This is a genomic window from Pseudoalteromonas sp. NEC-BIFX-2020_002 (genome assembly GCF_013002825.1).
In the GTDB taxonomy this organism is placed as follows: Bacteria; Pseudomonadota; Gammaproteobacteria; order Enterobacterales; family Alteromonadaceae; genus Pseudoalteromonas; species Pseudoalteromonas neustonica.
The window spans coordinates 57672-115342 of sequence record NZ_JABEPJ010000014.1 but is presented as its reverse complement, the minus strand read 5'-3'; the positions used below and the strand labels follow the sequence as shown (position 1 = coordinate 115342).

Sequence of the window (57671 nt, the reverse complement as noted above, 5' to 3'; positions counted from 1 at the left end):
ATTGGCTGCAAAAGCAGGTAGCTTAATTGTTTGGCGACATACATTACCGCACGGTAGTTGTCCAAATAAGGGGGATACACCTCGTATTGTACAATACATAAACATGACTCCATTAAGTAAGTAGCTAAAGACTCGCTATGAATAAAAAAGAATGCCGTGTAATAGGGTGTAATATTTTTTATTTTTAACTTATGCCAAACTTATGTATAACTTATTGTTAAAAATAAGTTGGTAGACTTTTCAAGTAAGTGATTATTAAAAATAATAGAACTAAAAAATTGTGTTCTACGTCTTGTGGGCTATTATGTTATCTGAATGTAGTATTAATTTGCGATAGAATTTTATACTGTAATAAAAGCTCAAAGGAATGTTTAAGTATGGAAAAACATAGTCCGCAGCTTATAAAGCGTTTACGGCGCGCAAAACCAATAATTTGTTATTTAAAGTCTTTACTTAAAATGCAATTAGAGTCATGTGCTAAAGCCGTTATAGTTAGTGAAAGTAGCTCAACATACCGCGACAATATACATACAGAAATCGATCTTGTCCCCACCTTGTGTACGTTTTGTTTTAAGATTAAATACTTGCTCATTCATTCTCTTCGTTTGAGAATAAATAATAATGAATGATGACATACTTATTCCTGAAGTTGTTAATGCTGGTGAAAATATAGTCTCTCCAGTCATTTCGTTTGCCAAGCTTGAAATTTTTTATAATGTAAAAAAGATGTCTGCCGATTTGGTTGTAGCAAAAAAATTGGAATGGGTTAGACATGTTAATACCCAGTGTTATCAGGGCGGTTGGGATGTATTGCCTTTAAGAGTGCCTGTTGAACATGCTGATAAGCATGTGATTCTGCAATCTTTCGCAATTGAGTCTAGCTCAAGTTTTATTGATGGCGATCACCTTCAATATTTACCTTCTATTAGTGAGTTATTGTCACAATTTAAATGTAATATTTTATCTGCACGGCTTATGCGCCTTTCCCCCAACTCTTTGATTAAACCCCACCGAGACCTTGGATTGAGTATTGAGCTATCAGCCCAGGCACGTATTCATATTTCTTTAGAGACATCAGAACATGTTGAATTTTTAGTGGATGATTTAAAAGTTCCAATGAATCAGAGCAATTGTTGGTATATAAATGCCGATGCGGAACATTCTGTAATAAATACCGGTGATACACCAAGAATCAACCTAGTCATAGACTGTAATGTTAATGAGTGGTTGTTGGATTTAATTATGAACTCTAAAGAAAAACATATTGCAGTAAAAAATAAGCTAAGGAGCTAAAGAGGTAATGAAACTTAATATTCCTAAGGGCTTAAATATAAGACCGTCAAATGCAAACGATAAGCCTTTTTTAGAAAAACTGCATAGTTCAATGCGCCAAGATTTACAGTTAATTGATGGCGAAAAAGATTTTGTTGAGTCAATTGTAGAAATGCAATTTAAAGCACAAACACAAGGGTATGGTGAAAAATTTCCTAACGCAATGTACTTCATTATTGAAAAACATCATGAAGCAATCGGTAAGGCAACCATTGATTTTGGCCCAAATGAAATTCGTATCGTCGATATTGGCTTTTTACCAAGTGCGAGAGGGCATGGTTTTGGCTCAGCGATAATTCAATCGTTTCAAAGTGCCGCATTACAATCTGGTGCACCTTTAACACTGACCGTTGAGCAACATAATTTTGCTGCTAAGCAGTTATATGCGCGTTTAGGGTTTCAAGTTGAATCAATTAGCCCGCCATATGAATTTATGGCGTGGTACCCACACCCAGTGAAATTAATGAGTGGTGTGTGACTAAGCGAAGTTAAACACAGGAGTTGAATATGGAAAAATTTACGTTTGAAAATGTTGAAAGAGCACAAGGATCCATTGTTAAAGTTGCTGGTCAAGATGGTGAAGTAGAGTTAAAGGTATCATCAGTTGATAGAACAAAACTGAATGGGGAACAATGGGATGCATTTCGTGTTTTGCTTAAAGGCTCTGCAAATGAACCTTTAGAACAAGGCACATATCGACTCACACACGATGCATTTAATGATGCAGAGCTGTTTTTATCACCAAATAGCGAAACTGAGTATGAGATATACATCACGACACAAAAATAGTACTTCGTGTTTAATAGACTAAATTATTCGTTTAATAAAAGTGAGTAGGGAGATTTATATGGCTGATCCGTTTATATCTGAAATACGACCATTTGCGTTTGATTTTGCCCCAAAAGATTGGGCATTCTGTAATGGTGGAGTTATCGCAATTACACAGAATGGGGCACTATATGCTCTATTAGGGACTCAGTTCGGTGGTAACGGAACAAGTGATTTTAAGTTACCGGACTTACGGGGGCGCACGCCTATCGGTAGTGGGGTTTTGAGCACTGAAAACCGTCCCTTTTATGCTGGAGATAGTTCAGGGGAGGAAACGGTTAGGTTAACGTTAGATGAAATGCCAGCGCATACGCATGCAGTAAAAGCTACGGCTAGCATAGCCGCTAATAGCCCCGCGTTTACAGATCGTATATTTTCTGAATCAAAGGATAATAAGGGTACCTCAGCTGAACCTTTCGTATACGGTTCATCGTTAGATTTGACAGAACTTGCTCAGGATGTTGTTAGTAGTAGCGGGAGTGGGTCGCCACATACTAATCTTCAACCTTTACTCGTACTTAATTTTTGTATTGCACTGGAAGGTACCTTTCCAGCTAGAAATTAAAAAAGGAAACTAGCATGTCTGAGTCATTTGTCGGTGAAATAAAAATGATTGCTACTACATTCTCACCTAGGCAGTGGGCATTTTGTAGCGGGTCTACTTTTTCAATAAGTCAAAACCAAGTGTTATTTGCATTGATTGGCGCACAATATGGCGGTGATGGGCGCTCGTCATTTATGCTGCCTGATTTAAGAGGGCGTGTACCCGTACATTTTGGGCAAGGCCCAGGATTACAACCTTACCCTATAGCGCGTCAGGCTGGCGTAGAAAAAGTGACGCTTCTACCACAGCAGATGCCAGCACACACCCATAGCTTGCAGGCAAATAATAATCGTGCAACTACATCTACAGCCATTGGTAATGTTTTGGCGAGAAGCCCTGCAACTGAGTCAACTTATATATCAGGCGCTGTCACGGGAGAAAGTCAGCAACTAAATGACGCTGCAGTTGAAACTGTGGGTGCTAATGAGCCGCATACTAATATGATGCCTTATTTGGCTATACATTTTATTATTTGCCTCAACGGCCTCTTCCCATCAAGAAATTAAAGGAGAAATATTATGGCTGAACCATTTATGGCTGAAATTAGAATATTTGGTCTTACGTATAGTCCTAGAGCTTGGGCTAAATGCGCAGGGCAAATACTCAGTATTTCACAATCTACAGCGCTATTTAGTTTGCTGGGAACTAATTTCGGTGGTGATGGACGAACAACATTTGGAGTCCCTGATTTACAAGGCAGAGCACCAATGCATGCGGGATCAGGGATAGGACTAACGACTCGGCCATTTTCTACCTTTGGTGGTGTTAGCCAAGTAGCGCTGGCCCCCATACAGCTGCCTAGGCATGACCATGTTATTTCAGGTGTATTTCAAGCTGGTAATACTGACCAACCAAGTGATAATCAACTTGCAATAGACGTTGCCTCCTCAGGTGGTGCACTGCGATATACTGCGCCACTGGATAGTAATACAAGTGCTATGAGTAGCAGCAGTTTAGCATCGTCAGGTAAGAGTCAGCGGCATGAAAATATGCAACCTAGCTTAGCGTTAAACTTTTGCATTGCACTAGATGGAATTTATCCACCAAGAAATTGATGTGTGAGAATACAGATTTTAGTTTGAAATCTGTATTCTACATATAATGAAAAACGATTATGTTTGTGCAGGAAGTAAGTTATATGTTGTTTGAAAGAGCTCTGTTGGTTGTTATTTACTTATGTTGAAATACCTTAATTGGCATATTGTTTTCAGCTGTTTAATTATAGTTGTGTGCTTATTTGCAAGAGATGTATCTGCTCAGGCGAGTTTAGACAAGCTGCAATTTAAAAGCTCTAAAGGTAGTGTTGTATTTGCCAAGCATGACAGTAATTTTTTGATTGATGATGCAGGGAAGATGTACGCTTTTAACAAAAAAATAATAATACTCTCTTTGCTATCAGTCGATGAGATCTCACAGCTACATGATGAAATAAAACAAGTTCAAGTAATCGCTAATATAGGAAGTGAATTGGTTTACTGGGTAACACCTAGATCCGAATATTTTTTTGATGTTTATTTAGCGTTAAGCAAACATCAAGATGTGCTAGAGATCGAACCAGATATTGCACCTGTCACAAAGTTAGTTACGTCAGGAACAAGCACGCAGACTAGCAGCGTGCTTGTGTCACAAAATGCTCCTTTATGCGATAAACCAGAGAATACTGTGCGGGTTGCAATTATTGATGACGGCTTTGATTTTACTCACCCAGAGTTTGATGATTTAACAGTATTGTTTGAATATGACCCTGATGAAAAAACACTGGCAACCAGTGCTAAAAACCCAACTGATTATCATGGTACACGTGTTGTTGGAGTTATTGCTGCAAAGCAAGATAATGTAGGGGTTGAGGGTTTCGCACCGACTAGTGAAATAATAGCTATCAGGCAAGTTTCAACATGGTCATCTTCTATAATATTGGCATTTCAGGTCGCTAAGTTGATGAAAGCGGATGTTATCAACTGTAGTTGGGTTTTACCGTTATTATCGGGTATTACGTCACTGGTAATTGAGAATGTTGCATCTGCATCAAATGCACCTATTATCGTTGTTTCAGCAGGGAATTCGGGTAAGAAAGCTTGTGAAGTCAATCATCTATCGGCATTAAGTTCAGTGGTTGTTATAGGAGCAATAAATAAAAATGGGAATGTTGCTGAGTTTTCTAATTATGGGCAATGTGTTGATTATTACGCCCCTTCTTCAATTGAATCAACGTCACTTAATGGGTATGTAAATTTTGGTGGCACCTCATCATCAGCCGCTATTGTTTCAGGCGTTGTGGCACAGCTAAAAGCATGCGGAGTTGAATACCCGTTAACAAAATTAACGATGGTTGAAAATATTTTGCCTGCACATGTAGTTAATAAAAATAATATAAAGAGTGTAACTTTGATTAGATCAAAAGGTAGTGAAATTAATGAGCACTGAAATGGAACCGTTAGATTTTAGTAGCACCCACAGTGACAACTTCCCAAAAATATTGGCTCAGTTGGGCATATCGTTGATTGCGACAAGTTATCAATCACAACGTGTTATTTTAGTGCGTTCCAATAATGGCAAACTAGAAACAAAATTAAAGGCATTTCCAAGACCAATGGGACTTTATGCCGACGAAAATAGGGTCACGCTTGGAACACTAAATCAAGTAATCGACTTTCAAAAAACACCAAGTGGTTATGCTGATGTTATTAATGGGAACCTTGATCGTTATGAAGAGTTGCCAAAAAAATTACAAGATAATGAACTCAGAGATAGCCCCAAATTTCGTGAAGAGTGGGATGAACAAGTCAAAAGTGTAAAGGCAGCCGACAGTTTGTTTATAGAAAGAGCGACTTTATCAACAGGTATGATCAACATCCATGATATTTGTTGGGGTAATGATGGTTTGTGGGTAGTTAACTCGATGTTCTCTTGTTTAAGTAAGTTAAGTCCTGACCATAGTTTTGTCGCTGCTTGGGTGCCGTCGTTTATTTCAGAACTGAAGCCGGAAAATAGATGCCATTTAAATGGCATGGCGTTGTTAGATGGTGTGCCTCGTTATGCTACAGCCTTTAGTGAATCAGATACAGCACAAGGTTGGCGTGAAGAGCTAGGGAATAAAGGGGTGCTTATTGATGTCGTTGAAAATAAGGTCATCAAATCAGGTATTTCAATGCCACATTCGCCAAGATGCCACGCAGGCAAGGTGTATTATTGTGCATCTGGAGATGGCGATATTCATGTATACGATCCAAAGTCAGGTACTAATAGAGTTTTATGTGAGTTGCAAGGTTTTACAAGGGGAATGACGTTTTTTGGTGACTTGATGCTTGTCGGTACGAGTACATTACGTAAATCAGAAGAGCATATTCGCTTTAAAGCAAACCCAAGATTATTAGATGGGAAAAGTGTGTGCGCAATATGGTTAGTGAATGTAAATACAGGTGAGGTGGTAGGTAATTTGACTTTTACGGGTGATGTAAAACAGATTTACGATATTGCTGTTGTACCGAACAGCAGGAAACCAGAGCTATTTCAAAGCTCAGACGCGTTGTCTAGCCATATTTTTGAATTTTGTCGAGGATGAGTATCATGGAACGTTTAAGCTTAAATAAAACTTTTTTAGGGGTTGCGATTTCTGCAGTAATAGCTAGCGGGGCTTACGCAGAAACAGTAAATGAAGCTGTAGATTTAAAACAATTTTCAAAAAAGTTAGCGCGAGAAACTGAAGATGAAATAGTTGGTATAGAGTCAAAAAGCCCATTTTCGACATTTAGTCGAGGGCAAAAAGCCCAATCACACTTAGTAAACCCAGATATAAATAATACATTAAGCTTTTTAAAAGAGCAGGGATTACTTGAAACGAATGAACAAAAAGTAAGTATTGTTAAGGGCGATAATACACAAGTAAAAAGTGATTTACTAATAAGAAAGGTGTTTGCAAGTGCAAACTGCACCCTACCAGGCGGGGCGTGCACCACTGTAAGCTCTTCTAGCTGTACTTTGAGAGGTGGTAGTGTTGGCGCTTGTGGGTCATCGCCAGAAATAGATGTTGAAGAAAGTGGATCGACAACTGTAAGCGAAGACTTTGGCAGTGTTGCAGCGGATGGTGTAGCAACTACAACAAAAACCTTTACGGTAAAAAATGAAGGCACTGGTAATTTAACGACTACGGCTGTTTCTATAACAAGTGGAAGTAGCGACTTTTCAATTACAGGCGGTACATGTGCTACGAATGGTCAAACATTAAGCTCAGGTATGCAATGTACGATACTTGTAACTGTACAAACGACAACAGTTGGTGGGATATCAGGTAATTTAAGAATTAGCAACACTGATGCAAATGAGAGTATGTATAATGTGTCTTTGAGTGCCGCAGGTACTTCTACAAATTCAGCCCCAGCTGTTGATTTAAATGGTGGGATTCCAGGTACAGGGAGTTTTTCGGCGTTTACTGAAGGCAGCCCTGCTACCGTGATTGCACCCGATGCTGAAGCCGGTGATAGTGATGGCGACTCAATAACAACAATAACCGTTGCATTAACAAATGATCAAGACGGGGTGTTTGAAGGTCTTAATGTATCTGCCAGTGCGCAAAATGCACTTGGGGGTGTAAGTGGTGCATCAGATATTAGTTTACAAGACACAATTTCTATTACAGGTGCAACTGCAACAACGGCTGAAGTTACCACTTTCCTTAAAGCAATCACGTATAACAATACCAGTTCGTCGCCCAACACAACTTCGCGGACAGTGTCAGTTGTTATCAATGATGGCACTGAAAACAGTACTAGCCGTACCGCGACAATTTCAGTGGCTAATCTTACAGCAGCTAGCTCTACAGCAGCGGGTTTTAGCACCTTAGATGGTACAAATTTAAATCCGGCAATAACGTTTAGTAGTGACTCCGAAACATTAACGATAAGCAATCCATCACATATTACAGGTTCAGTGGCTGATGGTGGTACTGGTACAGATACCATTCACGTTCCGACTGGATCCGATTTAACGGCTTTTACTACATTAACAGGCTTTGAAACATTAACAATGCCTAGCAGCGCCACTTTAACGCTAAGTGAAGCGCAGCATGAGCAATTTACGACTATTTCGGGGAGCGGTGCTCCCATATTTACAATTGCAGCAGGCAGTGGGGGCGATGCAAATTTAACGGCCAATAGTACTATTGCAACATACGTTTTGAATACACCAATTGCATTAACGCTTGTAGATAGAGATCAGTCTGTTACAGGCAGTAATTTAGCTGATTCAGTCGATATTTCCAACTTTTCGTACCGAGGAACTCTCGATGGTGGGGATGGCACAGATACACTTACGCTAGCTGATGGCGCGAGTTTAGCGGCGGCAACGATTTCAAACTTTGAAACGCTTAATTTGAGCGGCGGCGTATCTGTCACGATGAAAGAAGCGCAGCATGATGCGTTTTCTACAATTTCAGGCGCAGGTACAGATCAAATTACTATTTCTGCGACAACGGATGGGTTAGTTGCTGCGAGTGATATTGAAACGTATGTGTTGAGCACTGCAAATACAATTACGCTATCAAATGGCTCCCAAAATATAACCGGTAGCGCGGGCGCAGATACGGTAAATATTGCCGGTTTAACGGTTTCGGGTACACTCAATGCAAATGGTGGCAGCGACACCTTAAGCATGACAACAGGTGCTGATATAACAGGCGCTACAGTATCTAATTTTGCAAACCTGACCTTAGCATCCAACTCATCGGTTAATTTTTTAGCATCACAAGTCGGCTTATTTACAGGCACAGTAACAGCGCCTGGATCTGAAACTATTACTGTATCGGGTGATGGTAATTTAACGACGCTTAGCAATATTGAAACATTTTCAATTGGTGATGACAGCACAAATACGCGAACGATTTCAATTGGTTCTGCTTCTCAAAATATAACCGCGAATTCAGAAACAGATGCCGTCACTTTTGTTGCGGGTAGTTTAACATTAACCGGAGCACTAACAGGTAAGGGTACAGTCAACGATACATTGTCCCTTTCAACGGGTGCTAATATCACGGCAGCTACGATTAGCGATATTGAAAATTTAACGTTGGCCAGTGGCGCAACAGTGTCTATGACGCGCTCGCAACAAGCTGCTTTTACAGGCACTATATCCGCTCTCGGTACGCAAACTGTGAATATTACTGGGGATGGAGATTTCTCTACACTCTTTGATGTTGAAACATATAATGTGGGGGATGACTCTTCAAATAGCCGCACTATAACAGTGAGTTCAGCAACTCAAAATATAAGTGATAATTCTAGTAATACCTCGGTCACGTTTGCAATTGGTGCTGCTGGTTTTAGTGGTACTTTATTCGGCGAACCGACAGTAGCCGATAGTGTAAGTGCAATCGATGGTGCGGATGTAACAGCAGGTTCATTTTTTAATATTGGTACATTGAGCTTATCGTCTGCGGCAACGGTATCTATTGATGCGAATAATATAAGTGATTTTGGCACTGCTATCACAGGCTCTGCTGGTATTGATACGTTGAAATTAATGGACGGTGGTACGTTTAATTTTACGAACACAACGGTCTCAGATATTGAGGCGTTGTCGTTAGGTACAAATAGTAACACCACAATTACGTTGTCTGATAACTTTGATACTAATGGCGCCACTGTGTCATTCTCAAATGCCAGCGGTAGTGCTATCTCGGCATCAGTGAGCTTAGATGCAAGTGCATTTAGTTCGGATATTTTATCTATCACATCATCAAACTTTAATGGTGACGATACATTTAAAGGCGGCTCTGGCGCTGATACTTTGCGCCCAGGAAGTGGAACCGATACCTTAACAGGTAATGCTGGCAACGATAATTTTGTTGGCAGTAGTTCACAGCTCAATGGCGATACGATTACAGACTTAGCGGTTGGAGACACAATTACCGTAACGGGTGTAACGGGTCTTTCAACCGCAAACGTGCAATTTAATGGTACTAGTACATTAGAAGTTGATACGAATGCCACTGATTTTAATATTTCAGAATTAACGCTATCACTGACTAATGCACCAGGCAATGATCTTGCATTTACTGTTGCTGATAGCGGATCAGATACCGTTATTACCTTTATTTCAGCAAATTCAGCGCCTGTATTTAGTGCTCTCAATGGAGGGGCGACATTTATAGAAAATGGGACAGCTGTTGTTCTGGATAGTGACGTAACTATTGCCGACACTGAGCTTGATGCGCTCAATGGCAGTGTTGGAAATTACAATAATGCAAGTTTAACGATTAATCGAAGCGGTGGCGCAAGCAGTAAAGATGTATTTGGTAATTCGGGCCTTTTAGGAGTACTTACCGAAGGTGAGTTATTCACTTATAACGGTAATAGCGTCGGGACTGTTACAACCAACTCCGCAGGAACGTTGGTTTTAACATTTAATAGTAATGCTAGTTCTGCGGTGGTTGATGCTGTATTACAAACCTTGACGTATGCTAATAACTCAGATGATCCGTCAAGCTCAGTTTCATTAAATTATACATTCTCCGATGGAATACTAAACAGTACCGGAACTAATCAGGCTACAGTGACAATTACGCAGCTAGATGATGCGCCTACTGATATTTCATTATCTGCAACAACTATTAATCAATCTGTCACAGCTTCAGGAGCTGATGTTGCAACAATCAGTTCAACTGATCTTGATGATACCAGTCATACATATACGTTGGTGGCACCAAATACCTCGACAAGTGGTAGTTGCTCGTCTAATACAGGCAATAGTAGCTTTCAAATAAATGGCAGTATTTTAGAGACTCAGTCCGCAATTTCAGGTGGTACGTACATAGTTTGCGTACAATCGGATGATAGTACATCGACCTTCCAAGAATCATTTTCTATTACTGTTACTGATGATGTAGCACCAAATGCACCTACTTCACTGGATTTAATTGCAAGCTCAGATTCAGGGTCTTTAAATACTGATAATTATACGAATGACACTACACCAACGTTATCAGGCCTAGCAGAGGTGGGGGCAAGTATTACCTTGCTTAGTGATCAAACGGGTAATGCGGTAATTGGTACTGGCACTGCAACCGATGGAACATGGGAAATCACAACGAGTGAACTGACAGCAAATGTTGTACACACGATTACAGCAAAAGCGACTGACGCACTTAGCAATGTATCCGTTGCGTCAACGGGTATTGCTATTACACTCGACACTGTTGTGCCAAGCACGCCAAGTATACCTGACTTAGATACTGCCAGTGATACAGGAACTTCAAATACAGATAATATAACAACAGATACCACACCGACTTTAAATGGTACTGCGACAGTGGGAGATGTTATTACACTGACTTCAAATGTCGACGGTGTTTTAGGTACTGTTACAGTCCCCGCTGGTGGTATTTGGAGTTTCACACCTTCATCGGCTATATCAGCAGGTTCACACACAATAACGGCTTATGCATCAGATCTGGCAGGAAATAATAGTACATTATCAGCATTGCTTAGCATCACGATTGATGCTGGTGCGAGTACGCCAACAATTACGACACCAATAGAAGGTGATGGTAAAGTAAACGCCAGTGAAGACAATGATGTTGTTATATCTGGCAGTGGAGCTGAGGCCGGCGCGTCGGTAAGAGTTTCGGTTGATGGTGTGATAGGAACTGTTACTGCTGATGGCAGCGGTAACTGGACACTTGCTGGTGGCAATGAACTTGATATTAGTTCATTGAATAATGGCACATTATCAATCAATGTGACGCAAACAGATACCGCGGGCAATACATCTTCAGCCGCAACATCATCAATTATTTTAGATAATCAAATACCAAGTGCTGTTGCGATTACAACGCCAATTGAAATTGATAATAAAGTTAATGCAGCAGAAGATAATGATGTACTGGTGCAAGGCTCTGGTGCAGAGTCAAGTGCAACCGTTACTGTAAATATTGGCGGGATCACTAAAACTGCTACCGCCGATGCAAGTGGTAACTGGAGTCTTGCAGGTAATGAACTAGATATAAGTTCGTTAAATAATGGTAGTTTGAGTGTTTCAGCAACTCAATCGGATAGTGCGGGTAATACGTCAACGGCGGCAACCACATCAATCACACTTGATAATGAAACACCAAATACATTGACAATTACTACTCCGATCTCAACAGATGGTAAGGTCAGTGCTGCAGAAGATGATGCCTTGCTGATCACTGGCGCTGGCGCTGAATCTGGTGCAACAGTCACTGTCAATGTGGGTGGAGTTAGTACGACAACCACGGCCGATTCAAGTGGTAATTGGAGCTTGTCAGGCAACGAATTGGATATTAGTGCGCTGAATAATGGCACGCTTACAGTATCAGCAACGCAAGTAGATAGCGCAGGGAATACCTCAACGGCAGCAACCACGACCATCAGCTTAGATAACCAAGCGCCGAATGCACTGACGATCACCACGCCAATTGAAGGCGACGGTAAAGTGAATGCCAGTGAAGATAACGATGTACTCGTGCAAGGTAGTGGCGCAGAATCAGGCGCAACCGTGACGGTTAATGTGGGTGGGGTTAGTACGACAACCACGGCCGACTCAAGCGGTAATTGGAGCTTGTCAGGCAACGAACTAGATATTAGCGCGCTGAATAATGGCACGCTCACAGTATCGGCAACGCAAGCCGACAGCGCGGGGAATACCTCAACGGCGGCAACCACATCAATCACACTTGATAACCAAGCGCCGAATGCACTGACGATCACCACGCCAATAGAAGGCGATGGCAAAGTCAATGCCAGCGAGGATAACGATGTACTCGTGCAAGGTGGCGGCGCAGAATCAGGCGCAACAGTCACAGTCAGCATTGACGGCGTGACGACAACTACCACTGCCGATTCAAGCGGTAATTGGACATTATCAGGTAACGAATTGGATATTAGTGCGCTGAATAATGGCACGCTTACGGTATCAGCAACACAAGTAGATAGCGCAGGGAATAGCTCAACAGCGGCGAGCACATCAATCACACTTGATAACCAAGCGCCGAATGCACTGACGATCACCACGCCAATTGAAGGCGACGGTAAAGTCAATGCCAACGAAGATAACGATGTACTCGTGCAAGGTGGCGGCGCAGAATCAGGCGCAACCGTGACGGTTAGCGTGGGTGGGGTTAGTACGACAACCACGGCCGACTCAAGCGGTAACTGGAGCTTGTCAGGCAACGAATTGGATATTAGCGCGCTGAATAATGGCACGCTTACGGTGTCGGCAACGCAAGTAGATGGTGTGGGGAATACCTCAACGGCGGCAACCACATCAATCACACTTGATAACCAAGCGCCGAATGCACTGACGATCACCACGCCAATTGAAGGCGATGGTAAAGTCAATGCCAGCGAGGATAACGATATACTCGTGCAAGGTGGCGGCGCAGAATCGGGCGCCACCGTGACGGTTAACATTGGTGGTGTAACTAAAACCACCACAGCTGACACGAGCGGTAATTGGACATTATCAGGCAACGAATTGGATATTAGCGCGCTGAATAATGGCACGCTTACGGTATCAGCAACACAAGTAGATAGCGCAGGGAATACCTCAACGGCGGCAACCACATCAATCACACTTGATAACCAAGCGCCGAATGCACTGACGATCACCACGCCAATTGAAGGCGATGGCAAAGTGAATGCCAGCGAAGATAACGATGTACTCGTGCAAGGTGGCGGCGCAGAATCAGGCGCCACCGTGACGGTTAACGTGGGTGGGGTTAGTACGACAACCACGGCCGATTCAAGCGGTAATTGGAGCTTATCAGGCAACGAATTGGATATTAGCGCGCTGAATAATGGCACGCTTACGGTATCAGCAACACAAGCTGACAGCGCGGGGAATACCTCAACGGCGGCAACCACATCAATCACACTTGATAACCAAGCGCCGAATGCACTGACGATCACCACGCCAATTGAAGGCGACGGCAAAGTGAATGCCAGCGAGGATAACGATGTACTCGTGCAAGGTGGCGGCGCAGAATCAGGCGCCACCGTGACGGTTAACGTGGGTGGGGTTAGTACGACAACCACGGCCGATTCAAGCGGTAATTGGAGCTTGTCAGGCAACGAATTGGATATTAGCGCGTTGAATAATGGCACGCTTACGGTGTCGGCAACACAAGCCGACACCGCAGGGAATACCTCAACGGCGGCAACCACATCAATCACACTCGATAACCAAGCGCCGAATGCACTGACGATCACCACGCCAATTGAAGGCGATGGCAAAGTCAATGCCAGCGAAGATAGCGATGTACTCGTGCAAGGTGGTGGCGCAGAATCAGGCGCCACCGTGACGGTTAACATTGGTGGTGTAATTAAAACCACCACAGCTGACACGAGCGGTAATTGGAGCTTGTCAGGCAACGAGTTGGATATTAGCGCGCTGAATAATGGCACGCTTACGGTATCAGCAATACAAGCCGACAGCGCGGGGAATACCTCAACGGCGGCGAGCACATCAATCACACTTGATAACCAAGCGCCGAATGCACTGACGATCACCACGCCAATAGAAGGCGACGGTAAAGTCAATGCCAGCGAGGATAACGATGTACTCGTGCAAGGTGGCAGCGCAGAATCAGGCGCAACCGTGACGGTTAGCGTGGGTGGGGTTAGTACGACAACCACGGCCGACTCAAGCGGTAACTGGAGCTTGTCAGGCAACGAATTGGATATTAGCGCGCTGAATAATGGCACGCTTACGGTGTCGGCAACGCAAGTAGATGGTGTGGGGAATACCTCAACGGCGGCAACCACATCAATCACACTTGATAACCAAGCGCCGAATGCACTGACGATCACCACGCCAATTGAAGGCGATGGTAAAGTCAATGCCAGCGAGGATAACGATGTACTCGTGCAAGGTAGCGGCGCAGAATCAGGCGCAACAATTACAGTCAGTATTGACGGCGTGACGACAACCACCACCGCCGATTCAAGCGGTAATTGGACATTATCAGGCAACGAATTGGATATTAGCGCGCTGAATAATGGCACGCTCACGGTATCGGCAACACAAGCCGACACCGCAGGGAATACCTCAACGGCGGCAACCACATCAATCACACTCGATAACCAAGCGCCGAATGCACTGACGATCACCACGCCAATTGAAGGCGATGGCAAAGTGAATGCCAGCGAAGATAACGATGTACTCGTGCAAGGTGGCGGCGCAGAATCGGGCGCAACAATTACAGTCAGTATTGACGGTGTGACTAAAACCACCACAGCTGACACGAGCGGTAATTGGAGCTTGTCAGGTAACGAACTAGATATTAGCGCGCTGAATAATGGCACGCTTACGGTGTCAGCAACACAAGCTGACAGCGCGGGGAATACTTCAACGGCGGCAACCACATCAATCACACTTGATAACCAAGCGCCGAATGCACTGACGATCACCACGCCAATTGAAGGCGACGGTAAAGTCAATGCCAGCGAAGATAACGATGTACTCGTGCAAGGTGGCGGCGCAGAATCGGGCGCCACCGTGACGGTTAACATTGGTGGTGTAACTAAAACCACCACAGCTGACACGAGCGGTAATTGGACATTATCAGGCAACGAATTGGATATTAGCGCGCTGAATAATGGCACGCTTACGGTATCAGCAACACAAGCTGACAGCGCGGGGAATACCTCAACGGCGGCAACCACATCAATCACACTCGATAACCAAGCGCCGAATGCACTGACGATCACCACGCCAATTGAAGGCGACGGCAAAGTCAATGCCAGCGAGGATAACGATGTACTCGTGCAAGGTGGCGGCGCAGAATCAGGCGCCACCGTGACGGTTAACGTGGGTGGGGTTAGTACGACAACCACGGCCGATTCAAGCGGTAATTGGAGCTTGTCAGGCAACGAATTGGATATTAGCGCGTTGAATAATGGCACGCTTACGGTGTCGGCAATACAAGCCGACAGCGCAGGGAATACCTCAACGGCGGCAACCACATCAATCACACTCGATAACCAAGCGCCGAATGCACTGACGATCACCACGCCAATTGAAGGCGATGGCAAAGTGAATGCCAGCGAGGATAACGATGTACTCGTGCAAGGTGGCGGCGCAGAATCGGGCGCAACAATTACAGTCAGTATTGACGGTGTGACTAAAACCACCACAGCTGACACTAGCGGTAATTGGAGCTTGTCAGGCAACGAATTGGATATTAGCGCGCTGAATAATGGCACGCTTACGGTATCAGCAACACAAGCTGACAGCGCGGGGAATACCTCAACGGCGGCAACTACGACGATTGTTTTAGATAATCAAACACCGAGTACACTCGTCATTAATACACCTATAGAGGGTGACGGCATTGTTAATAAAGATGAAGATAACGATGTTGAGATCACAGGTTCGGGGGCTGAGTCAGGTGCGACTGTATCCGTGGATATCGCAGGAGTAAGCCAAAATGTTGTTGCGAATGCCAGCGGTAATTGGACATTATCAGGTAGTGAATTGGATATTAGTTCACTAAATAATGGCACGCTAACGGTTAGCGCAACTCAGACGGATAGTGCGGGTAACCTGTCTGATTTAGCAACAAAAGTAATTACGCTTGATAATGTTGACCCTACAGGGCACAGTGCAGCAATTACGCAAACTGAAATTAATCGAAGCAATGAAGCAGCGTTAAGCTTTACTTTGAGTTCTCTAGAGGGAAGTGGCTCATTTACATACCAAATAACAGATGGTTCAAATATAGTATCTAGCAGTGCTGCTACCACCATAAGTGCGGTAACGGCAGAAATCACTGACGTGGATGTAACCAATTTAAATGAGGGGACATTAACATTATCAGTGGCTGTATCGGATTCAGCTGGAAATGAAGCAGATGACGTAACGACTTCGGTTATCAAGCGTTACAATATCAAACCTGTGTTATCTGGTTCGCCAATAACGTCTATAGATGAAGATGCTGAATATAGCTTTACGCCAACACTCACAGATCCTGATACAGCTGACACACAAACCTTTAGCATAACAAATAAGCCTAGCTGGGCTACATTTGATACTGCGACAGGTTTACTTTCAGGCACACCTACCGATCAGGATGTTGGTACCACGACGAATGTGAGTATACAGGTATCAGATGGGACCGAGGACAGTGATCCACTGACATTTAATATTGAAGTAAAAAATACCAATGATGCGCCTATTGGTGAACACTTTGGGTTTAGCTTAGATGAAGGTGCGCTACTTACCAAAGTGGCTGCAGATGGTGTATTGAGTACGGCGACCGATGACGACACGGATAGTGATGATACATTAACAGCTGTAAAAGTAACCGACCCAACATCGGGGACATTAACATTTAATAGTGATGGTAGCTTTAGTTATCAACACGATGGCAGTGAAACCACAACTGACAGCTTTACTTATCAAGTAGTAGATACCGCAGGCGAAAAATCAGCAATCCAAACGGTGAGCTTTACAATTACATCGATAGAAGATGCGCCAGAGGTTGTTAATGATTCAGCTACTACAGATGAAGACACCCCGATTACCTTTAACGTGGTTGCTAACGACAGTGATGCTGAGAATAACATGGTTGTTTCTTCAGCGGCTGTTGTTGATGCAGCAACAAAGGGGCAGGTTAGTATTGCTAATGGCGTGGTAACCTATACACCATCGAGTAATGTATCAGGCACAGACACGTTTACTTATACAGTGAAAGACAGCACGGGGTTAACCTCTGAAAAAGCGACCGTAACAGTCGTTATTACCCCTGTAAATGATGCACCTGTAGCGAGTAACTTTAATGAAATGGTGGATGAAGATACACCAACAAGTGCATTAACAGTAAGAAGCACGGCCACTGATGTGGAAGATACGGTACCGACCGGTGATATTTCGCTTATCGCCCAACCAGTCAAAGGGTCTGTGAGTATTAACCAAAATGATGGCACTTTAATCTATACGCCTGCGGCTAATGAAAATGGCCAAGACACCTTCACGTACACCATTGCAGACAGTAATGGTTTAGTATCAAACACCGCAACAGTCACCGTTAACATAGGTGCAGTGAATGACCGTCCGGTTGTTGCGAATGATGCGGTGACTACCGATGAAGACACAGTAACAAGTGTGGCCATTTTAGCGAATGATTCAGACGTTGAAGACCAAGGATTTAACGGCGCGAATGTATTGTTAGAAGATAAAGGCGATGGCGTCGGTGAATACAGCTTTGCCAGTGTCAGCGTGAATTTAGATGGTAGTTTAGCCATCACGCCAAAAGCGGATATAAATGGCGTTCACAGCTTTACTTACACAGTGACAGACAGTGAAGGGCTGGCCTCACAAGCAGCCACAGTGACACTGACGATTAACGCCATTAATGACGCACCAGTCGCACTTGATAATACGGCGCAACTGCAAGAGGAAGGGCAGTTTGAGGTCAACGTACTGGGTAATGACAGTGACATAGATGAAGGCGACAGTCTGGATGCAAGCAGTGTAACAATTGTGAGTGATGCAGCGAACGGGCAAACGCAAGTGACCAGTGCAGGGGCGATTATTTATACAGCCAATGCTAACTTCTTTGGTGACGACAGCTTTACCTACACAGTAAAAGACAGCCAAGGTGCAGTTTCAAATGTTGCCACAGTGACGATGACAGTAACGTCAGTGAACGACAAACCCGTGGCCAGCGCACAAGCGCAAACACTGGATGAAGATGGTTCAATCTTGTTGACGTTAGTCGCGACAGATGTAGACCAAGATACACTGAGCTATCGCATTGTGGATGAGGTAACAAAAGGAAGCCTAATCCAACAAAGTAATGACAGCTGGCTTTACACCCCGACAGCGAACGCCAATGGCGCAGACAGCTTTACGTTTGTGGCCAATGATGGCGAGGTTGATTCGGATGAAGTCACCGTATCACTAACGATAACCCCGATTAACGACAAGCCAACGCTCGCAGGGCAAGCAGTCTCAACAGATGAAGACACGGCCTTAACCGTGACCTTATCGGGCGAAGACATTGAAGGGCAAAGCCTGAGTTATACCGTGGTGACGGATGCGGTCAATGGCAGCGTAAGCTTAACGGGCAATAGTTTGGTGTACACACCAAACAGTGACTTTAATGGCAGTGACTCAGTCAGCGTTGTCGCCAATGACGGCGAGCTTAATTCAGATGTAGCAAATATTGCAATCACAGTGACGAGCGTTAATGACGCACCGTTGATAAGTGGTACGCCTGCGACGTCAGTGAACGAAGACAGCGGCTATCAATTTATCCCTACAGCAAGTGATACAGACAACGACACCTTAACGTTTAGTATCAGTAACAAACCAAGTTGGTTAAGCTTTAACAGCGCAACGGGCGAATTAAGCGGCACCCCGCTGAATGAGCAAGTAGGCAGTTACAGCAATATAATTATCAGTGTGAGTGATGGCACGCAAACGCAAAGCTTAGCGCCATTTAGCATTACGGTAATCAATACCAATGATGCACCAAGTATCAGTGGGATACCCGCAACGCAAGTGAACGAGGATGAAGCGTATAGCTTTACACCAAGCGCACAAGACATGGACGGTGATACGCTGAGCTTTAGCATCACGAACAAGCCAAGTTGGGCAAACTTCGATGCAGCGACAGGTCAGCTTAGTGGCACTCCAACAAATAATGATGTAGGCACGCAAGCAGGCATTGTGATCAGCGTCAGTGATGGCAGTATAAGCACTGCGTTACCAGCCTTTAACTTGGAAGTTATTAATATCAATGACGCCCCAGTTCTATCGGGCACACCGAGTACAACCGTAGCAGAAGACAGTGCGTATTTATTCACGCCAACAATCAGTGATGTTGATAACAGTGTGTTTGTGTTCTCTATCAGTAATAAGCCAAGCTGGCTCAATTTTGATGTTAATACTGGCACGCTCAGCGGTACGCCAGCAGATGAACATGTCGGTATACAGCAAGGGGTCGTAATAAGTGCATCAGATGGAACTGCGAGCGTAAGCTTACCGGCCTTTGCAATTGAAGTGACAAACACCAACGATGCACCGGTAGGACAAAATGCAATATTCACATTGAATGAAGCACAAACGCTGACGGTGACAAGTGCCAATGGATTGTTAAATAACGCCACTGATGACGACACCGATAGTGGAGATAGTTTATCTTTGGTCATTGTAAGTGAGCCGCAATTTGGTGAACTCTCAGCGCAAGCGGACGGTAGCTTTAGTTATGCTCATAATGGTGGGGAGGATGTCAGCGACAGCTTTACTTATCAAATCAAAGATAGTTCAGGTGAGTTATCACCTTTATACACCGCAACCCTGACAATCAATGCAATAGCAGATGCACCAGTAGCACAAGATGATACCGCGCAGACCAATGAAGACACTGGTGTAACATTTAGTCTGACCAATAACGACACAGACGCCGAAGGCGATATGGTCGTTGCATCTGCTGGCGTGTTAGTGGCGCCTACAAAAGGTAATGTGACCATTGCCAATGGGGTTGCGACATATACACCTGCGCTAAACGAAACAGGCACTGATAGCTTTACGTATACAGTTAAAGACGCAGCAGGAAATACATCAAATACCGCAACAGTGACCATCGATATTACCCCTGTTAATGATGCACCGGTTGCGGCTACGATAGTAATTAGTACGCAAGAAGATACGGCATCTGACGCGACAGCACTCAAAGCACAAGCTACCGATGTTGAAGATACAATACCAACAGGCGCAATTACCGTGGTTCGCTCGCCAAGTAAAGGGCAAGTGGTTATTGATGAAACCGCAGGGACTTTTGTATACACACCAAATAGTAATGAAGTAGGCCAAGACACCTTCACGTACACCATTGCAGACAGTGATGGTTTAGTATCAAACACCGCAACAGTCACCGTTAACATAGGTGCAGTGAATGACCGTCCGGTTGTTGCGAATGATGCGGTGACTACCGATGAAGACACAGTAACAAGTGTGGCCATTTTAGCGAATGATTCAGACGTTGAAGACCAAGGATTTAACGGCGCGAATGTATTGTTAGAAGATAAAGGCGATGGCGTCGGTGAATACAGCTTTGCCAGTGTCAGCGTGAATTTAGATGGTAGTTTAGCCATCACGCCAAAAGCGGATATAAATGGCGTTCACAGCTTTACTTACACAGTGACAGACAGTGAAGGGCTGGCCTCACAAGCAGCCACAGTGACACTGACGATTAACGCCATTAATGACGCACCAGTCGCACTTGATAATACGGCGCAACTGCAAGAGGAAGGGCAGTTTGAGGTCAACGTACTGGGTAATGACAGTGACATAGATGAAGGCGACAGTCTGGATGCAAGCAGTGTAACAATTGTGAGTGATGCAGCGAACGGGCAAACGCAAGTGACCAGTGCAGGGGCGATTATTTATACAGCCAATGCTAACTTCTTTGGTGACGACAGCTTTACCTACACAGTAAAAGACAGCCAAGGTGCAGTTTCAAATGTTGCCACAGTGACGATGACAGTAACGTCAGTGAACGACAAACCCGTGGCCAGCGCACAAGCGCAAACACTGGATGAAGATGGTTCAATCTTGTTGACGTTAGTCGCGACAGATGTAGACCAAGATACACTGAGCTATCGCATTGTGGATGAGGTAACAAAAGGAAGCCTAATCCAACAAAGTAATGACAGCTGGCTTTACACCCCGACAGCGAACGCCAATGGCGCAGACAGCTTTACGTTTGTGGCCAATGATGGCGAGGTTGATTCGGATGAAGTCACCGTATCACTAACGATAACCCCGATTAACGACAAGCCAACGCTCGCAGGGCAAGCAGTCTCAACAGATGAAGACACGGCCTTAACCGTGACCTTATCGGGCGAAGACATTGAAGGGCAAAGCCTGAGTTATACCGTGGTGACGGATGCGGTCAATGGCAGCGTAAGCTTAACGGGCAATAGTTTGGTGTACACACCAAACAGTGACTTTAATGGCAGTGACTCAGTCAGCGTTGTCGCCAATGACGGCGAGCTTAATTCAGATGTAGCAAATATTGCAATCACAGTGACGAGCGTTAATGACGCACCGTTGATAAGTGGTACGCCTGCGACGTCAGTGAACGAAGACAGCGGCTATCAATTTATCCCTACAGCAAGTGATACAGACAACGACACCTTAACGTTTAGTATCAGTAACAAACCAAGTTGGTTAAGCTTTAACAGCGCAACGGGCGAATTAAGCGGCACCCCGCTGAATGAGCAAGTAGGCAGTTACAGCAATATAATTATCAGTGTGAGTGATGGCACGCAAACGCAAAGCTTAGCGCCATTTAGCATTACGGTAATCAATACCAATGATGCACCAAGTATCAGTGGGATACCCGCAACGCAAGTGAACGAGGATGAAGCGTATAGCTTTACACCAAGCGCACAAGACATGGACGGTGATACGCTGAGCTTTAGCATCACGAACAAGCCAAGTTGGGCAAACTTCGATGCAGCGACAGGTCAGCTTAGTGGCACTCCAACAAATAATGATGTAGGCACGCAAGCAGGCATTGTGATCAGCGTCAGTGATGCGCAGTTAAGTGCTAGCTTAGTATCGTTTTCAATTACGGTTAATGACACAAATGAAGCGCCAGTTGCGCAAAGTATTTCGCTGAGTTTACTTGAAGATAACGCAATTTCGTTTTCACCAACGATAACAGATGCTGATGGGGATGTATTAACATTAGTTATTATGTCACAGCCGCAGTTTGGTACATTAAGTCAGCAAGGAACGTCGTTTACTTACACGCCAAACCTGAACTACTTTGGTGCTGATGGCTTTACGTATTTAGCAAGTGATGGCGCAGAACAATCTGCAGTCGCTACAGCGAGCTTAAATGTAACCTCGGTGAATGACCTTCCTGTGGCAAATCCTGATGTATTCTCGTTTGATGAAAACGAGCAGAACATTTACACGCTTGATGTGCTGGCAAACGACACAGACGCTGATGAGCAGCAATTAAATATAATAGGAGCAAATGCAAGCGTAGGGTCTGTCACTATTGAAAATGGATTGGTTGTTTATAATGCGCAAGCAAGTACGCAGGGTACGATTCAAATTAATTATTTGATTGAAGACCCTGATAAAGCGCGTAGTAAATCAACGGCTAAGTTAACAATAAATCAACTGGACATAGGTTTGCCAACTATTGAAACACCGGCCGATGTTAATGTTAATGCGAAGGGGTTATTTACTAAAGTGAACTTAGGGGTTCCGCTTGCATCTGACAGTCAAGGTAATCGAATCGGGGTATCATTGGTAAGCCCAAATATACTCTTTGCTCCAGGTAGCCATTTAGTGTATTGGAAAGCAGTTGATGGTAATGGACTTGAGGCAATCGCGACACAAAATATTAATATTAATCCACTGATTTCTTTGAGCAAAGATAGTCAAGTTGCTGAAGATCAGACACACATGTTTAGTGTATTCTTAAATGGTGAATCACCTGTATATCCAGTAACTATACCGTATACAGTTTTAGGAACTGCTGATAGTTCAGATCACAATTTAACATCAGGTGAATTAATCATTGAAAGTGGTGTTCAAGGGCGAGTTAACTTCACTGTATTTGCTGACTCAGAGCTTGAAGGCAATGAAACAATTACAATTTCACTGACTGATACGCTGAACCTAGGCGCGAGATCAACAGCCACGATTACTATTGTTGAAGATAACGTAGCACCAACAATTACAACATCTGTTCATCAAGGTGGGCAAGGTAGATCGTTGGTGACTATCGGTGAGGAACTTGTCACCATTACAGGGCTTGTCGAGGATGTGAATCCAAACGATAACGTTAGCTTGAGTTGGCTATCTATTGATAATGAGCTTATCAATACCAGTACGAATGAGAGTGAATTTACTTTCTCAACACAGTCTCTTACTGCGGGTGTTTACAAAGTATCAGTAACGGCAGAAGATGATGGTGAACCTCGTTTATCAACAACCAAAGAAGTCTATGTTGAGGTTATTGAGGCTCTTGCAACATTAACAGAGCAAGACTCCGATGGAGATTTAATTCCAGATGATCAAGAAGGTTACAGCGATAGCGATAATGACGGTATCCCTGATTACCTTGATGCCATCAGTGAATGTAATGTTATGCAAGAGCAAGCCAAAGATAGTGATGAGTTCTTGGTTGAAGGTGAACCTGGCGTCTGTATCAGAAAAGGGATCACGGTCTCACAAAATGCAACCGGTGGTGTACAATTGCTCGATAGTGAATTGCCAGCAGATAATGATGCGGTAAATATTGGCGGGTTATTTGACTTTATCGCCTCAGGTTTACCTAATGCAGGCGATACTTACAGTATTGTGCTGCCACAAAGAAACCCAATTTCGCAAAACTCGGTTTATAGAAAGCTAAAAGAAGGCGAGTGGGTTGATTTTGTAACAACAGGCGAGAACCAAATACTCTCGGCGGCAGGCGAGCCAGGTTATTGTCCACCACCACGCAGTAATGAATGGACCACAGGGCTAATTGAAGGGTCATGGTGTGTACAACTACAAATTGTTGATGGCGGCCCAAATGATGATGATGGAAAAGCAAACCGCTCTATTGTTGACCCAGGTGGCGTAGCAGTTGTTCGCTCCACAAACCAATTACCGCAAGCTAATCCAGATGAGGTAACGATCGGTGCAGGTGAATCTATTACAATTGATGTATTAAAAAATGATACAGATTTGGATGGTGATTCACTGTCACTTACTGGTGTAACCGTTGATTTTGGCGAAGTGAGTATTGTTGAAAATCAGTTGCTTTATACTCCGCCTGCAGCGTTTGTTGGTGTTGCAACGATTGAGTACAGTATCAGTGATGGACAAGGTGGTACATCAAATAGCACCGCTAAAGTGAACCTTGTAACTAATAATGCACCAACTGCAGTGTTTGATACGGCATCAACAAACGATCAAGTATCAATAGAAATTGACGTACTTCGTAACGATACAGATATAGATGGCGATGAGTTATTTATTGTAAACGCAAAAGCCATGCAAGGAAGTACAGCAATTAATGTAAACGGTACATTGCAGTACACACCAAAAGTTGGCTTTGAAGGAGTGGATACAATTGATTACACTATTAAAGATAGTAAAGGAGCTAAATCAGCGGCGCAAGTTGAAGTCACTGTTAAAGCAGTTAAGTCAGTTGCCATTAGTAATAAATCATCAGGAGGCAGTATGGGAGGCTTAGGGTTATTATTGATTTCAGTGCTTGTTATTAGCCGTAGAAAGTCACTACTACCAGGTTTTGCAATTATTACCACAAGTTGTTTGTTGAGTACTAGTGCAATGGCTGATACATGGTCGATAGAGGGGACCTTAGGACAAGCTAAAGCAAAAAGTGCATTAGCTAAACCAGATAACGACGTAAATTTAATATCAGTGGATGATACAGATACAAGCTGGTCGCTGGGTGTTTATTATGATCTGACTAAAAATTGGCAGGTTGGTTTAAGATACATTGATTTAGGGCAAGGACGTGTTGAGCTAACGGCAGATACAACTAACCCAGACGGTGTTCATATCGACTACTCACGCTACGTACCAGTTCTTCCTAAAGGGATTGCTACTGAAATTGGCTATCGTTTTGAGCCAGTAGAGTCATTAAGTGCAACGTTATTTTTAGGTGCATACCGCCATCAGTATGAAATACAAAGCGGTATTACTGGAGGTGCGATGTTAGAGCATAAAGAACATGACACTAAGCCGTACGCAGGTGCTGCATTAGGTTATTCGGTATATAAAAATACCGAGCTACTACTTAAATACACCTATTATAAAGTGACAAAAAATGATGTTGGTGAGTTATCTGCAGGTGTAAAAGTACGCTTTTAAGATTGACTAAACTATAATCAGCGCCGCCATTAGGCGGCGTTTGATTGTTTAATTGCACAAAAACTATCGTTAAGTTGCTTTGTTTCTATTGAAGAATACCCAGTTCGTGGTATGTTTCTGTGGATTTATAAATTATAGGAATACACTAATGCCTAAGGCGAGTGAAGTTAAAAAAGGTACTGCTATAGAGTTTAATAGCCGCGTGCTAGTTGTTAAAGATATTGTTAGATCTGTACCGCAAGGCCGTGCTGGCGGTAGTTTGTATCGTATGCGTTTATACGATGTAGTCACGGGCAGTAAAGTTGATGAAACATTCAAAGATAGCGATATGCTTAAATTGGCAGATTTAATTCGCCGTGAGTCAATGTTCTCTTACATCGATGGTGAAGAGTATGTATTCATGGATAACGAAGATTATACGCCATACAACTTGAATAAAGAGGCTATCAGCGAAGAAATTTTATTCGTGAACGAAGAAACGCAAGGTGTTCACGTTATAGTCATTGATGGCGCACCTGTGGGCTTAGATTTACCATCAAGTGTTGAATTAGTGGTTGAAGAGACTGACCCATCAATTAAAGGTGCATCTGCGAGCGCACGTTCAAAGCCAGCACGTCTATCAACGGGTTTGATCATTCAAGTGCCAGAGCATATTTCTACGGGTGACCGCATTCGTATTAATACCGCAGAACAAAAATTTATGGGCCGTGCTGAAAAGTAAATCAGACATACCAACGTTATTAAAGTGAGAGAGTCAAACCTCACCACTTTAATGAAATAGGTATAGCGTAGTAATTTAAAACCAGCTTTGGCTGGTTTTTTTTCGCCATCATTTTTAGGGCATGTTGACCTTTCTTGATTGATTTTGCAGCAGTATGTTTGGTATTTAGGCAAGGCAGAGCCTATGTCGTGTGGTTGTTCCCCATAAATAGGCGATAACGCAGTATAAATGCCAAACATGCGCTGCCCAAAGGGTTCTACCTAGGGGCGATTAACTCTTTGTTGCCTACACGGATGTAGGTAAGGGGCGTGAGCAGGACGCGGAAGCTTTGCTCGATTTTTACTTAGCCCACTAGGTTACAAACCTCGCGCCGCGATTAAATCGCCCCTAAATTGAACAAATTTCAATCCACAAAGGTCAACACGCCCTAGCATAACACTTTAAATTTATTTGAGCTTTGGTTAAACTACCCGCTTGATTTTTGACCTGAATGGTGTTGTTGGTTTGCTTTATTTTTTAATCAGTATTGTGTTTGTTGTTATTATGTATTTAGAAGTGATTAAAAAAGGCATGCCAGTAAAGCGTTGGATAGTCCTTGCAGGGCTGTTAGGCCCTGTAGCGTGGTGTTTATTTAATTTACATTATCGACGTGCTCTTTTACGGTGTAACGGGAGGCAAGCGTGTATTTGGCTGCCTTAAGCTTGATGAACAAGGCTCAGTGCGGATTCACTTTGTTGCTTTTCTAAAAAAACAGTAAACTCAGCTTTAGAGAGCGGCTTAGAGTAATAGTAGCCTTGCATGGTTTCGCAGTTTAACTCTTTTAAAATAGTGATTTGGTCTGCTTGCTCAACGCCTTCAGCAACCACATGGAGATCAAGGTTATGAGCAATCGTTACAATTGAGTCAACCATGTTGCGGCCACGCTCTGTTTTCATGTCGTCTATAAATGCTTTGTCTACTTTTAATGTGTTTAACGGAAATTGTTTTAAATACGCCAGTGATGAATAACCAGTTCCAAAGTCATCCATAGCTAAATGAATTCCCCGTGCGCTAAGTGAGCGCATAATTGAAATGGCATCTTGCGGGTCATCCATTACCGTGCCTTCAGTAATTTCGAGCTCTAAAAAGTATGAGGGGAGCTCATTCTTTTGCAGTATAACGTCAATGCGGGTGGTTAAATCAGGTAAACTAAATTGCTTAGCTGAGAGGTTAACGGCAACACGACCGTTGAATAAACCAGCATCTAACCATTCTTTTACATCTCTGCATGACTTGTTTAATACTACTTCACCAATCTCAATTATTTGTCCTGTTTCTTCTGCTATTGGAATAAATACACCAGGACTAATTATCCCTTTTTTAGGGGTGATAAAGCGCACTAATGCTTCCATCCCAGTGAACTTTCCAGTACGAATGTTCATTTTTGGTTGATAATACACTTCAAAATGATCTTCTTTTAAACCAAAACGCATAAGGTTTTCAATTTGTAAGCGTTTAACTGCTTGACGATTCATCGTGTCATTAAAAAACAGGTAGCTATTGCCCTTCTTTTTTGCGTGATACATGGCTGTATCGGCATTTTTAAGCAGCAGTTCAGGGGTATTACCGTCTTCAGGAAATAATACAATACCAACACTTGAAGTGATCACGAGTTCATGACCAGCCATTTTAAATGGAGTGGCTATGGCTGCTAAAAATTGTTTTGCCATGCGGGTAATGGTGTGGATATCGTTTGTACCAGACATAACTAAAGCGAATTCATCGCCGCCTAAGCGATAAAAAACATCTTTTTCTCGTGTTAGTTTATTTAAGCGCATTGCTAATTTTGCTAATAAACTGTCGCCAAGTTGATGGCCTAATGAGTCATTAATTTTTTTAAAATCATCTAAATCAAACACAAGTAAAGCATGGTGCTCATTTTGTCTGGCTAACTTTTTTAAGTTAGTAAAAAATAAGTTTCGATTGGGCAGGCCGGTTGTTCGATCGCGGTTTGATAAGTTATGCAATTGTGATTCGGCTTTTTTACGTTCTGTAAGATCAGAGTAAACGATTACGTAATTACATATTTGATTTTGTTCGTTTTTTATTTCATCAATTGAAATTTCAATCGGTAATAATTTGCGCTCGCTATTGCGTAGTTTTACTTCTTGCTGCCAGTGATCTGTTTGTTTTACGGTATTTTTTATTTCATCTATATAGCTTTGTTCGTAGCCATGCAAAGTAAAAGGTTTGTTTAGGTAGTTATCGCGATTTCCCCCAAATTGACTTAAAAAGCTAGGGTTTAAATCAACTAAATTAAAATCTTTGTCATAAATTGCGAGCGCATCAGTAAGCGACTCAACACATTTTGCAAATAAGTTAAGACGTGCCTCTGTGGATTTCAGTTGGGTGATATCACGCACAGTACCAGTCATGCGCAATGGATTTAGGTTGCCATCTTTTTCGATGATCTTTCCTCTATCAAGCACCCAATGCCAACGGTCTAAGCTATCTTTTATACGGTAGCTGGCTTCAAAAAATGCACTTTGTTCAGCAAAGTGCTGCTTTAATAACAGAGCGACATTTGCAACATCATTTGGGTGAATAAGAGTTTTATTAGGAGGGAAATCACTGGTGGCGTTTTTATCCATCATGTATTTATCATTTATTCTCAACACTGAGCCAGATTTTATATTCCAATCCCACAAAGTGTCTCCACTGCCTTCTACAGTGCTTTTTAAACGATGTTCTGACAACCGGAGTTGCTTTCGGGAACGGCGCAGTCTATATATGGTAAATAGCAGGTACGGTAAAACCAGCGCAACAAAGGCGCTTGGTAAATAGACCATTAAGGTTTGTTGATCAAGAGATTGCTCAGCATAGCTTTGTGGGCTATAGCTGAGAATAAATATGATGAACAGTAATGTTTTAAGTATTATTTTTTTTATTATCATTATGCACTTCTTTATTTAGCACTTGATAATTTAAATGAAGCGCCATGAAGTGTCAAAGAGAATGAGAATAAACAGCCTCTTTTGTCTGTTTTTTCATTTTGGGTACACTTAATAGTTCATATCTTGGTCTATTATCATCAAATGTTGAACGAATATAGATGATCATTTGCGCTAAAGTCAGTTCTTTTAGGGCGTTAAGTAATTTTTTCTGCATATGGAAATGGTGATCTTGGTTTCCAATAGCAAGCCAAAGCCGTTGTGATCTAAGACGTAAGTTCTTATCTTTTTCCGCTATGTGAGTTGTTAGCCCGTGCTTTTGCTGCTGCCACTGCCGTTCATCTAATTGGCTCAATGTAGCTAAAAATTTAGCGATAAACTCATTGTGGCGCTCTAATAGTGTCAATGCTGAGTAATCGGGGGATTGTACATAAAATGCCATACCAGCGCGGGTATTAAATGGTGCGTAACCTGCGCCAACTAAGTAGCCTAATTGTTGGTTTGTCCGTAGCTCGTTAAAGTAATCTTGATTAATAAGGTGGTTTAGAGCCATCATTTTTACTTTTTCAGCGACCTCATCAGTTTGGGCTTGGTAATAAATGACCATGGCATGATCATTACAGTTAAGCTCTAACTGAGTGCGTGTAATTTTATCTATCTCAAATAATGGGCGTGTTAAATCAGCAATCGTGGCTGACTTTGCCAAATGCTGCGCTACTTTCTTTTGAAATTCTATCGCGTCACTTTCTCGCCAGTTGCCATGTAAAAATGACTCTACATGCAGAGCGTTAAAAAACTCCTTTCTAAAGCAATTAAACTGATGAAAGCTGGTGTCTTTAAGTGCAGTTGCTAACTGCTCTGGTTCTGGGTTCCACGGCATAACTTTAGCGCCAAGCACACTGAATAATTCCCCTACAGGTTTATTTTGATTACTGTTTCGCCAATGACGCACCAATTGTTTTTTATATTCAGCAAAGCGCTTTGCACAAATAGTGACATTAAATAATGCATTAAGTAATTCGTCGACTAATTCTAATTGACTTGATGATAATCCTGCGGTGTGCAGTGTTAATCCACCTTGATGGGACGTTAAGTGATAGCTAAGCCCTGCAAGCTCGGCAGGGTAAAATTGCTCAGCCACACTGTCCATAAATAAATCGGCAAAAAGACGCGTTAATGCCATGTGTTTTATATCTTTAACGGCAAAGTCAGAGTCCATAGCTAAATAGAAATGACCCTTCGCAACGCGAAATGTATTATCTTGCTTAAACCAAAAGTCAAATCCAGGTTCTTTTACTAATAGTCGAGGGTGCGGCTGTGGTTGATCTAGTTCGTGTAAAGTAACTTCTTTTGTTAAGTATGGGTTTGCAGTTGGCAGTAGCATTTCTGGTAATGGTGTATTTATTTCACATAGGGCTTCAAGCCAGCACGTTGAAATGCTCTCAACACGGTAAGGGGTGTGATACCACTTAGTTTTATGCTCTGGCTCTACATCTGGGTGGATCAATACCAAGCGCATATTATGCGGTGTTAGCCATTGCATCGCCATGTTGTGAGCACTTTCATTAAAGCCCACCATTAAATAATCACCCTGTACGTAATTGGGTTCATCATAATGTTGCATATTGATACTTAAATTACTGACCCAGTCGATTAAACGGGCTTTTTCTTGATTATCAAATGCAATTTGCAAGAGATTTTTTTTATCTTGATATAAACGAGGCAGCTTATCGACATTTTGATTGATTAAGCAAATATACTCAAATATCATTTCAACAATATCTTCATAGTATTCAATGCCTTCATCGGTTAGCGCCACGCTAATATTAAAGTCTTTAAAGTTACTGCCATTAATTCCGCCACCAGCAGAAAGTGCGTTTATCCAGCCTTGTTCTTTTAAGGTTGAATATAATGACCCTTGCCCTTCATACCCTAGTAAGTGAGCAATAAAACTCACTGTTTTATGGCGATAAAAATCATCAATATTAGGCATGGCAAAACTTACTATGAGTTTTTGCATATGTTTATGTGGTTCAATATGCAGCACTTTAGACAAATCTTGCGGGCGATAGAGTGGCGCTTCAATAACTGGCTTTTTAACTGCTTGGCCTTTTATAGCACCAAATAAAGACGTGACCCAATTTTGCATGGTCGCAATATTTGCGCTTGAACATACAACAAGGCTCATCCACTGGGCTTGATAATAGCGTTCAAAAAAACTTTTAAGTTCGTCGCTGATACATAATGTACGATCAGCTAAGGTTTGTTGATTACCAACTGAAAATTTGGAAAAAGGGTGAGCTGGATTAACGGTTTCTTTGTGGGCTTGATAAATGCGTCTGCCATCGTCTTTAATTTTTAGTTTGAATTCTGCATCAATTGCATTGCGCTCTTTTTCAGTTTCAGCAGGGCTTAGTAATGGCGCGATAAAAAAACGGCTAAATTGTTCAAGCGCGTGTTCGAACTCTTGATCGTTAATATCGAAAAAATAGCAAGTATGCTCAGTGCCTGTCCATGCATTGGTATTACCACCAGCTTGAGATACAAAATTACCAAAGCTTCCCGACTCTGGAAACTTATCTGTCCCTAAAAAAAGCATATGTTCTAAAAAGTGCGCCAGCCCTTGTCTATCAAGAGGATCATCAAAATGACCTGCGTTTACAGCCATCGAAGCGGCGGCTTTGGTTGAATCTTTATCTTGCACTAACAGTACTTTTAGACCATTGTCCAGTGTGAGGGAGTGGTATGTTCTGTTATCATTGCGGCTGATATTCAAATGATGCTCCTGAAACTTAGCGTTTACTTGTTAACAACAGATGATATCTTCAGGACAGCAATTATAGAGCTTGGTTATTTCTTCCTGAATATCATAAGCGATAGGTGGGACGTTGTTTTAATATAGCGGACAAACGGGCAAACTGGCTACTGTTTTATATTCTTTAATCGGTTGATTTTTTATGAAAACAATCCTAATAATGCGCCACGGCGAAGCAACACCGATGCAAGCTGACGATGCAAGTAGAAATTTGACTTTGATTGGTCAACAGCAAGCTGAAAAAATGGGTTTATGGTTGCACGCAACACATGAACCAACGGGCTTATTAGTGAGCCCTTATATACGTGCTCAGCAAACGGCGTTAGAGGTTAAAAAGCATAACCGCTTTTTATTTGAAGAAACCTGTGGTGATATTGTTCCTGAAGCAAATCCACAAGTGGCCGCCGATTATCTTGAAACACTCATTGCGATGCACCCTGAGTGTGATTCATGGCTAGTGGTTGCTCATATGCCAATTGTGAGTTATTTAGTCGATCAATTAAGTATTGGTAATATGCCAATTTTTAATACGGGGGCTGTTGCGGTGCTTAGTTATGATGAAAGTCGTCAAAAAAGCGAATATTTAAGCATTCATGCACCGAGTAACGTTGATGTTTAGCTTTTAAACCAACCCTTTGGGCGTTTCACAGACGCTTACTCTCTACGTTGTTACTTCTTAAAAGGGGCGACCATTATTGCAAAGTAGCGCCTTGATGTTAAGCCCCTGTGAAACGCTGAATTCTGCATCTTGAGCTGGTTTGGGGATACATACCTTGTTTTCAGTCCCAAATTTGCTAAATTAGTGCCAAATTAATTTAGCAGAGATCCCCATGACAATTGAACGTCTTCAAACTGGTGCGCGTATGAGCCGCATCGTAAAACACAACGGCACTGTCTATTTATGTGGCCAAGTGTGTGCTGATGCTGAAAAAAACATCACTGAACAAACGCAAACCATGCTTGATAAAGTAGAGTTACTTTTAAATGAAGCTGGTAGCTCAAAAGAGCATATGCTCAGCGCCACAATTTATGTAAAAAGTATGGAATACTTTGCCGATATGAATACGGTTTGGGATGCATGGGTACCACAAGGGCATGCACCTGCACGTGCATGTGTTGAAGCTAAAATGGCGCGTGATGCCCTGTTAGTTGAGATTTCAGTTGTTGCCGCACTTAAGTAATCAGCATGCTATTGAACGGCTAATTTGTGCTTTTAATAAAGCAACAGGCCGTTCATTGCAAACACTGCCAGCGTGGTATTTTTGCGATAATGAAATTGATGCTAATGACTGCGCTAATTTAGTGCTACAAAATATTAAAACAGCCACCACAACATCACTTTATTGGTTTGAGCATAATAACGAAGCGTTACCTACCGCTGGTGATTTAAATATTTTCACCGATTGGCAAGGCAACCCCCTTGGTATTATCGAAACCACACATGTCGCCATAATACCTTATAATGAAATCACTGCACAGTACGCCGCTTTAGAAGGTGAGGGTGATAAAAGCCTCGCTTATTGGCAAAAAGTCCATTGGGCTTACTACCAGCGTGAACTTGCAGGCACTGATTTTTCACGCAGTGAAACAATGCCGTTAGTGTGTGAGCAATTTAAACGGGTGTTCGTTGTATAAAAGGACTGATAATGAAAGCCAACCCCGTAGTGCTTATAACAGGTGCCAGCAGAGGCATAGGCGCGGCGACTGCACTTTATTTTGCACGCCATGGCTATGATGTATGCATTAATTACAAAGCCAATCAGCAAAGCGCCGAAAAAGTAGCAGAGCAAGTACGCCGCGTGGGAAGGCGCGCAGAATTAGTGCAGGCTGATGTATCAAAAGAAGCAGATGTTGTTGCTATGTTTCAATCACTGGATAAGCTGTTTGGTAAGCTCACAGTGCTTGTTAATAACGCGGGTATTTTAAAGCCACAAATGCGGTTACTTGATATGGATGCACAACGTATAAATGAGGTATTGACTACTAATGTAACTAGCGCCTTTTTATGTAGTCGTGAAGCTATTAAGCGCATGCCCAATGGCGGCAGCATTGTTAATGTTTCATCGGCTGCATCACGCACTGGCTCTCCAAACGAATACATTGATTATGCTGCATCAAAAGGGGCTATGGATACATTAACCGTTGGCTTAGCTAAAGAGGTTGCGGGACAAAAAATTAGAGTGAATTCAGTTAGACCTGGGCTTATTTACACCGATATGCACCGTGATGGCGGCGAAGTCAATCGCGTAGAACGTCTTAAGGATAAACTGCCGTTGGGTCGAGGTGGGCAACCAGAAGAAGTCGCTGCTGCAATTTATTTTTTAGCGTCTGATCAAGCGTCTTTTACAACAGGTAGTTTTATTGATGTCGCTGGCGGTTTATAAAAAGCTATAATAATACTGATAACCAAAAGCTAAAGCTAAATACACTTAATACCGTTGAAATAACGACGGTACTTGCCAGCGTAGCTTGATGCTGTTTTATTTGGCAAGCAATCAAATACGCATTTACACCCAAAGGTGATGCGCTTAATAATACCAGCACATTTAACAGTGCAGGCTGGAGTTGAAATATTGTTTTACCTATTAAAAATACTAAGCTGGGTAAAATGAATAGCTTTAGTATGGAGGCAATAATGGCGCCGCGCCAATTTTCAGCTACTTTGTAAAATGCTAAATTAGCCCCTAACACAAAAAGCGCACACGGGATTGCTGGCTGAGCTAAAAGCGTTAAACCTGTGTTTAAATTATCAAATAGTGATATGCCAGCTGCATTAAATGCTATGCCACTGCTGATACTTAAGACCACAGGATTGAGTAGCATGTTTTTAGCAAATTTTGACCAAGAAAAAGCGTGCTTACTCCCTTTGGCGCTTATTAAAAAAGTAAAGGTAAACAGCAGCGCACTATGAAAGGTAATGATCATAAAAATGATCCCCATCATTTGATCGCCCATGGCTGCAATAATAATGGGCAACCCGACTAAAACGGTATTTGAGTAGCTACTGCCCAAAGCAAACACGCTATGGCGTTCATAATGAGATTGTTTAGATAAATAAAAGCGATCAATTACCAACGCGAGTAAGAAGATAAGTATGACGGGGATATAAAAGCTCAAAAAGCCATACAAGCTCACACTATTTTGTAAATCAGCTTTGGCCATGTTTAAAAATAAAAATGCTGGAACACTAATATAAAAAGTAAATTTACTTAAGCCTTCAACATGCCCTTGCGACAAAAATGTGCTGCGGCTACAAATAAACCCACATAAAACAAGAAAGATCAGTGGAAAGATAATCGAAAAAATATGCACTGACCAGTGGCCTTAATATGGGTTAATTAACGTCTAAACTCATCGCTTTGCGGTAAATTTATTAATATAAGTACTGCGCCTTTACCGCCATACTCAAGAGGTGCTTGGTGCATTGCTATCACATCAGGGTGCTGTACTAAATATTGTGGTACTTTGTGCCTAAGGATATGCGCACCAATGCCATGCACAACGCATGCACAATAATAATGTTTCTTTTTACACTCATGGAGCAGCCCCGCGAGTTCATCTTTGGCTACTTCTTTATTTAATCCGTGCAAATCGAGTGTGAGATCAGGCACAAAGTCACCTCTGCGTAGCTGTTTAGCTAAAAAGCGATCTTGACCATCTTGAACATAATTAACTGTGCCATTGGTATCAATATCGGGCACATATTCATCAGAGAAGAAAAATTCTGACTGATGTTGCTTTTTTTGCTGGGCAAATTGCTTAGCTTGTGACACTTTAGGTTTATTGGTAAAGCGGTGAGTGTCTTGTTTAAAAACGCGCGCACCACTGATACTTTGACGAAACAAGTCAATGTCATCAGTGCTAATAGGGCTGTTTGAATGGGGATCTTTTTTCATAGCGGCAGTCTAAACAAAAAAACGCAAAAAATCGAGTTAAAAGGCGTTACAATAAGTAGGGCAATCATGAGGCCGATGATGGCCTCGGTTGGATTAATAATTTTGAAAGTAGCAGGCAGATAACACACATGAGCGAATTACTAATAGAAGAAGCAACCTTAGATGAAGCTGTGGCAGAACTTTCAACGTTACACGATTGGTTACGGTGGACCACAAGTCAGTTTGCCAGCAGTGGTATCTTTTTTGGACACGGTACAGATAACGCCTGGGATGAAGCAGTCAGTTTATTATTACCAGCATTAAGCTTACCAATAGATGCACCAAAAGAGTTGATGCATGCGCGCTTAACTAGCACCGAAAAAAATCGCTTAGCGGGTCTGATTGCAGAACGCATTAACGACTGTACACCAGTACCTTATCTTACAAATATTGCATGGTTTGCGAATATGCAGTTTTATGTAGATGAGCGTGTATTGATCCCTCGTTCTCCATTTGCAGAGCTTATTAATAACCGCTTTACGCCATGGCTTGAAGAGCCAGAATCAGTCAACCGCATTTTAGACTTATGTACAGGGTCGGGTTGTATCGCTATTGCTTTGGCACAAGCTTTTGAGCAAGCACAAGTAGACGCGGTTGATATCTCTTATGAAGCCCTTGAAGTGGCAGATATCAACATCACAGATTACCAATTAAGTGATCGCGTATTACCGATTCAATCAGATGTATTTAGTGGCGTTCCAGGACAAAAATATGACCTGATCGTTGCAAATCCGCCATACGTTGATGCAGAAGACATGGCTGATTTACCTCGCGAATTTCACCATGAACCAGAGCTAGGCTTGGCATCTGGTCACGATGGTTTAGATGTAACGCGTACTATATTGAGCGATGCAGCAGAGCATCTAACTGATAACGGTTTGTTATTTGTCGAAGTAGGTAACTCTATGGTACATATGGATGCACTTTACCCAGGTGCGCCGTTTGAATGGGTTGAATTTGAACAAGGCGGTCTTGGCGTATTTGTGATCAGTAAAAAACAATTAGTAGCGTATTTTGCTGACTGATCACACTAAAATTAAAGCCGAGCCCTAGGCTCGGTTCTCAGTAGTCATTAGGAATGAGGAAAGCAATGGCAGGTAATAGCATTGGGCAGTTATTTAAAGTGTCCACCTTTGGCGAAAGCCACGGCGTTGCCTTAGGCGGTGTTGTGGATGGTACGCCCGCAGGCCTTGAAATCACAGAGGCCGATTTACAAATCGATTTAGATCGTCGTAAACCAGGACAAAGCCGTTATACAACGCAGCGCCGTGAAGACGATCAGATCAAAATTCTTTCAGGTGTATTTGAGGGTAAAACCACGGGCACTAGCATTGGTTTACTGATTGAAAACACCGATCAACGTTCAAAAGATTACGGAAAAATCAAAGACGTATTTCGCCCAGGTCATGGTGATTACACTTATTGGCATAAATACGGGCTACGTGATTACCGCGGCGGTGGTCGTTCATCGGCACGAGAAACCGCTATTCGCGTTGCAGCCGGTGCAATAGCTAAAAAATACCTAAAACAATTTCATGGTATTGAAGTACGTGCGTGTTTAAGTCAACTTGGGCCAATTAAAGCCGAAAATTACGATTGGGATGAAGTTGAAAATAACCTTTTCTTTTTCCCAGATGCAAGCAAGTTAGACGCACTTGATGAATATATGCGCGACCTTAAAAAGCAAGGTGATTCAGTGGGGGCAAAAGTCAAAGTGGTTGCTAAAAACGTACCGGTTGGCTTAGGCGAACCAGTATTTGACCGCCTAGACGCAGAGCTTGCGCATTCACTAATGAGCATTAACGCAGTTAAAGGCGTTGAAATAGGTGATGGTTTTGATGTGGTAGAGCAAAAAGGTTCGCAGCACCGCGATGAACTTACACCTGAAGGTTTTACATCAAACCATGCCGGTGGCGTACTTGCAGGTATATCTACAGGGCAAGATATCATTGCTTCAATTGCGCTTAAGCCAACATCGAGTATTACTATTCCCGGTAACAGTATTAACACCGAGAACGAAGCGGTTGAGATGATCACTAAAGGCCGCCACGATCCCTGTGTAGGCATTCGTGCAATCCCGATTGCTGAGGCGATGATGGCTATTACTTTAATGGATCATTTGCTACGCCAACGCGGTCAAAACCCACATGTAAACCACGAACATGGGCCAATTAAAGGCTCAGTTTAGGTATTTATAACACAATAAGTATTACTAACTAAAAGCGCGTTAAACGCGCTTTTTTGCTTTTTACGATTTAAATACAGCTTTCAGGATTAGTTCAACTTCACATTTGTATAATTTTTTTGGAGGTTATTACTATGCAAAATTCTACTTATATAAATACAGAGCAAGTTAAGCAAACTAAACAAAAAGCAACACTTGCAAGATTAGAGCGTTTTAGTCAGATAACCGATAGCAGCATCCGAATCCCCTTTACCAATTTTAAATTCGGGGTTGACGCATTAATTGGCCTTGTACCTTTTATTGGAGATGTAGCAGGCTTAATTCTATCGACCTATATATTATTTGAGGCTCAAAAATTAGGCGTAAGCTGGCATATTAAACTACGTATTCTATTCAATATGGCTATAGATTTTATAGGTGGGCTAGTGCCTGTGTTTGGGGATATTTTTGATGCATTTTTCAAGGCCAACACTCGTAATACGCGTTTGTTAAAAAATCATATAACTAAACAGTTAAAAGCAAAGGGGATTGAAAACTAAAATAAGCTTATTAGGATTAAAGTTTTGATGAGTTATTGCACAGTTGTAGGTATATTGAGTTTCATCTACAAACAGGATTTTAAAATGCAATTATTTATCGGTAATAAAAACTATTCTACCTGGTCGCTTAGAGCGTGGTATTTAATGAGTAAATTCAATATGGATTTTACTGAGGAGCAGTTGGTACTCGACACTCCTGAGTTTTATAAAACACTTAGTACGCAATTTGATGTGCAAAAAGTTCCCGCATTAATAGATGGTGGTTTGCACGTATGGGACTCTCTCGCAATTTGTGAATACATCAACGATGCTTATCTAGCTGGTTCAGCCTGGCCGAAAGATATAGCTCAGCGAGCCAAAGCGCGTAGTTTAAGCGCCGAAATGCATTCAGGGTTTATAGCGTTACGTAATGAAATGCCAATGAATATTCGTGCAACTCGTTTTGTTGAGCTATCTGATACTGCTAAAAATGATATAACACGTATAGATGAAATTTTTACGCAACAACAAGCCGATTACCCAAATGCTTGGCTATTCGGTGAATTTAGTATTGTTGATGCTATGTACGCGCCTATTGTACTGCGCTTAAAAACTTATCAAATTAATTTATCCGAAGCGGCAACTCGCTATACTGAGCAAGTGATAAATTGCCCAGTATTACAAAGCTGGATAAAACAAGCACTAACAGAAACAGATATTGTCGAATGTGATGAAGCTGGCGTTGATGTTTAACTTGTTTTGCTAACCTATATGGCTTTTTACTTTCCTTTGAAAAGCCAGTACAATTCGCCACGTTTTTAATTGCATTAGCAGTATTATATCAAGGTGAGTTATCGAGTTTTTATGCATCAAATCGCCGATTTAATTTCTATTTTTGATAGCACTTTTTACCAAAGCCACAATACGCGCTTAATAAAAGGTGAGCATGAGCCAATTTATACGCCTGCTAACGAGCATACGTCATATCATCAAATCGTATTTGCCCATGGCTTTTACGCCAGTGCTCTGCATGAAATTGCGCATTGGTTAGTCGCGGGTGATAAACGCAGGCTTTTAGAAGACTATGGGTACTGGTATTGCCCAGACGGGCGAGATGCATCTCAACAAGCTGAATTTGAATCTGTTGAAGTTAAACCACAAGCAATAGAGTGGGCACTAAGCGCAGCGGCGGGGTTTGATTTTAATGTCTCTGTTGATAATTTAAATGGTGAGCAAACATGTCGTTTTGATTTTCAAGCACGTGTGCATCAGCAGTTAATCCAGTTTTTAGATGATGGTTTTAATCCGCGTACTAGTGCTCTTTTAAACGCATTAAGTAAATTTTATAACACGCCGTGGCCATTGAGTACGGCGCAGTTTTTATGGCAACATCCACAGGAGCTTTGTAATGGCGTTTAAATTAGGATTAATTGTTAATCCTGTTGCGGGTTTAGGTGGTAGTGTGGCGCTCAAAGGCAGTGATGGTGCTGACACTGCAGCCAAAGCGATTAAGCTTGGGGCGCAACCAAAAGCAAATTTACGAACTCAAGCTGCACTTGAAGTATTAACACCTTATCAGAACCAGCTTACTGTTTATACTGCCAATGGTGCAATGGGCGAGCATACAGCCAAAGAGCTTGGCTTTACCACTGAAGTTATTTATTACAGTGAACATGTTACTACCTCTGTGGACACAGAGCAGGCTGCAAAAGCATTATTAGAATTAGGTGTCGATCTTATTTTATTTGCTGGAGGCGATGGCACCGCCCGTAATATTTGTCATGCGGTTGAAGACAATGTCCCTGTGCTTGGTATTCCTGCAGGATGCAAAATTCATTCAGGTGTGTACGCTATTACGCCAAAAGCAGCAGGGCGTGTAGTTGAAATGCTGGTTAAAGGGGAACTTGTTACTCTTGGTGATGCCGATGTTATGGATATTGACGAAGATGCGTTTCGCCAAGGCACAGTAAAAGCAAAACGTTATGGTGAAATGCAAGTCCCGAGTGAAGTGCGTTATGTGCAAGCTGTAAAAAATGGTGGCAAAGAAACCGATGAACTTGTATTGGCTGATATAGCCGCACATGTTGTGAGTGAAATGGAAGAAGACACGCTCTATATTATGGGCAGTGGCTCAACAGTTGAAGCGGTGATGCAAGAGATGGGCCTTGAAAACACGCTATTAGGTGTCGACTTGGTCGAAGATCAGCAGCTGATTGGGCGCGACCTTACTGCACAAAAGCTACTTGAATTAACAAAAAATCGAAAAACCAAGTTAGTGATCACGCTTATCGGTGGTCAAGGTCATATTTTTGGTCGCGGTAACCAACAATTAAGTCCAGCGCTTATTCGCGCGGTTGGTACACACAACATTATAGTGGTGGCAACAAAAACCAAACTACAGGCTTTAAATGGCCGTCCTCTCATTAGCGATACTGGCGAGACTGAGTTGGATGATGAATTAAGCGGTTATATTCGTGTTACAAGCGGATTTAACGACCATATTATGTATGCAGTAGGCCACCAAGATTAATGGCTAACACACTGCAAAATCAGGAGAAGTAAGTAATGAGTTTAGTAAGCTATATAGATGCAGCCCAGCAGTATTTTGACGACTTAGTGATCAAAGCCACTGATGATGAGCTTTTTGCCGGTGGTTATTTACGCGGTCACTTTGATTTGGCTGTAGGGTATGCGCAAGTTGAAGAGCTCAACTTAGAAGTGTCAGAACTCAACGAGACGGTCGAAAAAAGCTTAGTAAAAGCGTATCGCAATGGCGAATTAAATGAAGATGACAAAACACTGGTTGTGAGAATTTGGGAAGAAGTAAAAGCGCTCGCATAATTTGTTCTAAGGTAACAGAAATAAAAACGGCAATCTTGCCGTTTTTTTGTGCTTTTTTATAATTCCGTCCCTAAAAACGCATTTTTATGTTTACTTAAAATTTACCTAAAGCGGCATTTACGGTAATGTAGCAAAGTATTAATTCTAGGGAACAAGCGAAATGAATAATAATAATGATGTGGCAATGCCAACAGGTGTTGTTGCTCGATTTTTAAACTTTGTTGAACGGGTGGGTAATAAGCTACCTGATCCGGCAATTATATTTTTGTTTGCCATGTTATTAATTTGGTTTTTATCATGGTGGTTTTCTGGCGTAAGTTTTGACGCCATTGATCCACGTACTGGTGAAGCCATTATAATTAACAACATGCTGGCAAGTGATTCTTTGGCCACTTTTTTATCTTCTATGGTAAAAACGTTTACAGGTTTTGCACCGTTAGGCGTGGTATTAGTGGCTATGCTAGGTGTAGGTGTTGCTGAACATTCAGGTTTCATCAATACTGGCCTTAAGCTAATGCTTAAAGTAACTCCGCAAAAGTTATTAACTCCTTCGATTATCCTAGTTGCTATTGTTAGCCATACAGCAACCGATGCTGGTTATGTATTGGTTATACCATTAGCGGGTGTGATTTTTTACGCTGCAGGACGCCATCCTCTTGCCGGTATTGCAGCCGCATTTGCAGGGGTAAGTGGTGGCTTTGGGGCTAACTTTATTCCATCAGGAATTGATCCACTATTACAAAGCTTTACGCAAAGTGCAGCGCAAATAATTAACCCTACAATGACGGTAAACCCATTAAATAACTGGGCATTTGCATCGGCGTCAAGTTTGTTTATCGTATTAGTAGGCTGGTATATCACTGATAAAATTATCGAACCACGTTTACAAAAAACAAAAGTTGATGGCGCAGAAGAAGACTTACCCGTATTTGAAGATGCGCGCAGTGATGAAAAACGTGCCTTTTTTATTGCAAGTAGCGTGATGATAGCAGGTCTTGCATTGTTAGCGTTTGTTTCAGCACCAGCAGATTCTGCAATGCGCAGCAGTGATGGCTCGCTTACTAATTTTAGTTCGCCTTTAATGCAGTCAATTGTGCCGTTAATCTTTTTACTCTTTTGGATCCCGGGTGCTGTATATGGCTTTACAGTCGGCACGTTTAAAACCACCAAAGACATGATAGATGCTATGAGTAAAGCCATGAATGGCATGGCGTACTATATTGTTATGGCGTTCTTCTGTTCGTTATTTATTGCCGCATTTAGTAAATCAAACTTAGGTGCATTACTGGCTATTGAAGGCGCGCAGCTTTTAAAAGCGATGGAATTACCCAGTGCTGTAACTGTCGTTGGCATCATCTTTTTAACAGGCTTTGTTAACTTATTTGTAGGCTCAAGCTCAGCTAAGTGGGCGCTGTTAGGTCCTGTATTTGTGCCTATGCTAATGCAGTTGGGCATTTCACCCGATCTAACGCAAGCAGCTTATAGGGTTGGAGACTCAAGCTCTAATATCATTACACCGCTTATGCCTTACTTTCCGCTAGTTGTTGTTTACTGCCAAAAGTATGTCAAAGGCACCGGAATCGGCACGCTCATTGCGTTGATGCTGCCATACTCAATCGCCTTTATGATTGGCTGGAGCTTATTTTTACTCGGCTACTGGGCACTTGGTTTACCGCTAGGAATAGACGCAAGTTATGTTTATCCAGCCGTAGCGCCTTAGATATTGGAATAATCATTTAAAAAATAGCCCCACCATGAAAATGATGGGGCTTTTTTGTTTCATAATTTTAAGATAAGCCATATTCTTCGCTTTTTAATATGGAAAGCGAATGCGTGTCTTTTCTACAATAGCATTAACATTATATAGAGCATGGAGAATAATAAAGAGTGTGACTTGTAAGGTTTTATTTAATTAAGTAGCCACATTAATAAAGGATTAAAATGAATAGGGACGTTAACCTTCATACTAATAAATGAATGGAAGAAATGTTTTTTTGGGGAGAGGGTAAACCCCTTTCTTGGTTTTTAATAAGATACAAGTGAGCAGTGTTGTCCATTAAGTAATATGGAACAACCACAACTTACAACTTACAACTTACCGCTTAAGGCTTAAAACTTACGGTGTAACTTCTCTAAAACTTTATTCTCGCTAACTTCCTTCTACTAACTTTACTTTATTCCAGACACAAAAAAACCTTACCATTTACATGGTAAGGTTTTTTATTAAAGACGCGCTGCTTATTTAGCTGTGAAGCTTACTGGGCGACGTTCTTTACGAGGGCCGCTGCGCTTATCACCACGAGGGCCATCAGTGCGCTTTCTGTCACCTGATGGACGCTCAGAGCGTTCGCCACGTGGTTCAGCAGGGCCTTGATCTTGTGTAATTGTTAAGCCCATTGGACGTTTACAAATAAACACTTTTTGGAAATGATCAAGTACATCTTTTGGCATGTTTTGCGGTAATTGAACCGTACTGTGATTATCGTGTAAACGAATATCACCAATAAACTTGCTTGAGATATCAGCTTCGTTAGCGATAGCGCCAACAATGTTCTTAACTTGCACACCATGCTCACGACCTACTTCGATACGGTAAGTATCCATAGGGCCTGCATCACGGCTGTTACGTTCGCGAGGTTTACGCTCAGCGCGTTCACCACCACGCTCGCCGCCACGTTCGTTGCGACGTCCGCGGTCACCGCGATCGTTACGTGGGTTGCGGTCGTTACGCTCGTTACGTTCACGAGGTTGAATCTTAACTTCTTCAACTTTAATTGGTGATTGTTGCTGTGCTAAACACAGTAACGCACCCGCTAGGTCTTCAGGAGCAAGTTCAAGTTTTTCAGCCATTTTAATAGCTACTTCATTGAAGAAGGTAATATCTTTGTTTTCAAGTGCGATAGCAAGTTTTGCTTGTAACGCTTCGATACGTTTTTCTTCAACTACTTTAGCTGTAGGCAATTCAACCTGTGCAATATCTGAATTCGTATGACGCATGATATTTTTAAGTAAATAGCGTTCATTGTGTTTTACGAATAAAATTGCTTTACCAGTACGACCAGCACGACCTGTACGACCGATACGGTGAACGTAGGCTTCAGAATCTTGTGGGATATCGTAGTTGATAACAAGGCTTAAACGGTCAACATCTAGACCACGTGCCGCAACGTCTGTTGCGATAACGATGTTCAACATGCCGCTTTTTAAGCGATCTACAGTGCGTTCACGTGCTTGCTGGTTCATATCACCATTAAGCGGAGCTACAGAGAAACCTTCGCGCTCTAATAACTCAGAAAGCTGTACTGTATCGTTACGAGTACGTACGAATACAATAGCGCCTTCATATTGCTCAGCTTCTAAAAAGCGAACAATGGCTTTATTCTTGTGTACGCTTGCATTCCAAAACACTTGCTCAACAGATGATACGGTTGAGTTACGCGCAGAAATATGAACCTGTTCAGGGTTATTCATATATTTGCTGCTGATGTTTTGAATTTGCTTAGGCATAGTCGCAGAGAAAAGACATGTTTGCTTTTCGCGCGGTGTTTTTTCCATGATGTTTTCAACATCATCGATAAAGCCCATACGTAACATTTCATCGGCTTCATCAAGTACCAATGCTTGTAAAGCATCAAACTTGATAGTGCCACGGTTAATATGATCGATTAAGCGACCTGGAGTAGCGACAATAACTTGCGCGCCACGACGAAGTGCACTTAGTTGGATACTGTAGCTCTGGCCACCATAAAGTGCCAATACTTCAATACCACGAACATGTTTAGCATATTGTTCGAATGCCTCAGCTACTTGGATCGCAAGCTCACGGGTTGGTGTGAGTACAAGGATCTGCGGCTGCTTCACAGACGGGTCAATATTATTAAGTAATGGCAGTGCAAATGCTGCGGTTTTACCTGTACCCGTTTGAGCTAGTCCCAGTACGTCCTTTCTTTCTAGCAATAACGGTATACATTGAGCTTGGATTTCAGATGGTGTCTTGTAACCCAACTCTTCAACTGCCTTCAAGATTGCAGGAGAAAGATTTAGAGATTCAAACGTGACTGGTTCTGACATTAATACGCCTCAACGAATTTAAAGAGGCGCGCATTGTATAGGATTTGTGAGGCAAATGCTTGTATAAATTACAACTAATTTATATGTGGTTGATGTTGATTGAAATTTAACCAGTTTGATTTTTAAGCAAGTCAAGCTGGTTAACATATTGGACACACAGTTATTGGTAAAGGCCGAGGTTTTCTTTTGCGAACGCTTCAAATTCTGTAAAGCCCCCAATGTGTTTTTGGTCAACAAATATTTGCGGTACAGTTGGGCAAGGCTTGCCTGCTGATTGCTCTAAGTCAGCTTTGCTAACACCTTCTTTGATTATATCAACATAGCGGTATTTAAAGTCATCGCGCTGGCTTGCTAATTTTTCAGCAACGTCTTTTGCACGAACACAGAATGGGCAGCCTTCACGGCCAAAAATTACAGTTAACATATCGCTCTCCTCGATTTGATTTAAAGTGATACTAATCACTAGATATAAAAATATACAGTGCAAAAAAACGATTGGACAGTTCTATTTTTATGATTTGAGGTTTTATGATTTGAGCAATTATAAGTGAGTCACTCAAGGGCACGCCATGGAGTGACTCACTTATGCTACGTTAAAAGGTTAAGCTAAAACCAATAGACGGGCGCATTTCAAAGTCATCTTCACTTTCTTTTATGATCAAATCATTGGTTGAGGTGATTTTTTGATAATCTAAATCTATGCTGCTGGTGTTTGCTTGGCCGTAGGCGTTCATTAACTCTAAAATTAACACGCCATCTAGGCCCCAGAAGTCCGTTGTGCGCTCAAAGCGTAAATCAAGGCGATGATATACATCAAAACGTTTTGAGAACGGGTCACCGTACTCGGGCAAAAAGCGGCCTTCAAATTCAGGGTTTTCTTTTACACCAATAATAGGGGTGTAAGTTTGACCACTGCGTGCTGTGAAGTTAAAGCCACCTTGCCACTTTTCACTGATTTGATAATTAAACACCATATTGACGACTAAAGGGGTGTCAGCGTAATAGTCTCGGGTGATGTTTTGGCGTTGATCAGTACGCTCACTTTTAGCATAGCTCACAGCGAGCCAGCCATACCATTTATCAGTTTTATTTTTATTAATTAATAAGTCAACACCGTAAGCACGCCCTGTGACATCGTTGCTGTAAAGCGTTGCTGCATCAGGGTAGTTATTTAATGCTAATGGTAAATCGTCCATGGTTTTATAATACCCTTCAACAGACCATGTCCAATCACCCGCAAGTTCTTGTGCAAAACCTAGACTGCCATGTTTTGAGGTTTGCGAACGTAAATTAGGGTTACCATGCTCTGGTAATATGTAGTCAACATCTTGCATACGGTTATAGTGGCCATATTTGGCGTTAATACTGTTACGATCATTAATAAAGTAGGTAAGCGCAAGGCGTGGCATAACAAAATCTTCATCGGTGTAATCATTGCTCTGATACTGTACACCAACTTCACTTTGCCATTGGTCATTGATATCCCAAATATGACTAGCACCAACAAAGTATTTATCAAGCGCGAGGCTGTCTTTCCCCGTGATGCGTTCGCCTTTATTTAAATCACAATCAGGGTCCAGCTCAGTACAAAGATACTGAAAGCCATCGTAACTGTAAGTTGTGTCGTTATCAAAATAAGCAGCATCAAATACAAGTTGCTGAGCTTTATTGATGCGCCAATTTAAGCGGCCTTTATAGGTGATTTGTTTTTCCTGTTCTTCTTCAAAAAAACCATCACTTAAGGTGGCGCGTTTACCGTATTCTAATCGCCCTGAATGATCGAGTGCACCAATACCTAACCGTAAACTAAAGTCTTTATTAAAGTGATCCCACAAAATACTTTGGCTGGTAAATTCGCGAATGAAATCAGCATCTCCTTGATATTCTGGATTTTTTAGTGATAATTCGGCACGCTGATTAAAACCTGCTGCAACTGAATCTTTAGCGCCTGTAAATGATACCGTAAGTGCATTTTTATCATTGATGTCCCAAATCCACTTTCCTTGATAGTCATGATCATCAGGCGCATCGTTAATGGTGACACCACTGAGCTCTCCATCGTCATCTTCAAGCTCTTCACCCTTTGAGAAAAATAGGGGTAAGGTACTTTTTCGCCCTGATAAATAAAATGCGGTGTTTTCTGTTAACTGTCCTTCCATAAAAACACCGGCATTAAACATTGTAAAATCCAGTGTGGTTGTAATCGGTTGGTACTTTGGGTTACGCAGTGTTACGTCAAATACGGCACCAGTGGCATTGCTATAGCTAGAACCGTAGCCTGCAGAGTAAAGCTGGAAATCTTGAATTAAATAACGATTAAAAATAGAGCTGCCAAAATCATGAAAGATATAGCCTGCAGGCATAAAGTCAACTTCAAATAGGTTGTCATCAGGTGATGAACCACGTACAGCTGGCTCACTCATTGAGCCACCCGCAGCAACTACACCTGGTAATGCAAAAACAGCACGTAGTGGGTCGCCCATTGCGCCGGGCATAGTGACTAATTTTTCGGTGTTTTCTGTTATTTCACTGGTGATACTGCTGCGTTTATAGACAACGTCTATATGTTCCATTGTGTCTTTATTTGTTGATGTATTAGTATTTGCCTGCGCTAAAAGTGGCAAACAAAGGGCAAGCGGTGTTAAACGAAAAAGTGTGTGCAGTTGGTTGGCTATCATGTCTCTTCCATGGTTGTGAACAAATGTGATTGCCACGTATGATAGAGATAAAAATCGTATAAATGCTTAGAAAAATGTTGTGAAAATGTACCTAAATGTAGGGAGCTGTTACAAAATGTTTCGTGGTTTATAAAGCATTTATTTTTATGCCAAGTTCACTTGAATACCCCATTGAGCGTGCGGTGATTTGTAACTGTTCGTTGATGATATAATAAGTTGGAAACGCGCTTATTTTATAATTGCTTTGAGTATGGCGATCACCTAATAGAATTGGCATTGTTAAGTTAAGATCTGATACAAAATCAACTACTTCCTGTGGGTTTCTATAATCAAGCGCAATACCAATTGCATTAATATTAGAGTCCTCTGTTACAGATTCTAGATTCGGCATACTGTATCGACAAATAGTACACCATGGTGCAAAGAAATAAACGACGGTGGTTTTGCCTTTTAGCATCGCAATATTGATCCGTTGCTCGCTGTCATTAACTAGGGGTAAATTAAAATACGGGGCAGGGCTGTTGCTTGTCGCGAGTAAATTGCGCTGCTGATATGCTGTAACTGCAAAAAAGACCACAGCAATGATGATTAGGTTGATCATCAAGCTTTTTACTTTTTTCATATTTATCTCTGTGATTAATTTTTCAGTTTATTTTAACCTTGAAAAGTAAACATCGCACCCTTATTAATTTGAGTAGGCAAAAGTAGTTTTGAAAAAATAAAATATTTTTTCAAAATAATCTTGAAAACAATTTTGCCGTCCATATATAGTTTAGTGAGGACGCCTGATGGGTCCCAATTAAACAGAAGTAATTGAAATTTATATTATTAATTAAACTTTGCCTGTGCTTGTTCAATGGAAAAGCACTTGCGAAATATCGCTTAAATATGAGGATATTATTATGCGTACAGTAGATTTATCACCACTTTATCGTTCATTCATCGGCTTTGATCATTTAGCATCTTTAATGGATGCGGCAGCTCGTACTGATAAGCAGCCAAGTTTCCCTCCGTACAATATTGAGGCGCTCGATGAAGACAAATATCGTATTACTATGGCCGTTGCTGGTTTTAGTGATAATGAGCTGACTATTGAGTCAGAAAACAACACTTTAAAAGTTGCAGGCATTAAAGACAATAAAGATGAGAGCGCACAGCGCAAGTTTATTCATCAAGGCATTGCTGAGCGTAACTTTGAGCGTAAATTCCAATTGGGTGATCATGTAAAAGTGCTCGGTGCGGACTTAGCTAATGGTTTGTTAAGTATCGACTTACAGCGTGAAATCCCTGAAGCACTTAAGCCACGTAAGATTGAAATTGGCAGTGGCAACCTGCTAGAAGGTAAATAACCAGCCCTTTGATATTATTTTTCCCCTGATTTAATGTTATTTTTAGCCGCCTCTTTTGAGGCGGTTTTTTGTTTTCTGTGCGTAAAGCTCACCTCCGCGCGCACTTAAGGGTATTAGGTCAGTTGCTACCTTTGCTTTCTAACTTGGCTTGCATATTTTTTAGAACGGCTATTTTATCAATAGCCTCTTGTAACTGCGTTTGCGGGAGTCCATGTTGACGTCCTTTTTCAAGTAGGTTTTCTAGCTTTACTATTTTTTCTTTTGCTGCAATAACAAAACGTTGTTCAAGCCGTGTTTGCTGTTCGTTATGAAAGTCTAAGTAAGCTTGATGATCTAATATGTCACCTTCAAAATTGGCTGCGTTGACGGTTTTCTTTGTTATATTGGGTATATAATGAGGTGTTGTTATAGGCGTTTGTGACTGACGGCTATTGATAGTATTTACTGCCATATGGCTTTTGCTAGTGGAATTTACAACTGTTTGGTTTTTGCTTGGTGCTTTTGAATCAAAACTGATATTTGTGATGGGTAGTGACGGGGTTATATGTGGTGTCGATACAGTAACATCATTGATATATTTATGCTCTGAGAAAAAATTCACGGCTAAAAAAATTAAGCAAATAATGCCACTAATAATAAAAATAATTTTTTTGTTCATAACAGTATTGCATTTTGTTGTTGCCAAGCTAGCCAGTTTTGTTGATAACTGTGCTTTGCTTTTTGTATTGCAATGGCTTTTTTAGCTTGGTATATAACGGTTTCGTCCGCCGAGGTAAAATATTTATAGTGGTGGTTATTGCTCATTATTACCACCCATAAACCGTCAGGTGATCGAATCACGTGGGATAGTTCATCTTCTTTTTGTGTAAAAGCCAACTGTATGACCCAATTACTTTTATTTTTACGGGTTAGCATATTTTGATACTGAGCATAAATATCATGCTGCTTAAAAGATGTTAATGCCTGAGTGAATGAGCTGTTATGTACCGCTTTTCTAAATTTAATCGCATCTTCTCGGCTTGTAAATTCAACTCCGTAAGCAGTAACGTTATTTAGATATTTAAATCTTTTTTTATTTGCTTGGTAGTAAATTTTAATTTCTTCGTCAGATATTTGCTGCTCAAGGCTATCAAGAATAGGGCTTTGTACGTGCATCATGTTTTTAATACCTAGCCAGCTTTGAATTGAAGGGCGTAAAATTTCGCCTTTAGCTAATTCCTGCAAGTGGTCAATATTTATCCCTTGTTTTAAAAGTAGTGGTGTTGCAGCTAAAAGAGCAGCATTAAATTGCCGCTTTTTAAGCACTTCACCTCTAAATAAATTACTATCACCTTGGTGTAGTCTAAAGCGTACTTGCATAGATAGCGGTGTAATAAAATCATAAAGAGTAATAGGGTTTACAAACAGTTTATTTAAACTAGTTCGCTGTAATTTAATTACTTGTTCGGCAGTATATTTACCATCTGCTGGGTAGTTAGCTAATACTTGAATAAGCCATTGGGTAGTGTATTGCGTAAAATTAACCGTTTTTATATTATGCCCAGATAAACTCAGTTGAGAGTTAAATATGTTCATTAAATAACGCTCAACATGATATTGCGTACTAAAGCCAACCTCTGATTGACGTGCTATCAGTTCAGGCATGTTTTGTTCAGCTTGCTGTAGTAAAAATTGGTTCTCAAATACGCGGGTACGAACCTCTTTGATGCTAATGTTCGTATTATGTTGTTTATATACTTGATGCATAAAGCGAACTTCCGCATTAGTATATTGGTTAAATGATGCCACTGTTAAGGGGCTATAAAGCACCCCTAATAGTAACAACAAGATTGTAGTCAATCCTTTCATTGGCGAGCTACCATCGCATGATTAAGTAAATGTACGACCATTGCAATAGCATGGGGAATAACCTGTTTTGCTGTATCTAAACGGTCGTAGTGATCTTTTGAATTAAGTACAATACCGCCTTGGGAATAAGAAAATGCTCCTCCTTGTGTTAGTAAAGGTCGAACATCTTGGCTGTTAATATCCAGTGCTGAAAATGTTTGCATTGCTTGTGTGATCAAAGCAGTGTCATTCAGTTTTTCTTGATCGTAGTAGTCTTTTACCCAACTTTCCCAGCTTGAATGATTTAGATCTGATGTTGTCCAGGTATGGTGTGGTTGCAGTAAATCAGTGGTATGGAAAACAAAACCTAATACTTGCGGGTTCCCGCTTTGTAAATAACTTTGATACCAATATTGACCTAAGTTATCAATGGGTTGAAATGGCATTTCTTCAAAATCATCGTACATGCTATAGGTAGAATCGCTGTCGATTCTATAATTGGCTTCAGTAACACCATAGCTATTATATTTTGACGAATCAGCATTAAACCAACCTGTCTCGCCTCCTTTTCCATCGTCAAGGTAGTCACCTTTTAACCACGCTGATGCTAGGTTATCAACAGTGCCCCATACAGTCAGCTTTTGGTAATTATAGCCGCCAAAGTCGTTACCATGTTGATCTGCTCCTTGTGTATGATTTTGAAAGTGCCAATAGCTTGTGTATTTAACAATACTTTCAGCTGCTCCCCAGACAGGAGCTTGTACGCATGAACCTGTGACTGCGCCACAAAAGAACGTATCTTCAAAGTCATCTACATCATAGGCGGCTTGACCGAGTACGTCAGCTAGTTGTGTTATGGTCATATTATTTTGCTGAGCATAGCGACTCAAAGCCAAAAATTCCGTGCTACTTGGGTGCTGCTGCATATAATTTACGGCATCAATAACAATGCGCTTATGTGTTTCTTGGCTAAACGCTTGAGCTTGGCTAGTACTTAAAAGTAATAGTGCTGTTAAAAGCTGTTTTTTCATCGTGTTCTCATAGTGTTGTGAAGTAATTACTAATATTAAAAAGTAGAGTAGTTACACTATAATGACAAATTAATTAAACATTAAATTAACAATATTACCTATTTTGATACTTTGGTGCTAGGCCTGTTTATCTTTCGAGGTTGAATTTGCAGCAGTGTGTTTGGTTTTTAGGCAAGGCAGAGTCAATGATGTGTGGTTATTCCCCATAGGCGATAACGCAGTATAAATGCCAAACATGCGCTGCCCAAAGTGTTCTTCCTAGGGGCGATTAACTCTTTGTTACCTACACGGATGTAGGTAAGGGGCGTGAGCAGGACGCACAAGCTTTGCTCGATTTTTACTTAGCCCACTCGATTACAAATCTCGTGCCGCGATTAAATTGCCCCTAGATTGAACAAATTTCAATCCACAAAGGTCAACAGGCCCTAGAGTTTTTCTATATTAGTTAAGCACCACTGCGCTCTTTTTAAAGTTGCCGATTGTTGAGTTTCGTTTTGCTTTTGCCAATTTTTATAGACCATACCTATGCGTGGGTTACGCGATAAACGGGCTTCGTGGGTATGCATAAATAGCCAATATAAACTATTAAACGGGCAGGCTGTTTCTTCACTTTTTTGTTTGACGTTATAATGACAACCTTTACAGTAATCACTCATTTTGTTTATGTAGTTTCCGCTCGAAGCATACGGTTTTGTTGCAATTAGCCCACCATCAGCAAACTGGCTCATTCCTCGTGTGTTAGGCATTTCTACCCATTCAATGGCGTCGATATAAATTCCTAAATACCAGTTATCTACGTCATCAGGCTTGATGCCGGTCAATAAGCAGAAGTTGCCTGTGATCATCAATCGTTGAATATGATGCGCATATGCCGTGTCTAAACTTTGAACGATTGCCTGCTTCATGCAGTTCATTTTTGTGTTACCGTGCCAAAAATAATCGGGCAATGCCCGTTTTGCATTTAGTTCGTTTTTAGTCGCGTAGTCTGGCATATTTTGCCAATAAACACCCCTTACGTACTCGCGCCAACCTAAAATCTGCCTAATAAACCCCTCAACTTGCGCCAAGTTAATTTCATTTTTTCGCTTATCAAATTCACTCAACACTTGGTTAATAACGTGCATTGGATGCAACATTTTTGTGTTAAGGGCAAAAGCGATACGACTGTGATAAAGGCTCCATTTGTGTGATGTTTGACACGTCATGGCATCTTGAAACTGACCAAAATGAGGTAAAAGGTGGGTGCAAAAGTAATCTAGTAGTTGTTTTGCTTGATTGCGACTCGTAGGCCATAAAAGAGTTGAAGAGCAATGACCTAGTGTACTTATTTTATGATTGTTAATTCGCCGTAAAATAATTTCAATATCATTACTGAATACTTTAGGTTCAGGGATTGTTGCTAAGTCGGCTTTCTTTAATTTATTACGATTGTCTTGATCAAAGTTCCATTGTCCGCCTTGTGGTGCGCCATCTTTCATTAAGATATTAAAGCGTTTGCGCATCATGCGGTAAAAGAACTCCATTTTCACATGTTTATCTTTTTTAAAGTGGGCGCTAATATCACTGTAAGGTAATAGAAAATGTTCGCTATCACAGGCGCTTACTTTCAAAGATATGTGTGATTCTAACTGCTGCATTTGCTGATATAGCCGATATTCATCTGGATACTGATACTGGATTTCCTGGCATTGGTATTGCTCAGCTAAACGCTTTAAAAGAGTTGTAATGGACTCATCATGTTGGGTGTCATCAAGGGTTAAATGCAACACATTTAATTGTGATTTTTTAAGGGCACTGGCAAAGTTTTCCATAGCTGAAAAAAATGCTGCGACTTTTTGTATATGATGCTTTACATAATTAGTCTCTTGTTTTAATTCAGCAATGACATAAAGGTATTGCGCTTGGTTTTCTTCTTTATACCAAGTGTGATTTGCATTGAGCTGGTCGCCAAAAATAAATCGTAATATTTTATATGCCATAAACTTAACCTAAAACACTTTTATACGATTGACCTCTAAAGTTGGATCTCATTATGTAAGGCGTGCTGGCCAAAGCGTTCTTCCTAGTCTTTGTTGCTCGGTTTTTACTTAGCCCGCTAGGTTACAAACTTCGCGCCGCGATTAAATCGCCTCCATATCTACGCAGATTGGTATTAACCCCCTGTGAAACGCTGAAGTTTGCATCTTGAGGTTGTTTGTATATAAATGTGGTATAAAAAGAAATTCAAACAAAGGAATGTAATCTGTGATTAATCGTCAGTACCATAGTGAAATATTAAAAATTGCTTTATCTTGCCTGATTACCCTTTGTTACGTGGGGCCTTTACATGCCAACGTTTATAAATGTGAGAACAAAGGGGTCGTGGAATTTAGTCAATTTCCATGCGGGGAAAATGCTGAGTTTATTGTTGTAAAAGAACAAAAAAGCGTACCTACACCAAAAGTTATACTGGAGGCAACGGGGGAGCCTGATATTGATAGCTATATTCGTTTGAAACAGATTGACGCGCAGATCCAACAACATCAAGATAAGATCGATACACTTAGCGTTAAAATGAATAAAATAATTGCAGCGTTAGTAAATCAATCTGATGCGCAGCTTAATAACTTATCGGGTGCAAAAAAGGATATTGCAATAGCAAATCAAATGACTAACGCTTCACAACGATTTACTGTGTTAATTGAACGTGAACAGCATGACATTGATCGTTTAGTCAGTGAAAAAAAACATTTAAAAGAAAACCAAAACAGTGATGTTAAAAGTACACAAACGCCACAGAGTAAAGGTATAGATTCATTTATTCGTTTACAGACAATTAAGCGAGAGATGCAAAGGCATCAGGCAAAAATAAATACATATCAAATCAACATGAACCAGCAAATATCAGCGCTTGAGGATGAGGTAAGTGAACAGCCAACGAATATCACGGATGCGACTTATGATGATTCATTATCCAGAAGGATGGAGGCGGTAACATCTAAGTATCATACATTAATAGACGTAGAGCAGCGTCAGATCGATAGACTTCATTCTGAAATGATTAGCTTACAGTAATCACACGGCATCAATTGGTTTGTCATATATATTGCTCAACGCTGTGATGATATTTGCTTTTTAATTGTTTATTGAGAGATACGATACTGGGTTTGATTATTGCAATGCTATGCAATAATTGTTGTTTATCGTGAGTGTTTATCCCATGGATTTCGATTGTGTTTTCTTTACTAGTTTTTGGTTGCTAATTACAGCAACCCTCTTTATAATAGGCGCTATTGTTTAGCTTAGCTTACTTTTGCTAAATATGTATCAAGGACACTTGATGCTAGTTGTCGCGGGATGGAGCAGTCTGGTAGCTCGTCGGGCTCATAACCCGAAGGTCGTCGGTTCAAATCCGGCTCCCGCAACCACAACTTTGAGTAGCGATTTTTTGTTACTGATTTGAAATCGCGCATTCTATGTAATGCGCGTTTTGCGTTTAAGCAGTTGTGCTTATTCAGGTGGCCTTTAGCTACCCGCAACCAAGCTTGGCCCATGGCCACACAGTTTTATGCTTTAGGTGTGACGCCCCGCTTGGTTCGGGGCGTTGTTGTATCTGCACCACTTGGTTTTATACCAAGGAATAAGTTAAGTATTTTAGGGCTATAAGCCCTTTTTTTGTTTGTATGGAGGATTTTCGTGACAAAACTTGAGCAAGATTTATTAACCATGCTTTCACCGTCAGTAGAGATGTTAGGCTTTGAATTACATGGTCTTGAGTTTGTGCAAGCCGGTCGCCATTCTACGCTTAGAGTCTACATTGATCATGAAGCGGGGATTTCAGTCGATAATTGTGCTGACGCAAGTCGTCAAATTAGCGCAATTTTAGACGTCGAAGACCCAATTACAAACGAATATGATTTGGAAGTGTCGTCTCCGGGTGTTGATCGTCTATTATTCAAACAAGACCATTACGAGAAGGCGCAAGGAGAGGAAGTACGCGTACGTACTAAACTTCCACAGGATGGTCGTCGTAATTTTAAAGGCGACTTAGTATCAGTTAGCAGTGATATGATCACACTATCAAGTGATGGTGCTGAGCATCTAATCATGCTGAGCAACGTTGAACGTGCGAACATCATCGCAAAGTTTTAATACGAGTGCGAAGGAATAGGGCAAGCGAGGCATTACCCATGGCAAAAGAGATATTATTGGTTGCTGAAGCCGTTTCCAATGAGAAAGCGGTTCCAAAAGAAAAGATTTTCGAAGCGTTAGAGTTCGCATTAGCGACAGCGACTAAGAAAAAACATATTGGCGAAATTGAAGTTCGTGTAGCAATTGACCGTAAAACGGGTGACTACGACACATTTCGTCGTTGGCAGATTGCTCCAGTACTTGAAGATGGTTCACTTGAAAACCCATACAGCGAAATTACATTAGAAGCTGCACAAGTTGAAGATGAAAATCTACAAATGGGTGACTTTGTTGAAGAGCAAATTGAATCAATCAAGTTTGACCGAATCACAACACAAATGGCCAAACAGGTAATCGTACAAAAAGTACGTGAAGCTGAACGCGCATTAGTAGTTGAAGCATATAAAGATCAAGAAGGCGAGTTAGTAACGGGTGTTGTAAAAAAAGCAACGCGTGATGCAATCGTGCTTGATTTAGGTAATAATGCAGAAGCGGTAATTTACCGTGATGACATGTTACCTCGTGAAAACTTCCGTCCAGGCGATCGTATTCGTGGTCTACTTTACGAAGTAAAACCAGAAGCACGCGGCGCACAGTTATTTGTAACGCGCTCTAAGCCTGAAATGCTGATGGAGTTGTTCCGCATTGAGGTGCCAGAAATTGGCGAAGAGATGATTGAATTACGTGCCGCTGCACGTGATCCAGGTTCACGTGCTAAAATCGCTGTAAAATCTAACGACAAACGTATTGATCCAATTGGTGCGTGTGTTGGTATGCGTGGCGCACGTGTACAAGCTGTGTCTACAGAGCTTGGTGGTGAACGTGTTGATATCGTACTATATGACGATAATCCAGCACAGTTTGTTATCAATGCAATGTCACCGGCTGAAGTTGCATCTATCGTAATGGATGAAGATACGCATTCTATGGATATCGCTGTTGAAGCTGATAACCTAGCACAAGCAAT

General features: G+C 41.6%; 39 protein-coding genes and 1 tRNA gene (2 of these 40 cut by a window edge). 28 read left to right on the top strand and 12 right to left on the bottom strand.

All coding sequences use genetic code 11. The features are described from left to right. The 11 genes from HJP15_RS15730 to efpL all read left to right on the top strand — a co-directional run. A protein-coding gene (locus tag HJP15_RS15730; protein WP_170174108.1) for a phytanoyl-CoA dioxygenase family protein crosses the window boundary here: on the top strand, positions 1 to 124 show its 3' portion. It extends 938 nt beyond the left edge of the window; 124 of the gene's 1062 nt are visible here — the last part of the coding sequence; its start codon lies beyond the left edge, outside the window; the stop codon is at positions 122 to 124. Positions 125 to 621: 497 nt separating this feature from the next. Further along, positions 622 to 1293, top strand: a complete 672-nt coding sequence (locus HJP15_RS15725) for an aspartyl/asparaginyl beta-hydroxylase domain-containing protein (protein WP_170174107.1) — start codon at positions 622 to 624, stop codon at positions 1291 to 1293. A gap of 7 nt (positions 1294 to 1300) precedes the next feature. Further along, positions 1301 to 1810 carry a GNAT family N-acetyltransferase gene (locus HJP15_RS15720; protein ID WP_054205189.1) on the top strand — a complete coding sequence of 170 codons (510 nt, stop codon included), beginning with the start codon at positions 1301 to 1303 and terminating at the stop codon, positions 1808 to 1810. A gap of 29 nt (positions 1811 to 1839) precedes the next feature. After that, positions 1840 to 2121 carry a DUF6916 family protein gene (locus tag HJP15_RS15715; protein ID WP_054205190.1) on the top strand — a complete coding sequence of 94 codons (282 nt, stop codon included), beginning with the start codon at positions 1840 to 1842 and terminating at the stop codon, positions 2119 to 2121. A gap of 58 nt (positions 2122 to 2179) precedes the next feature. Continuing rightward, positions 2180 to 2725 carry a phage tail protein gene (locus tag HJP15_RS15710; RefSeq protein WP_170174106.1) on the top strand — a complete coding sequence of 182 codons (546 nt, stop codon included), beginning with the start codon at positions 2180 to 2182 and terminating at the stop codon, positions 2723 to 2725. 14 nt (positions 2726 to 2739) lie between these two features. Continuing rightward, a complete protein-coding gene (locus tag HJP15_RS15705; protein ID WP_054205192.1) occupies positions 2740 to 3270 on the top strand; it encodes a phage tail protein in 531 nt (176 codons plus the stop codon). A gap of 12 nt (positions 3271 to 3282) precedes the next feature. Then, positions 3283 to 3819, top strand: a complete 537-nt coding sequence (locus tag HJP15_RS15700; RefSeq protein WP_170174105.1) for a phage tail protein — start codon at positions 3283 to 3285, stop codon at positions 3817 to 3819. Positions 3820 to 3940: 121 nt separating this feature from the next. Then, positions 3941 to 5188 carry a S8 family peptidase gene (locus tag HJP15_RS15695; RefSeq protein ID WP_170174104.1) on the top strand — a complete coding sequence of 416 codons (1248 nt, stop codon included), beginning with the start codon at positions 3941 to 3943 and terminating at the stop codon, positions 5186 to 5188. Beyond that, positions 5178 to 6326, top strand: coding sequence for a TIGR03032 family protein (locus HJP15_RS15690; protein WP_249365880.1), 1149 nt, complete (start codon positions 5178 to 5180; stop codon positions 6324 to 6326). The genes HJP15_RS15695 and HJP15_RS15690 overlap by 11 nt, the downstream gene beginning before the upstream one ends. 5 nt (positions 6327 to 6331) lie before the next feature. After that, a complete protein-coding gene (locus HJP15_RS15685) occupies positions 6332 to 25633 on the top strand; it encodes a tandem-95 repeat protein (protein WP_170174103.1) in 19302 nt (6433 codons plus the stop codon). Positions 25634 to 25781: 148 nt separating this feature from the next. Further along, a complete protein-coding gene (gene efpL / locus HJP15_RS15680; RefSeq protein WP_054206052.1) occupies positions 25782 to 26354 on the top strand; it encodes an elongation factor P-like protein EfpL in 573 nt (190 codons plus the stop codon). A gap of 695 nt (positions 26355 to 27049) precedes the next feature. Here efpL and HJP15_RS15675 read toward each other — a convergent pair. Both HJP15_RS15675 and HJP15_RS15670 read right to left on the bottom strand, forming a co-directional pair. Next, positions 27050 to 29287 carry an EAL domain-containing protein gene (locus HJP15_RS15675; RefSeq protein ID WP_054206050.1) on the bottom strand — a complete coding sequence of 746 codons (2238 nt, stop codon included), beginning with the start codon at positions 29285 to 29287 and terminating at the stop codon, positions 27050 to 27052. A 52-nt stretch (positions 29288 to 29339) separates the two neighbouring features. After that, a complete protein-coding gene (locus HJP15_RS15670; RefSeq protein WP_170174102.1) occupies positions 29340 to 32060 on the bottom strand; it encodes an insulinase family protein in 2721 nt (906 codons plus the stop codon). A 181-nt stretch (positions 32061 to 32241) separates the two neighbouring features. On the opposite strand from HJP15_RS15670, the gene sixA reads away from it, so the two are divergent. From sixA to HJP15_RS15650, 4 genes are all read left to right on the top strand, one after another. Beyond that, the gene (sixA, locus tag HJP15_RS15665) at positions 32242 to 32718 is read left to right on the top strand and encodes a phosphohistidine phosphatase SixA (RefSeq protein WP_054206048.1); all 477 of its coding nucleotides are present in this window, start codon (positions 32242 to 32244) and stop codon (positions 32716 to 32718) included. A 211-nt stretch (positions 32719 to 32929) separates the two neighbouring features. Next, entirely contained in the window at positions 32930 to 33280 is a 351-nt protein-coding gene (locus HJP15_RS15660) for a RidA family protein (RefSeq protein ID WP_054455223.1), read from the top strand. After that, a complete protein-coding gene (locus tag HJP15_RS15655; protein WP_054206046.1) occupies positions 33261 to 33734 on the top strand; it encodes an ASCH domain-containing protein in 474 nt (157 codons plus the stop codon). Before HJP15_RS15660 ends, HJP15_RS15655 begins: the two co-directional genes overlap by 20 nt. Before the next feature lie 11 nt (positions 33735 to 33745). Beyond that, on the top strand, positions 33746 to 34483 hold the full coding sequence (locus tag HJP15_RS15650) for a glucose 1-dehydrogenase (RefSeq protein ID WP_054206045.1): 738 nt from the start codon (positions 33746 to 33748) through the stop codon (positions 34481 to 34483). A gap of 4 nt (positions 34484 to 34487) precedes the next feature. Here the strand turns inward: HJP15_RS15650 and HJP15_RS15645 are convergent, their stop codons facing one another. Both HJP15_RS15645 and smrB read right to left on the bottom strand, forming a co-directional pair. After that, positions 34488 to 35411, bottom strand: coding sequence for an AEC family transporter (locus HJP15_RS15645; RefSeq protein ID WP_170174101.1), 924 nt, complete (start codon positions 35409 to 35411; stop codon positions 34488 to 34490). 26 nt (positions 35412 to 35437) lie between these two features. Next, positions 35438 to 35995 carry an endonuclease SmrB gene (gene smrB, locus HJP15_RS15640; protein WP_170174100.1) on the bottom strand — a complete coding sequence of 186 codons (558 nt, stop codon included), beginning with the start codon at positions 35993 to 35995 and terminating at the stop codon, positions 35438 to 35440. Between the two features lie 128 nt (positions 35996 to 36123). On the opposite strand from smrB, the gene prmB reads away from it, so the two are divergent. The 8 genes from prmB (at position 36124) to HJP15_RS15600 (ending at position 43298) form a co-directional block, all read left to right on the top strand. Then, positions 36124 to 37059, top strand: coding sequence for a 50S ribosomal protein L3 N(5)-glutamine methyltransferase (gene prmB, locus HJP15_RS15635; RefSeq protein WP_054206042.1), 936 nt, complete (start codon positions 36124 to 36126; stop codon positions 37057 to 37059). Between the two features lie 65 nt (positions 37060 to 37124). Next, positions 37125 to 38222, top strand: a complete 1098-nt coding sequence (gene aroC, locus HJP15_RS15630; protein ID WP_054206041.1) for a chorismate synthase — start codon at positions 37125 to 37127, stop codon at positions 38220 to 38222. A 131-nt stretch (positions 38223 to 38353) separates the two neighbouring features. Beyond that, on the top strand, positions 38354 to 38758 hold the full coding sequence (locus tag HJP15_RS15625) for a DUF4112 domain-containing protein (RefSeq protein WP_054206040.1): 405 nt from the start codon (positions 38354 to 38356) through the stop codon (positions 38756 to 38758). Between the two features lie 84 nt (positions 38759 to 38842). Next, on the top strand, positions 38843 to 39490 hold the full coding sequence (locus HJP15_RS15620; RefSeq protein WP_170174099.1) for a glutathione S-transferase family protein: 648 nt from the start codon (positions 38843 to 38845) through the stop codon (positions 39488 to 39490). A 111-nt stretch (positions 39491 to 39601) separates the two neighbouring features. Beyond that, positions 39602 to 40156 carry an elongation factor P hydroxylase gene (locus HJP15_RS15615; RefSeq protein WP_054455215.1) on the top strand — a complete coding sequence of 185 codons (555 nt, stop codon included), beginning with the start codon at positions 39602 to 39604 and terminating at the stop codon, positions 40154 to 40156. Beyond that, positions 40146 to 41267: an ATP-NAD kinase family protein gene (locus HJP15_RS15610; protein ID WP_170174098.1), complete on the top strand. Its 1122-nt coding sequence runs from the start codon at positions 40146 to 40148 to the stop codon at positions 41265 to 41267. The genes HJP15_RS15615 and HJP15_RS15610 overlap by 11 nt, the downstream gene beginning before the upstream one ends. Positions 41268 to 41302: 35 nt before the next feature. Further along, entirely contained in the window at positions 41303 to 41578 is a 276-nt protein-coding gene (locus tag HJP15_RS15605; RefSeq protein WP_054206036.1) for a YfcL family protein, read from the top strand. 160 nt (positions 41579 to 41738) lie between these two features. Continuing rightward, positions 41739 to 43298, top strand: coding sequence for an AbgT family transporter (locus HJP15_RS15600; RefSeq protein WP_054455213.1), 1560 nt, complete (start codon positions 41739 to 41741; stop codon positions 43296 to 43298). A 518-nt stretch (positions 43299 to 43816) separates the two neighbouring features. Here HJP15_RS15600 and HJP15_RS15595 read toward each other — a convergent pair. The 4 genes from HJP15_RS15595 to HJP15_RS15580 all read right to left on the bottom strand — a co-directional run bounded on the left by HJP15_RS15595 (position 43817) and on the right by HJP15_RS15580 (position 48949). Continuing rightward, positions 43817 to 45649: a DEAD/DEAH box helicase gene (locus tag HJP15_RS15595; RefSeq protein WP_054206034.1), complete on the bottom strand. Its 1833-nt coding sequence runs from the start codon at positions 45647 to 45649 to the stop codon at positions 43817 to 43819. Between the two features lie 160 nt (positions 45650 to 45809). Continuing rightward, positions 45810 to 46073 (bottom strand): GrxA family glutaredoxin, encoded by a 264-nt coding sequence (locus HJP15_RS15590; RefSeq protein WP_170174097.1) that lies wholly within the window; start codon positions 46071 to 46073, stop codon positions 45810 to 45812. 169 nt (positions 46074 to 46242) lie between these two features. Beyond that, positions 46243 to 48327 carry a TonB-dependent receptor plug domain-containing protein gene (locus HJP15_RS15585; protein ID WP_211842133.1) on the bottom strand — a complete coding sequence of 695 codons (2085 nt, stop codon included), beginning with the start codon at positions 48325 to 48327 and terminating at the stop codon, positions 46243 to 46245. A 127-nt stretch (positions 48328 to 48454) separates the two neighbouring features. After that, the gene (locus HJP15_RS15580) at positions 48455 to 48949 is read right to left on the bottom strand and encodes a TlpA family protein disulfide reductase (protein ID WP_170174096.1); all 495 of its coding nucleotides are present in this window, start codon (positions 48947 to 48949) and stop codon (positions 48455 to 48457) included. 280 nt (positions 48950 to 49229) lie between these two features. On the opposite strand from HJP15_RS15580, the gene HJP15_RS15575 reads away from it, so the two are divergent. After that, on the top strand, positions 49230 to 49676 hold the full coding sequence (locus HJP15_RS15575; RefSeq protein WP_054206031.1) for an Hsp20 family protein: 447 nt from the start codon (positions 49230 to 49232) through the stop codon (positions 49674 to 49676). Positions 49677 to 49794: 118 nt separating this feature from the next. Here HJP15_RS15575 and HJP15_RS15570 read toward each other — a convergent pair whose 3' ends face one another. From HJP15_RS15570 to HJP15_RS15555, 4 genes are all read right to left on the bottom strand, one after another. Beyond that, on the bottom strand, positions 49795 to 50334 hold the full coding sequence (locus HJP15_RS15570; protein ID WP_054206030.1) for a hypothetical protein: 540 nt from the start codon (positions 50332 to 50334) through the stop codon (positions 49795 to 49797). After that, the gene (locus tag HJP15_RS15565) at positions 50331 to 51524 is read right to left on the bottom strand and encodes a peptidylprolyl isomerase (RefSeq protein ID WP_170174095.1); all 1194 of its coding nucleotides are present in this window, start codon (positions 51522 to 51524) and stop codon (positions 50331 to 50333) included. Before HJP15_RS15565 ends, HJP15_RS15570 begins: the two co-directional genes overlap by 4 nt. Next, a complete protein-coding gene (locus HJP15_RS15560; protein ID WP_054455203.1) occupies positions 51521 to 52534 on the bottom strand; it encodes a phospholipase in 1014 nt (337 codons plus the stop codon). The genes HJP15_RS15565 and HJP15_RS15560 overlap by 4 nt, the downstream gene beginning before the upstream one ends. 425 nt (positions 52535 to 52959) lie before the next feature. Continuing rightward, complete coding sequence (locus HJP15_RS15555) at positions 52960 to 54513, bottom strand: cryptochrome/photolyase family protein (RefSeq protein ID WP_170174094.1); 1554 nt, start codon at positions 54511 to 54513, stop codon at positions 52960 to 52962. Positions 54514 to 54895: 382 nt separating this feature from the next. Here HJP15_RS15555 and HJP15_RS15550 point away from each other — a divergent pair, with 382 nt between their 5' ends. The 4 genes from HJP15_RS15550 to nusA all read left to right on the top strand — a co-directional run. Then, positions 54896 to 55588: a hypothetical protein gene (locus HJP15_RS15550; RefSeq protein ID WP_170174093.1), complete on the top strand. Its 693-nt coding sequence runs from the start codon at positions 54896 to 54898 to the stop codon at positions 55586 to 55588. Positions 55589 to 55864: 276 nt separating this feature from the next. Then, positions 55865 to 55941 (top strand) — tRNA-Met (locus HJP15_RS15545). Positions 55942 to 56209: 268 nt separating this feature from the next. Continuing rightward, positions 56210 to 56665, top strand: a complete 456-nt coding sequence (gene rimP, locus HJP15_RS15540; RefSeq protein ID WP_054206025.1) for a ribosome maturation factor RimP — start codon at positions 56210 to 56212, stop codon at positions 56663 to 56665. 38 nt (positions 56666 to 56703) lie between these two features. Continuing rightward, positions 56704 to 57671, top strand: the 5' portion of a protein-coding gene (gene nusA / locus HJP15_RS15535) for a transcription termination factor NusA (protein ID WP_054206024.1). 532 nt of this gene lie beyond the right edge of the window; 968 of the gene's 1500 nt are visible here — the first part of the coding sequence; the start codon lies at positions 56704 to 56706; its stop codon lies off the right edge, out of view.

Coding starts and splice junctions, on each gene's coding strand:
- HJP15_RS15725 (WP_170174107.1), top strand. CDS start 622: ATGAATGATGACATACTTATTCCTGAAGTTGTTAATGCTGGTGAAAAT.
- HJP15_RS15720 (WP_054205189.1), top strand. CDS start 1,301: ATGAAACTTAATATTCCTAAGGGCTTAAATATAAGACCGTCAAATGCA.
- HJP15_RS15715 (WP_054205190.1), top strand. CDS start 1,840: ATGGAAAAATTTACGTTTGAAAATGTTGAAAGAGCACAAGGATCCATT.
- HJP15_RS15710 (WP_170174106.1), top strand. CDS start 2,180: ATGGCTGATCCGTTTATATCTGAAATACGACCATTTGCGTTTGATTTT.
- HJP15_RS15705 (WP_054205192.1), top strand. CDS start 2,740: ATGTCTGAGTCATTTGTCGGTGAAATAAAAATGATTGCTACTACATTC.
- HJP15_RS15700 (WP_170174105.1), top strand. CDS start 3,283: ATGGCTGAACCATTTATGGCTGAAATTAGAATATTTGGTCTTACGTAT.
- HJP15_RS15695 (WP_170174104.1), top strand. CDS start 3,941: ATGTTGAAATACCTTAATTGGCATATTGTTTTCAGCTGTTTAATTATA.
- HJP15_RS15690 (WP_249365880.1), top strand. CDS start 5,178: ATGAGCACTGAAATGGAACCGTTAGATTTTAGTAGCACCCACAGTGAC.
- HJP15_RS15685 (WP_170174103.1), top strand. CDS start 6,332: ATGGAACGTTTAAGCTTAAATAAAACTTTTTTAGGGGTTGCGATTTCT.
- efpL (WP_054206052.1), top strand. CDS start 25,782: ATGCCTAAGGCGAGTGAAGTTAAAAAAGGTACTGCTATAGAGTTTAAT.
- HJP15_RS15675 (WP_054206050.1), bottom strand. CDS start 29,287: ATGATAATAAAAAAAATAATACTTAAAACATTACTGTTCATCATATTT.
- sixA (WP_054206048.1), top strand. CDS start 32,242: ATGAAAACAATCCTAATAATGCGCCACGGCGAAGCAACACCGATGCAA.
- HJP15_RS15660 (WP_054455223.1), top strand. CDS start 32,930: ATGACAATTGAACGTCTTCAAACTGGTGCGCGTATGAGCCGCATCGTA.
- HJP15_RS15650 (WP_054206045.1), top strand. CDS start 33,746: ATGAAAGCCAACCCCGTAGTGCTTATAACAGGTGCCAGCAGAGGCATA.
- smrB (WP_170174100.1), bottom strand. CDS start 35,995: ATGAAAAAAGATCCCCATTCAAACAGCCCTATTAGCACTGATGACATT.
- prmB (WP_054206042.1), top strand. CDS start 36,124: ATGAGCGAATTACTAATAGAAGAAGCAACCTTAGATGAAGCTGTGGCA.
- aroC (WP_054206041.1), top strand. CDS start 37,125: ATGGCAGGTAATAGCATTGGGCAGTTATTTAAAGTGTCCACCTTTGGC.
- HJP15_RS15625 (WP_054206040.1), top strand. CDS start 38,354: ATGCAAAATTCTACTTATATAAATACAGAGCAAGTTAAGCAAACTAAA.
- HJP15_RS15620 (WP_170174099.1), top strand. CDS start 38,843: ATGCAATTATTTATCGGTAATAAAAACTATTCTACCTGGTCGCTTAGA.
- HJP15_RS15615 (WP_054455215.1), top strand. CDS start 39,602: ATGCATCAAATCGCCGATTTAATTTCTATTTTTGATAGCACTTTTTAC.
- HJP15_RS15610 (WP_170174098.1), top strand. CDS start 40,146: ATGGCGTTTAAATTAGGATTAATTGTTAATCCTGTTGCGGGTTTAGGT.
- HJP15_RS15605 (WP_054206036.1), top strand. CDS start 41,303: ATGAGTTTAGTAAGCTATATAGATGCAGCCCAGCAGTATTTTGACGAC.
- HJP15_RS15600 (WP_054455213.1), top strand. CDS start 41,739: ATGAATAATAATAATGATGTGGCAATGCCAACAGGTGTTGTTGCTCGA.
- HJP15_RS15595 (WP_054206034.1), bottom strand. CDS start 45,649: ATGTCAGAACCAGTCACGTTTGAATCTCTAAATCTTTCTCCTGCAATC.
- HJP15_RS15590 (WP_170174097.1), bottom strand. CDS start 46,073: ATGTTAACTGTAATTTTTGGCCGTGAAGGCTGCCCATTCTGTGTTCGT.
- HJP15_RS15585 (WP_211842133.1), bottom strand. CDS start 48,327: ATGATAGCCAACCAACTGCACACACTTTTTCGTTTAACACCGCTTGCC.
- HJP15_RS15580 (WP_170174096.1), bottom strand. CDS start 48,949: ATGAAAAAAGTAAAAAGCTTGATGATCAACCTAATCATCATTGCTGTG.
- HJP15_RS15575 (WP_054206031.1), top strand. CDS start 49,230: ATGCGTACAGTAGATTTATCACCACTTTATCGTTCATTCATCGGCTTT.
- HJP15_RS15570 (WP_054206030.1), bottom strand. CDS start 50,334: ATGAACAAAAAAATTATTTTTATTATTAGTGGCATTATTTGCTTAATT.
- HJP15_RS15565 (WP_170174095.1), bottom strand. CDS start 51,524: ATGAAAGGATTGACTACAATCTTGTTGTTACTATTAGGGGTGCTTTAT.
- HJP15_RS15560 (WP_054455203.1), bottom strand. CDS start 52,534: ATGAAAAAACAGCTTTTAACAGCACTATTACTTTTAAGTACTAGCCAA.
- HJP15_RS15555 (WP_170174094.1), bottom strand. CDS start 54,513: ATGGCATATAAAATATTACGATTTATTTTTGGCGACCAGCTCAATGCA.